Source organism: Pelotomaculum propionicicum (genome assembly GCF_048984525.1).
Lineage (GTDB): Bacteria > Bacillota > Desulfotomaculia > Desulfotomaculales > Pelotomaculaceae > Syntrophopropionicum > Syntrophopropionicum propionicicum_A.
In genome coordinates, this window is the sequence record NZ_JBMGJC010000007.1 from 1 (window position 1) to 57,671 (window position 57,671).

Consider the following 57,671-nt stretch of genomic DNA (forward strand, 5'->3'; position numbering starts at 1 on the left):
TTATTTGGATTACTACAATAACCGTAGAATTAAGATCAAATTAAAAGGAATGAGTCCTGTTAAATACAGAACCCATTCTCTAAAAATCGCCTGATAAAATTTTGTCTAGCTTTTTGGGGTCAGTTCAATTAGGGCGGTTTTTTTTATTGATAAAAATAAATTTTTAACAATTTATTAATAATTTAAACATATTTATCATCTAGAATACTTGAAAGGAGCTAGCTAAAATTTCAGTGCTTTACCCCTGGTACAATAAATTCTTCTATTCATATTAAGCGAGGTGTTACTGATGGTTAAACTTTATGCCCTGAGTACCTGTCCCTGGTGCAAAAAAGCCAAGCAATTTTTTACCCAAAAGCAAATACCTTACGAGTTTATCGAGGTTGATTTGCTGGAGGAAAAAGAACAGGATAAAACGTTGCAGGAGCTCAGGTATCTGTCTGGCGACGCGCTTTTTCCGTTAACTATAATCGGCGAAGAGGTAATCCTGGGTTATAAACCTGATGACTTTGAAGAGGCGCTGAAAAATGACAAATAAAATTATGTGCCCTGTGTGCCAGGTAGCTTTTATGGCGAAGGAACCGCCGGCAGAAAAAGGCACTGTGCTGTGCCCGGTATGCGGGGCGAAGCTTGAAATAACGGCATTCAGCCCGGAAATAATGGTTCGCAAATTCCCCCAGGATCCGGAAGTGGAAATAAGGGAACGGGTGGACAACTTTGCCAGGCTAAAAGGCTATATATTTAATGAAGATAAGGAGCTGGTCATGGAAGGCCTGCTCCAAAAGAAGGAGAAATACGGGGATTTCTTCTGTCCCTGCAAGATTGAAAATATTCCTGAAAATATATGCCCCTGCCTGGAAACCCGCAGGGGGCGGGTCCAAAAAGAAGGTATGTGCTTCTGAGGTCTCTTCTACAAAAAGGGGTAAGGTTCTTACCCCTTCATTATTTTTTAAACTGGAACCGCCCCTTGGGGCGGTTCCGTTGTGGAAACGTGTCAAGGGGACGGTTCTCTTGACACGATCGTGTCAAGAGAACCGTCCCCTTGACACGCTATGTCGCACCGGGGGTTTACTAAATCATCCAGTTGATATATAATAACATTTTATTATAATAACAGTTCTGGATGTGATCACGTGGGCGAATACCAGGAACAGCTCCGTGAGGAGCGAAATTACCTTGAAAAAACCTTGTCTTTTCTAAAAAACGAAATAGAGAACATGATCGGATCCCTGTCCCAGCAAAAAAGCGGCCTGACAGCTTTAAGAAAAGATATGTGGGAAAATACCGTCCATTTTGCCAACGACTTCGCCAGGCTTACAGAAATCACCCATTACCTTGCGGAACTTGCCAGCCAGTCCGCAAATTACGGCAATACATTGAAGCGTCTCGGGAAATACAGGAAAATGCTGTTGTCGCCTTATTTCGGCAGGTTTGATTTTCTTGAAGACGGACTGTCCGGCACTGAAAAAATATACATCGGGCTGCACAACGTGGTTGACTCCAAAAAGGGCGATTTTTATGTTTACGATTGGCGCGCCCCCGTTTCCAGCATATTTTACCGCTATGAGCCGGGGAGAGCATCATATCAGGCCCCTGCCGGAACAATCTCAGGCGAAGTTAAATTGAAAAGGCAGTACAAAATTCAGGACGCCGAGCTCCGGTACTTTTTTGACTGCCGTGTCGGCATCAACGATGAAATACTGCAGGAAGTGCTGCGCGGCAAAGCTTCCGCCAAAATGCGCTACATCGTCGAAACGATACAAAAAGAGCAGGATGTCATTATCAGGGACACGGATAATGAACTGCTGATCGTACAGGGTGTGGCGGGCAGCGGCAAGACTTCTGTCGCCCTGCACCGGATTGCGTTTCTGCTCTACAACGGGCTGAACTCAAACCTGAGTTCAAACAATATTTTAATCCTTTCCCCCAATAACATTTTCAGTAAATATATCTCCAGCGTCCTGCCCGAGCTGGGAGAAGAAAACACGGTACAGACAACATTCGAAGATATTGCGCTTAAACTGCTTGACGGAAGGCTGAAAACCGAGACCCGGAACCAACAGCTTGAATTTGTTATCTCCGCGCAAGACCGTGATAACTTGAGATTGCGGGACATAGCGTTCAAGGGTTCGGGAGATTTTGTGCGAATTCTGGACAGGCTGATCAGCCATTACGAGAGCAGCATAATTGACTTTGAGGATATTTACTTCGACGGAAAAATCCTCATGACCAGGCAACAGATAAAAAACATCTTTTCAAGAAACAAAACCATCATGCCCATGGCGAAAAGGCTGAAAAGAATTGAAAATATAATACTGGAGAGGATCCAACCATTACGCCAAAAAAGGCTGGAGAAGATAGAAAAGTTTGTCGCCCAAACCGAGGGCCATGACCTGGAAATAAAATCATTCAGCCGCCTGCTTTCCATTAAAAAGTCCAGGACGTACGTTGACCGGATCCGCAGGTTCACCGAGGTCGATTACCTCAACCTCTACAAAATGCTTTTTTCTAATGACGAACTTTTCGCCAGGCTGGCCGAAGGACTGAAACTGCCGGAGAACATCGGTGAAATAATCGCGCTGACCAGGGAAAACCTGGCCGCGGGGATGGCCTTTTACGAGGACTGCGCTCCCCTCTTGTATCTGAAATTAAGGCTGGAGGGCTGCACGGAGTTTAACGGGATCAGGCAGGTAGTCATTGACGAGGCGCAGGATTATGATGTGATCCAATACGAGATTTTTAGACTCCTGTTCAAGGACGCCCGCTATACCGTGCTGGGCGACATCCACCAGGCTATTGATAAAGATGTCAGCATGGCGCTGTATGATAGAATTATTGAAATACTGGATAAAAGAAAATCGGTAAAGATCATACTTAACAAAGGCTACCGCTCCTCTTACGAAATAAACAGTTTCACCCAGCGGATCCTGGGCGTAAAGCGGGATTTCGTCTCCTTTGAAAGACATGAGACTGAACCGGTGATTATCACGAAGGATACCCTGGATAAACATGATGATGCCATAGTCAGGGAAATTGCCGATGCTGTAAGCAGGGGATACGAGTCAGCCGCAGTTATCTGCAAAACCGCGGCAGAGGCGGAGAAATTGCACGCCAGGCTGAAAGACAAAGTAAATATCAAGCTGGTGTGCTCCGGCAGCGGTGAGATTGAAAGAGGGGCGGTGGTCATTCCCTCTTACCTGGCGAAGGGTCTGGAGTTTGACGCCGTAATGGCCAGTGATGTTTCCGGGGATAATTATTGCAGCGAACTGGACAGAAAGCTGCTCTACGTTACCTGCACCAGGGCTCTGCACCGGCTGGCGCTGTTTTATACGGGAGAAAAAAGCCCCCTGATTGAGGCGTGAAGTGAAACGCGAGATGTGAATGGACCGTGTCAAGAGGACGGTTCTGTAGACATACTGGTTCTCAGGACCGTGTCAAGAGGACAGTTCTCCTGACACGATTTTTTCTCTTGATATAAAATTAGAAATCGTGTCACGAAAACCGTCCCCTGGACACGCTCCCGCGTGAAGTGAGTAGGTGCGGCTTTAGCTGCACATTGGTCGGTTAAAACCGACCCTACAACTCATTGGGACCTGGAGAATGAGATGTGAATGGACCGTGTCAAGAGGACAGTTTTTTCTAAGAGGCTTTTTCTCTCGACCGTGTCATGAGGACAGTTCTGTTGACACGCTTTTGTCTCAAGATTTAATAAATGAAATCGTGTCAACAAAACCGTCCCCAAGACACGCTCGGCAAACCGTCCCCTGATATGGAGGGGCTTTGTCAAGCCCTCTTGTTAAAAATCTATAAGCGTGTCAAGAGAACCGTCCCCTTTTGACACGTTTGACGGGATAAATCCCGCCCTACGACGGGGGGTCATCCTGGAGAAGCTCGTTTTGCCTGCGGAGCGCCTGGTTTTCGCTGGCGAAGCCAGCCCTGTCATAGTAAATTTCGAATGCCGGTACCTGTACTATTTCCAGCTCGGGGTAGCGCAGGGCGGTTAATACTCCGCCCATGGCGCACCCCTGGTCGATGTCGATAGTGTTGTTAACAAATACAGCTTCCGGCACCGGGTTGTGGGCGTATACAATAAGGGCTTCCCCGCTGTAATCTTTCGCCCAGTCCCGCCGCACCGGGAGTCCCTCCTCTGTTACTTCCCCCGTAACATCGCCAAAAAAGCAGAAGTTTCTAACCCTCTCTGTGACCTCGCCGATCATTTCCTCCCTGATACCGCCGTGGGAGACGACCAGCCTGCCCCTGTCCAGGATAAGGTACGGCGGCGCTTCCCGGTAAAGGTTAATAAACTCCTCCCTGAAATACTCTCTCTCGTCATCCGGCAGCCCGTTTATTTCCGCTACAGTTTTTTCCAGGCCGTTGGCAATTTTAATATTTCTCCCCTCCAGGTAACGGGAAAGCTTGCGGCAGTGGTTACCGCGAATGTAAAATGCGCTGCCCGCGTCCGCCATATTCTTTACCAGCCAGAAACTGTCCAGGCTGCGGGGCCCCCGGTCGGTGATGTCTCCCAGAAAAACAGCCTTCCGCGCCTCAGGGTGGGTATAATAGTTAAACCGCTTCCGGTAACCCAGCTTTTGCAGAAGCATAACCAGTTCATCGCAGCAGCCGTGCACGTCCCCGATAATATCAAAGGGGCCGGGCAGAGTAACCTCATGGCTGTTAATCTTTATGGCAAAAGAAGAGCCATTAATATCATGTTCAGAAATCACGTGGACTTCGTCAAAGCCTTCGTCACGGACAGTTTTCAGCGTCTGCCGCAGCGCTTTGTGCATCCCGGCTATCACTGACTTAATCACCCGCCGTTCCCTGCCGGCGTTCCTGGCCAGGCAGATCTCCTCCGGCATGTCAAAAACAAGCAGGGCGACGTTGAAGCCATACTTCCTGCCGGTATTTAAGAGATCCCGGCGGGCCTTTTTGGTCAGCGCGGTGGAGTCGGCCACTGTGAACCGTCCCAGGGACAGGCGGCGCTCTATGATATGGCGAAAAAGCCTGAACGCCTCACCGGAGGCCGCCATATTTGTTTCAGAGTCGCTTACAACTACGCGGCACCGGTCCGACGACACTATCGCCGATTCCGTGAAAAACCGCGTGGCAAACGTCGATTTGCCGCAGCCGGGCACACCGCACAACACCAGCAGGGTCGTGCGGGGCAAAGAGATAACGGCCATCCAACCACCCCCATAAGCCTGATAAGTTTTTCTTTATCCTAATATCTTATATTATTAATAATTCCTCTACAAAACTTACCTTAATAAAACATTATATTACAATTTTCCCGAAGGTAATGTTTCGATTTATGTTGAATAACGGATACAATATGCAAAATTATTTCATCTTTTGAGACAGCTTTGGGGGAATTTTAATGTTTTCTTTTATTCGCGAGTTGTTCCGGGATATAGCCAGGCGAAAACAGGTCAAAGAAGCGCTCAGGGAGTCGGAGGAGAGGTATCAGGCTATTTTCGACACTACAGGGACAGCGATATTGATCGTTGAGGAAGATAATACTATTTCACTGGTCAACTCTGAATTTGAAAAGCTTTCAGGATATTCTAAACTTGAAACTGAAGGGAAGAAAAAATGGTCTGATTTTATTACCAAAGATTACTTAAAAATAGTAAAAGAGTACCACCGCCTGAGAAACATCGACCCTGATTCCGCTCCTAAAAACTATGAGATCCAGTTTATTAACCGGCAGGGTAAAACCAGGGATATAACTCTTACCGTCAAGACGCTCCCGGGAACCAAACAATATCTGGTTTCTTGTTTGGACATAACAAAAAGCAAGCGTGCCGCCAGGGCGCTGCGGAACCAGTCGCTTTTCCTGCAGCGCCTGATAGACAATATCCCCAACCCTGTTTTTCACAAGGACGTTAACGGCATCTACCAGGGCTGCAACAAGGCTTGTGAAGAGTTTCTCGGCAGAACTAAAGGGGAGATAGTCGGCAAGTCCGTCTATGAAATCTATCCCAAAGACCTGGCTGATAAGTACTACGAGATGGATTCAGCTTTGTTCCGCGAACCGGGCGTCCAGATCTACGAATACTCCTTTTTGTATGCGGACGGCACCAGGCGCGACGTTATCTTCAACAAAGCCACGTACACAAATACCGACGGCACCCTGGCCGGATTGGTCTGCGCTGCAGTCGACATCTCCGAGCGTAAAAAAACAGAGGAAGAAATACGGCAGTCCGAAGCCCTGCTCAGGTCCATTGTAGAAAGCCCCCGGAACATTATGACGTTTTCCCTGGATATAAATTACCGCTACATATTTTTTAATAAAGCCCACCATGACACAATGAAAAACATCTGGGGGGCCGACATAGAGCTGGGCAAAAGCATGCTTGAATATATAACCTGTCCGAAAGACAGGGATAGAGCGGCGGTAAATTTTGACCGGGCCCTGTGCGGGGAGCAATTCAGCGTAATTGAGGAATACAGCGGCGAAAACCTGGACCGCAGTTACTGGGAGAATATATTCAGCCCAATCGTTATAGAAACGGGAAAAACCATAGGGGTCACCGTTTTTTGCAGTGATATCTCAGAACATATCCTGGCTGAAAGAAAACTGCGCGCCGCCAACCAGCAGCACCTGGATATTATCGACTTTCTGCCTGACGCCACCTTCGCCATCGACCGGGATGGCAGGGTAATTGCCTGGAACCGGGCGATAGAAGAAATGACGGGTGTCTGCAAGGAGGACATGCTTGGCCGTGGTGACTATGCTTACTCAGTTCCTTTTTACGGTAATCAAAGACCAATTCTAATAGATCTAATTTTTTTGGAAAACAGCAGTTTTGAATCAAGGTACGAATACACCGAAAGAAAAGAAAACACTATCTATGCCGAGGCTTTAACCCCGTGCGTTTATAATGGCAAAGGCGCCATAATGTGGGGAAAAGCTTCACCGCTCTTTGACAGTGACGGAAACCTGATCGGCGCGATTGAATCCATCCGCGACATCACCGAGCGCAAAAAGGCTGAAGACCAGCTGCGCGGCGTCAACCAGCAGCTGGAGGATATTATTGAATTCCTGCCTGACGCCACATTAGTAGTTAATAAAGACAGGAAAGTTATCGCCTGGAACAAGGCTATCGAGGAAATGACCGGGGTTAAAAAAGAGGAGATGATCGGCAGGGGAGACTACGCTTACGCCGTACCGTTTTACGGAGAACCCAGGCCGATCCTGATCGACCTTGTGTTAATGCCTCAAAAAGAGGTTGAGGACAAATACGATTATATTATCAGAAGCGGCGGCACTCTCATCACTGAAACAGACGTACCCTTCACCTACAAGGGCAAGGGCGCCAACCTGTGGGGCATAGCCACCCTGCTGCTCGACAGCGACGGGAATGTTATAGGCGCAATTGAGTCCATAAGGGACGTCACCGATCACAAAAACACAGTAGAAGCTCTGCGACTGTCGGAGCAGCGTTTCTCTAAAATCTTCAACGCCAGCCCCAGCATGATGTGCATCAGCACGGTTGAAGAAGGCCGCTTTATTGAAGCCAACCACCGTTTCTTACAGGTTTCAGGTTACAGCCGCGAAGAATTAATCGGCCTTACGGCGTCAGATATCAGTTTTTGGGTGAAGCCGGAACGGGCTGATGTGATTAAATCACTGCGGAAAAATGGGATGGTAAACAACCTGGAATGTGTATTCCGCGAAAAATCAGGTGAAGTGTATATTGGGCTTTATTCAGCGGAAATAGTAAATTTTAACGGCGAGGAGTTTGTTTTGAGCGTGGTAAACGACATATCCGAGCGCAAGCGGTTGGAAGAGGAGATGTCCCGGCTGGAACGGCTGAACCTGGTCGGAGAAATGGCCGCCGGCATAGGCCACGAGATCAGGAACCCCATGACCACAGTGCGCGGGTTTTTGCAAATGCTCGGGGAGAAACAGGAATGCAGCAATTTCAGAGAATACTATAACCTCATGATCGATGAACTGGACCGGGCCAACTCAATTATTACAGAGTACCTTTCCCTCGCTAAAAACAAGGCTGTAAGCAAGCAGTACCAGAACCTCAACCACATACTGAAAGCGCTGTTCCCCTTAATTCAGGCCGACGCCATGCGCACCGACATGTATGTGCACATAGGGCTGGAAGATATTCCGGACCTGCTGCTGGACGAGAAAGAGATCCGCCAGTTGATCCTCAATATGTTCCGCAACGGGCTGGAAGCAATGTCCCCCGGAAAGAAAATTACGATCAGGACGTTTGTGGAGGATAATGAAGTAGTTTTGGCGATACAGGACCAGGGCAAAGGGATCGAACAGGATGACCTGGAAAAACTGGGCACACCGTTTTTCACCACCAAAGATCACGGCACAGGCCTGGGGCTGGCCGTCTGCTACAGCATCGCGGCCAGGCACAACGCTGCGATCAGAGTGGAAACCGGCTCCGCCGGAACTACTTTCTACGTGTGTTTTGCCATCAGCCAGCCGAATCATTAACACTGGCAGGCTTTTTTATTGGGAAAATTTTATTTTTGATGTCGTCCAATATGGTATAAATCACCGGGACAACCACCAACGTCAGCAGTGTGGAGGTTATCAGCCCGCCGATGATAGCGTGGGCCATGGGCGCCCTGCTCTCCGCACCCGGCCCCAGGGCCAGCGCCAGCGGCATCATGCCGAAGATCATGGCCAGAGAGGTCATCACTATTGGCCGCAGCCTGGTCAAGGCCGCCCTCTTCAAAGCCTCGTTCCGTTCCAGCCCTGCCGCCCTCTGCTGCTTGGTGAAATCAATAAGCAAAATGGCGTTCTTGGTAACCAGGCCCATGAGCATAATAATGCCGATCATCGACATCAGGCTCAAGTCGCTGCCCAGCAACAGCAGGCCAAAAATAGCCCCGACAACAGCCATTGGTATGGACAGCATGATCGCGAAGGGGTCGATGTAGCTTTCAAACTGAGAGGCCAGGATGAAGAATATAAACAACACTCCTGTAATCAGGGCTAAAAACATGGTAGTGAAGGTCTCGCCCATCATTTCACTTTCACCGCCGGCAAAAACACTGTAGCCGGCAGGCATCTGTTCCGATTCGATTCTTTTTAAAAATTGATTGTTAAACTCGCCCGGGGACGTCCCTTCCAGGTTGGCTGAGAGCACGATTTCTTTGATCCGGTCAAAACGCCTGATTTCACTGGGAGAGGTGCTGAAAACCTGCTCCGTCACCTGGCTCAAGGCGATCATCGGGCTGGAACCGCCCCCTTCCGCCGCGTTGCGGCTCTGCAGGTAGATATTGCTCAGGTCACCCATATTTTTACGCTGGTCTTCCGCCAGGCGCACCCGCACGTCGAAGCGGTCCTCACCCTCCTCGTACTGACTGACGGTCACCCCGTTGAACAAGGTGCGCAGGGTATCTGCCACCTGGGCAGTGCTGATCCCCAGGTCCGTCGCCGCTGCACGGTTAATCAGGACCTTTCCCTCCGGATTGCCCGGCTTAAAGGAGCTGCCCACATCCACCGCTCCGGGGATGCCTTCCATAATCCGCTGGTACTTTTCCGCATATTCCTGCAACACATTCAAGTCGTCTCCCAGCAGGCGAAACTGGACCTGTTTCTCCGCTCCGGACGACCCGATGCCGCCCGCCAGATTAACAGACACCTGCACGCCTGGAATACTGCCCAGCCTCTGCCTCATGTCCGAGGCAATCTCATTTAATGTCCGTTCCCGGTGCCCTTTATCAACGGTCCTGACATAAATGCTGACCCTCTCCCGGTTGGTGGAAGAGTATACTTTTACCACTTCCGGGTAGCCGCGGATAACGTCCTCCAGCTTTAAAGCCATATCCCCGGCCACGGCCAGGCTCAAACCCGCGTCCAGCTGAGCCGTCACGCTTAACTCACTTGTATCGCCGTATGGAATGAACGACGAGCCCATGAGCGGAATCGCCGCCAGGCTGCTGAAAAACAGGAGGAAAGCCAGAGCCAGCGTCTTAAAGCGGTTTTTCAATACCAGCCCGATAAACCCGGCATACCAGTCGTTGACATGGGCAAAGCCGCGGTTAAACCAGGCCAGGAAACTGCCCAGCGGCCCTCCGGGCAAAACCTCTTCCGCCTTTAAATTGCGGGACGCCAGCAGGGGCACCAGGGTAAAAGACACCAGCAGGGATACCAGCACGCTGAAAACAACCGTCAGTCCGAACTGCTTGAAAAACTGCCCCACGATACCGGTCATCATCGCCACCGGCAGGAACACCGCCACCACGGTGAAGGTGGTGGACGTCACAGCCAGGCCGATTTCGTCGGTTGCCTCCCTGGCCGCCGCCAGGGGGGTCTTGCCGAGCCTCATGTGCCGCACAATATTCTCGATTACCACTATGGCGTCGTCGATAAGCAGCCCAACCGCCAGGGAAAGCGCCATCAGGCTCAAAAAGTTTATTGAAAAACCCATTAATTTCATGGCAAAAAAAGTGGCGATAATGGATATGGGTATGGACAGGGAGCTGATCAGGGTGCTGCGCCAGTCCTTCAGGAAAAGGAAAACCATTGTTACCGCCAGCAGGCTGCCCTCGATAATGGTCTTCAACACGTCGTTGACCGCTTCCCTGATATAGACCGAGTTGTCGCTAACAATTTCAATGTTGACACCCGGCGGCAGCTCCTTTTTAATATCGGCGACAGCCGCCTTGATCTTGTCGGCTACTTCCACCGTGTTTGTGCCCGACTGTTTTATAATGTCAAGGCCAACAGCGGGAGCACCCTGGTAACGGGCAAAACTTTCCCGGTCCTTGACGCCGTCCTTCACCGCGGCAATATCCCGCACATAAAGCTGCACCCCGCCGCGGCGGGCCACCGGCAGCGCCGCGAAGTCCTCGACCCGCCCGACATTGCCCGAGGTGCGCAGTGTCATTTCCCGGCCGTCGCTGCCGAGCTTGCCGCCAGGCACGTCCATATTTTCGCTTCTCAGGCTGGACAGCACCTCGGAGGTGCTCAGGCCGTATGCCGCCAGCTTCTCCTTATCCAGGTCGATCTGGATTTCCCTCTCCTCAGACCCGTAAACAGTAATATTGCCGACGCCGCTTATGGTTTCGAGCCTTTTCTTGACAACATCGTTGACCATAACAGTCATTTCCCGCAGGGAAAGGTCGCCGGTTACGGCAATGTAAACGATGGGCATGGCCATCGGGTCAAACCTGGCGATGACGGGCTCCTCGATATCCTGGGGCAGATCCCCCCGGATCGTGCCGATTTTATCCCGCACGTCCTGGGCGGCGACCTCCGGCTCGGTTTCCAGGGTAAACTCAGCTATCGTGGTGCTGACACCCTCACGCGCTATGGAATATATGTGCTTAACCCCGGAGATCTGGCCGACAGCCTCCTCCATCTTTTGTGAAATTTTTGTCTCAACCTGTTCCGGGGAAGCCCCGGGCTGGACTATGGTGGTAACGACGTAGGGGAATTCCACTTCAGGATAATCGTTTATATTAAGGCCGACATAGCTGATGATGCCAAGGGCCACCAGCGCCAATATCGTTACTGTGGCAAAAACCGGCCTTTTCAGGCTCAAGTTGGTGAGGAACATGCTTTACGCTCCCGTCGGTAAGTTTTATTCGGAAATTATTATTTTGTCCTGGTCTTTGAGTACGTTGATATTTGTTACTACTATCTTTTGACCCGCCGTAAGGCCGGACTTTATCTCCACCAGCTGGCCAACCACCTGGCCGATTTCCACCTGCCGGCGAAGAGCCCGGTCACCGTCCGCTACATATGCGAAATACATCCCCTGTATGCTGACCAGGGAGTTCTGGGGCACGGCCAGCGCTTCTCCCTCCTCGCCGGTCTTAATCCGCACGCTGGCGAACATACCCGGTTTGAGAAGCCCTTCCCCGTTTGCGACTTTAATCTTTGTTTCAAAAACCCGTGCGTTATTATTGGCAGAGGGGTTGATGATCTCCACAACCCCTTCAAACCCGCGGCTGACAAATGAGTCCACATTTACGTCCGCCGGTAGTCCCGTTTTGACTCTGCCCAGGTCTTTTTGCTCCACGTTAACCACGACGTAAACCGAGGAGATGTCCTCGACGTTCATCAGCGGAGTCCCTGCCGCTGCCATCTGCCCCGGGGTGACATTCCTGTTGGATACCACGCCGTTAAAAGGAGAAACTACTGTGGCGCCGCGCAAGGACTCTTCAGCGCTGGAAGCCGCCGCGGCTGCCGCGGCCGCGTCAGCTTCGGCTATTTTCAGCATTGTCTGCACATCTTCAAATTCTTTTTCGGATATCACATTACTCTGGTAAAGCTCCCTGAACCGCTCGTAGTTTATCCTGGCCGAGTCCAGGTTCGCCTCGGCCTTTTTCAACGTGGCCCGGGCAATGGCCAGGGCGTTGGCGTATTCAGTGTCCTCCAGCAAAACCAGGGGCTGTCCGGCTGTCACAACGGCGCCGTTTTCCACCAGCACCCGGCTTACACGGCCGGGGACTTTGGAGCTGACCACGCCGTCATGCAAAGCTTCCAGGCTGCCGGTAAGAGCCACGGCCTCTTCAATTTTAACCTTTCCCACTTCATGCACCGCCACAGTCTGGGCACGCTCCACGGGGGAACTATCCTCTTTTTGTTTCAGGAAGCCGCCGCCCTTCCAAAGCCCCAGGGCCAGGATCACCGCCAGGGGCGCCAGCCATAATTTCCACCTGTGTTTCACTTAAGTGATACACCTCGCTTAATCTATGAATCTTGCCGGCTATAAACTAACTATTAAATTTAATAAAGATATTTAACATTTTTATAACTGAATAATTAGACATGATCTCGTTTAATCCTTTATTGCAAATAATTCTTCAGAGTGACAATATATGACAAAATTCCCGAAGGTTATTGAGTGTAAAATATTGAATATTCCAGAAGCTTAAACAACAATGGCGGATATACAAACCTACAGTCATTTTTTATCATTAGTGAAGAAGTGCTGTCGGCTGAGGTATTACCATGACTTTTTTATCAGACTCACAGGCAGAATACTTTAACCTCATATATATATTGGCGTTTTTTATAGTGGCCTCGGTTTGTGTTTCCATGAGCAAAGCCGCCGGCAAACGCCTGCCATGGGTTTGGCTGGGTTTGTTCGGTGCTGCCCACGGGCTGGGCTTTGGGGCTATCTGCCTCATTGCCAACTGCGGCAACAATAATTTCTCCCCTGATTTGCAGGCCTCCCTGCTGTCGATATCTTTTGTCTGCCTGGCGGAGTTCGGGCGGAACAGCATAGTGAATATACTGGGCAGAGGGCCCGGGAGATGGGTCCTGGTCCCGCTGATATTCTTAGCGGTGCTGTCAGGTTTTATTAAACCAAACGGCGCACAAGCCGCCGTGCTGTACCTGCTGGGGCTGGCGGGAGGGCTGCCTGCGGCGCGTGCTTTACTCCTGGCTTCCCGGTGTTCAGAGACGCACTCCGGCCGCCGTCTGAAAACCGGCAGTATTGCTATGGCTCTGTACGCTCTTCTCGCCGGCCTGCCGGTCCTGCCGGAGTCCTTCATTCCATTAACAATCAGCGGTGAAACTATTTCAAGCGCATTAACTATTTTTCTGCAGGCGGCCAGAATATTTTTAATATTATGGCTGGCAGCGGCTGTCTGGTCCTATTCACACGAACTATTTCGCCAAGAGACAGGTGATGCGTACCATAAGCTGAGATTAAAATATGCTGTGTTGTCCGCGGCTATATTGGTAATTGTCCTCTGTTTGGGCTGGACTGCAACGGGACGCCTTGAACACAACGCACGGGATCATCTGCAAAATGAGGGCTGGAATAAGTTAACCGCTTTATCAGATTATTATCTTCTAGATGATTTAGGCGAAGCCGACCACGCTGTGACTGTAATAGCGGGTGACAACCAGGCAGCCGCCGCTTTGATTTCCGGTACTACCGGCGATATAGAACACGCCAACCAAGCCCTTGACAGGTACCATAAGGTACTGGAGGCCCCGGTTTGTTACCTGTTGGACATTAACGGATATGTTATAGCTTCCTCCAACCGGAACGACCAGGACAGCTATGTGGGCCAAAACTACAGATTTCGACCATATTTCAAACAGGCCCTGACCGGTGAAGCCGGCAGTTATTTCGCTTTAGGGGTGACTTCCGGGGAAAGAGGATATTACACAAGCTATCCGGTGCGGGACGGGCAGAATAACATAATCGGGGTTGCTGTCGTTAAGAGAAAGCTCGAGAGTCTGGAATCAGCATTTCAGCAGTATTCCCTGTGTTTTTTAGTCGATCCCCACGGGATTGTGTTCATGTCAAGCCAGCCGGACATGCTTTTTATGAGCCTGTGGCCTCTTAATGAGGAAACCAAAAAGGCGCTGGAAGACTCCCTCCAGTTCGGCGGCGGGCCTTTTCAGGCCATTGGGCTGCGGGATTCAGCCGATGGGCGGGATATTATATATAAAGGGAAGCAATATATCAAGGTTAGTAAAATGATCAACAGCGATGGATGGTCTTTAGTTTTATTATCACCAACATCCGGTATGCACGAGGCATTGCTGCCGGGGCTTTCCGCAACCTTATTTTTATCTGTCCTTACTATTGGCTTTTTTATGTCAAAACAGCGGTCAACTGAAGGGACAGCCCTGATATCCGCCTCCGAGGAAAACTACCGTTCCATTTTCAACGGGGTCAATGAAGCGATCTTTGTCCACGAACTTCCCGGAGGGCGAGTTGTTGACGTTAATCAAAAAACCTGTGAAATGTACGGCTGCACCCGTGAAAATATTCTAAACACAAAATTATCAATGTTCGGCTCAGACATACCCCCGTACACCACTGACGAGGGAATCAAGTATATAAACATGGCCGCGCGCGGGGAGCCCCAGATTTTTGATTGGCTGGCAAAAGATTATTATGGAAACATTTTTTGGGTCGAAGTCAATTTAAAAAGAATTACCCTGGGGGGCAGGGAGCGCTTACTTGCGGTTGTTAGAAACATCAACGAGCGCAAGGAGGCGGAAGAAGCCCTTAAAGAGTCTGAAAACAGGTACCGCTCTGTTTTTGAAACCACCGGGGCTGGGACGTTAATAATTGAAGAAAACGAAACAATTTCACTGGTTAACAAGGAATTTGAAAGAATTTCAGGTTATTCAAAGGAGGACGTGGAAGGCAAAATAAGCTGGACAGAATTTGCCGCCGGAGAAGACCTGGAAAGGACTAAAGGTTATCACCGCCTGCGCTTAATTGACCCTAAACTGGCTCCAAGGAACTATGAGATCGGAATCATCGACAGGTATGGCAACGTCAAAGACATGATATTAACTGTTGATATAATTCCGGGAACTAAAAAATGCGTGGTGTCTGCTTTGGACATCACCGAGCGCAAAAAAGCGGAAGAAGCGCTGCGCGTTTCAGAAGAGCGTTTCTATAAAATTTTTAACGCCAGTCCCAATATAATGTCTATCACGACGTACAAGGAAGGCCGCTTCATTGTCGCAAACGAACGTTTTTTGAATATACTTGGATATATTTTGGAAGAAGTAATTGGACGCACGGCAGAAGATATAAGAATATGGGTTAAACCGGATCGCGCTGAAATTATGAATAGGCTGCGGGAGAACGGGTTGATTAACAACCTGGAGTGCACCCTCCGCAAAAAGTCCGGCGAAATGTTCACCAGCCTGTACTCAGCGGAGATAGTTTGTTTTAACGGTGAACGGCATATATTGAGCGCTGTCAATGACATAAGCGAGCGCAAGCGTCTGGAGGAGGAAATGGCCCGCCTGGAGCGGCTGAACCTGATCGGTGAAATGGCCGCCGGCATCGGCCACGAAATCAGGAACCCGATGACCACCGTGCGGGGATTGCTCCAGCTGCTGGGGTCCAAAAAGGACAATACTCAATACAGGGAATATTACAACCTCATGATCGATGAACTGGACCGGGCTAATACTATCATTACAGAATTCCTCTCTCTGGCTAAAAACAGGACGGTCAAAAAAAAGATGTTGAACCTCAATTCCATTGTGGAAGTGCTGTTCCCGTTAATCCAGGCCGACGCCATGCGCAATGACAAATTCATACAAATCGGGATCGGGGATATCCCGGATCTGCTGCTGGACGAAAAAGAAATTCGCCAGCTGGTGCTGAACCTGGTGCGTAACGGCCTGGAGGCCATGCCGCCCGGCGGGAGATTAACTATAAAGACGTTTAATGAAGGTAATAATGTGGTCTTAGCGGTACAGGACGAGGGCAGGGGGATCGAGCAGGATGTACTGGAAAAACTGGGCACGCCCTTCTATACCACCAAGGACTCCGGCACCGGCCTGGGGCTGGCCGTCTGTTACAGCATCGCCGCCAGGCACAACGCCTCCATCCGGGTGGAAACCGGTTTCACCGGCACTACCTTTTACATCGTCTTCACTCCCTAACCAGCACCCGGGGACGGTTCGAGACTGCTGAAAAAGGCCTGTTTTCTGATTTTTCATGTTCGAAACCCGTGTTTTGATCGGCGCCCACCTGTAGGGCGGGCTTCAGCCCGCCAATCCATCGGGGACATTCCTCAGCATCAAAGCTAATCCCCAAACAGAGGTGTGTCGCCGTTCCTCTTTGCAGAGGTATGTGCCCAAATCCGCTGTAAGGCTAAAGCCTCACCTACAGTTCTCACAAGCCCCGTTAATTTTAAGAGGTGACTTTATCAGTGGTCTCGGACGGTTCTCGTGTGCCAATTTTGGCAGTGGAACGGGACACATCTCAAAAGCGGAATAGGTTCGCACTGTGGCGGGTTAAAACCCGCCCTACACGGCCGGGGAATGTCCCCGATTTTTTTCTACGAACCAGTTGACCAGCCGGCGGGCAATACTGACAGGAGGGGGCATGGGGGGCAGGTCCTTCGCGGTGAACCAGGCGGCCTCCTCAATTTCCGTTCCGTCTACGGCTATTTCCCCTCCCGCATACTCCGCGGTAAAAGCAACCATCAGGGAGTGGGGAAAAGGCCAGGACTGGCTGCCAAAGTACTTGATGTTTTTGATTTCAACCCCTACTTCCTCCCGAATTTCCCTGCGCAGGCATACTTCAAGGGTTTCGCCCGGCTCAACAAAACCCGCGATAACACTGAAATAATCCATGGAAGTCCGCCTGGCCAGCAGAATCTGGTTGCCGCTGGTGATGGCGCAAATCACAGCCGGGGAAATGCGGGGGTAGCTGACCAGGCCGCAGGCGGGGCAGCTTTTGGCATGCTCGCCGGAATTTGTTTCCGTCCTGGCGCCGCAACGGCCGCAGTACTGGTGGGTATGGTCCCAGTGCAGAAGCTGTACCGCCCGGGCCGCAGCCTGGTAGAAACCATCTCCTATTAAGCCAAAAAGTTTCCTCAGTCCCAGAAAGACCTTATCAGGCGCTTCGCAGCAGTCATTCAGCGCTTCTATGGCGTAACATGGCGTCCCATCCAATTGTCCCAGGTATATTCTCCGGCTCATATCAGTCTCCGGCACCGGGCTTTCAGCAGAGAACGGGGTGATGGCTTTGTCCTCGCACAGGCGCACCAGCATCGCACCCCGGTGAAAGACAAACCAGTGTGCCAAACCATCATTTTCAAACTTTGGAGTAAATTCCGGCACAAAAACCATTTAATCCGCTTCCTTTCAAAGAATTCCTTATTCTTGATTTGCAGGGTAGGCTTCAGCCGACCAATGTGCGACTGAAGTCGCACCTACAATTCTCACTTCCTACGTCTCACGTCTCACGTCTCAATGGAGCGTGTCAAGAGGACAGTTCTTCTGACACGCTTTGCCCTCTAGTATTATAATTTGTAAGCGTGTCAGAAAAACCGTCCCCTAGACACGCTCCCGCATCACGTCTCAATTCCGTCTTGTCTAATTTTCCAGCCACTCGAAATACGGCCGGTCAAAAATGGCCATGGCGTTGGCCATCAGCTCCGCGATGCCGCCGTACCGCACGTTGAACCTGGCCGTGGCCTGGTAGTAATCCAGCATATCCCGGAAAGCGCCCTTGCAGTTGGAGCATGGCGCGCAGATATACTTTGGTGTGGAGGAGTCCTCAACCGTGTCCTGGAAGGCGTCCAGGATCTGCTTGAACTTCATCCGGGCGGCGACCTTCATTTCCCATTCGGGGAAATTCATGCTCCTCATCACGGCAAAGCCGCCGCCCCCTCCACAGCAGTAGTTTTTCACCCCGTGGGGAACCATTTCCCTGAACCGGGGGCAGAGGGATTTGAGGATTTGGCGCTGGGGCATAACCACGCCCATGGAGCGTACAATATTGCAGGGATCGTGCAGGGTAACCGGAAAATTGTTGCGAAGCGGGTCGAACTTAATCGCGCCGCTCATGACAATATCCCGCAGGATGGGGAAGCTGCTTTCACGCGGGATATTGTCCGCGCCAACCGCCAGCCGGTCGGACGACACGGCCGCGGCCCGGTGGGCGTGGCCGCACTCCCCGATTACTATTCTCCTCACACCCAGCTCCCGGGCCGCCCGCCGCTGGGCGAGGGCGATTTTCCGCGCCTGGGCGTCGTCGTACCAGATACCGTAGTTGACCCCGTCGTAGCCGGCCAGCTCGCTGCTCATGGTCCAGTCCAGGCCGGCTTCCTCGAAAAGGATGGCGAAGGCGGCCGGGTTATCGGGCCAGGACAAAAACTCGCCGGCATTGTGGATCAGCAGGATATCCGCGCCTTTTTTATCCACTGGTATTTTGTACTGCCGGCCCAGCCGCTCAAATATATCTTCCTCGATAAACTCTATCGTATCTTTAAAGGCACTACTGTTCATACCGGTGCTCGACCCGGTTTTTAGCTGCAGCACCGTCCCCCTCTCATGCAGGAGGGTCGGGGCCATGCCCATCTCCATACTGAAAAGAGCCCGGATCTCCCTGGCGATCATGCTGTTGTCCAACCCCATGGGACAGGTCTGGGCGCAGCGGCGGCAGAGGTTGCAGCGGTAGGCCAGCTCGCCCAGGCGCAGGACGGCTTCGATATTAATATCAATATGCCCGCCGGTAAACCGGGCGGCCAGGCCGCCTCCTTTTTTATAACTTTTATACAGCCTGCGCAGTGTTTCCGAGCGGAAAAGAGGCCGGTACGCCTCTTTCCCGCCACTGGCCTGGAAGATGTGGCATGCTTGTGAACAGGAGTCGCACCTGGCGCAATACTCAAAAGCTAGAAGAAAAGGCGTCAAAAAGCCCCGGTTGGTCTCTTTTGAAAAAAGCTTATCCAGACCGCTTAAAAATTTTCTGATCAACTCTTCTTCTTCAGCCTTTGAAACGGGGCGTTTAAGCCTGTCGTTGCCGATTACGCCGTCTACAGTGGTGCAGTAAGTTTCCCGCCAGGCGTCCTTCAACGGCTTAAGGCCGGGTTCCAGGCCAGGTTTATCATAGGGCGCCGGCAAAGGCATGAATTTGTCAAGGCTGACCAACTGGTCGGAAGACGGCCTGGATATATCTTGAGGTCTTAACTTATACAATTCCAGAACACCCTTCAGTACTTAGTTGATTAATATATTACCCTGCTTATTCGTCAGAATTTGTGTGGGGCGAGGACCACCTGTCACGCGGCTTGTAAGCGAGATTTTTGATGACCTTCCCTTCCATTACAGAACCTCTCAGGTTGGGTTCATTGTCCCAGAGCACCCGGTGATACGCGAAATACTTGCCGACGTAGTGGCTTATTTTAGTCAGGGGAATATAAATCAATAATGACCCGAACAATAAAATATGGGCAGTGAGCGCGGCCCCGGCCCTGATGGGCGCCAGGGTAAGCATGGCTGTTACCGCATGCCGGCCGTAATTAAAGCCGGGATCCATACTCCAGGCAACCATACCCGAAACAGACGCGGCAAAAATTAATAACAGGCTGAAGTAATCATCCGCGCCGCTGTATTCTCTCAGCGTATCTTCCGATATCCTGTACAAAAACAGGGCGGCGCTGCCGCTCGCTGCCAGAATGGTGCCGCAGAGACCTGTAACAAATGTTGAATAATAAACAAGAGCCGCCCAAGGATTGCTGCCGGCGCCGCTTGAAGTTGCCGGCTGCAAACCGGAAAGCTCAGTAATCGCCCCGGCCAGAAGGAATAATGTGAACAGTCCCAGCAGATAGATGCCCAAATGCATGGCGTAGCTGTAATACCAGTGTTTCCTCCGGTTAATAAAAAGGTTCTTCATAAACAATATTTCTTTAAACATTTCCTTGTAACCGCCGGCAAGTGAGACCCGCCTCGGCCTGGTCCACCACTCTGCTTCCTCGTGGTAGGAGCCGCCGTATTCCCTCCTGCCGCCAGGCTCCCAGGGGACGGGGTACAGTTCCCAGCGGTTGGCCAGCGGGTGCCGGGCATACTGATAAAACTTATAAAGTGACAAGCCGCAAAAGGACGTAACAACTATATACATAAAAACCGTGAGAAGCAAAATTGATAAACCTCCCGAGGGGATAATAACAAAACCGGCCAGATATCAGCCGGTAGCTTTAAATAACGGTTAAGCTGCTTAAGCGCAATATCTTAACCCAGGCGCTGCCTGGCCCTGGCTATGGCCTCCGCGACTGTTCCCGGCGCCGGGCCTCCCGGCACTTTCCTCGACTGGACACAGTTCCTGATGTCGATAGCATTGTACACATCTTCTTCCACCAGGGAGCTGAACTCTTTGTATTCCTCCAGGCTCATCCCTTCCAGCGTCTGGCCCTTTTTCAGGCAGTACAGCACCGCCTTCCCCGCTGCCTCGTGGGCTTCACGGAAAGGCATCCCCCTGCGTACTAAATAGTCAGCCAGGTCAGTGGCGTTGGTAAAGCCCCCCCGTGCTGCCTGGGCCATTACATCTTTCTTTACCTGGATGGTTTCCAGCATGGGCTTAAAAATAATCAGGCATTTTTTCACGGTGTCGACCGCGTCAAAAAGCGCTTCCTTGTCTTCCTGCATATCCTTGTTGTAGGCCAGGGGAAGGCCTTTCAGCATGGTCAGCAGCGCCTGCAGGTCACCGAATACCCTTCCTGACTTGCCGCGGATCAGTTCCGCCACGTCCGGATTTTTTTTCTGGGGCATCATGCTGCTGCCGGTGCTGTAGGCGTCATCCAGCTCGATAAAGGCAAATTCTGCTGAAGACCAGAGAATGATTTCCTCGCAAAGGCGGCTCATATGGACCATGATCAAGGAAGCGGACGCCGCGAACTCTACGGCGAAATCGCGGTCGCTTACCGAATCAAGGCTGTTTTCAGTAACAGCGGCAAAACCAAGCTGCCGGGCCACGTATTCCCGGTCCAGGGGGAAGGTGGTCCCAGCGAGGGCACCCGCCCCCAGCGGCATGACGTCGGTACGCCTGCGGCAGTCGCCCAACCGCTCCTCATCGCGGCGGAACATCTCGCAGTAGGCCATCAGGTGGTGCGCGTAAGTGACAGGCTGGGCCCGCTGCAGGTGTGTGTAGCCGGGCATTACCGTATCAAGGTGCTTTTCCGCCAGATCCAGCAGGGATGCCTGAAGCCCGCGCAGCAGGGCGGTGATACTGTCGATTTCATCTTTCAGGTACATGCGTATATCCAGGGCTACCTGGTCGTTCCTGCTGCGCGCCGTATGCAGCTTTTTGCCCAGTTCGCCGACTCTTTCGGTCAGCAGCTGCTCCACATTCATATGTATGTCTTCGGCTCCAACAGAAAACTCTACCCGGCCGGCTTCAATGTCAGCGAGGACCTCTTCCAGCCCGCGGATAATGGCGCCGGCCTCATCGGGCTCAATTATGCCGGCCCGGCCAAGCATTGAGGCGTGAGCAATGCTGCCTTTTATATCGTATTTATACAACCTCTGATCAAAAGAAATGGAAGAATGAAAATCTTCCACTAAACGGTCAGTTTCTTTTTGAAAACGGCCGCCCCATAATTTGGCCATGTCTGCACCTCTCTAAAAAAAGAAAAACGCCGGTTTGCCCGCAATAACATTAGCGATCATTATAATGGGAATAAGAAAGACCGCTAATGTGAGAAAAAGAATAAATAATTTCAAACGTCTGTTTTTATAAAAAGGATGCTGCTCCATCGGCGCCTGCTCCAAATTACCATCGTCCACTTTTTCTTCGACCATTTCTTCACCCCCACGCGATTTTTATTATTAATTCTAACATGTCCATTTTATATTGCAAATAAAATTAAGAGGAAGCAGGCAATTTTGTCCGCCTACTTCCCCCTAATGTGTTCCGGTTTTAAGGTCCAAAGCTAATTAAGCCTCCTTTTTTGATTCTTCATCAGCTATTGACTCTAACCCGATGTCCTTAAGGATTTCATTAATGAGTTCTTTTGTCACCATTTAATCCCCCCTTTATTTATTAATATATGAGCCCTTTTAACGTGGCGTGATACTGATTATACAGACTAATAATTGGAAAGTCAACGATATTTTTACTGCAAATTAATCCTTATATCGGGTCCGGTAGGTGAATTTGTCGCTGCCGCACTTCCTGCACCGGCATCCCTTTGACTGCATCCGCCATATTTCTTCACTGGAAAGTTCCCCCGTACGGCTTAAGTCTACTGTTACAGCTTCCACCTCGTGCCTGTTCTCACATACAAATGTTATGACCAACTTGCTCACTATATGCTACCTCAATAGATATTTATTTTTATAATATACTATAAAAAAATACCATAAAAGACTTGACAAAAAGATTGTACTGAATAGAAACAAAAAGATTCAACATGTTTCCATAAAGAAAATCAACCCTCCTCAAAAGAGGAAGGTTGGATGTTAAAATAATGTTCTCTACTCGGCGCTTGTTCCTTCCTTGCTGAACTTGCTCACGATCTCCGGAATCATCCCCGCCAGTTTTTCCAGGGTACCCTTCTGTCCCAGGTTGTAAATATTTACTTCCCCGTCACGGATAACGATCAGTGCGGAAGGGCTGACTTTGGCCCCTGCTCCGCCGCCTCCCCCTTTCCCGACGCCTTTACCGGGTTCCGATCCTTCACCGACACCTGTGCCAAAGCCGAAGCTGGCCGACATAACGGGGATGATTGTTGTATTGTCCACATTGATTGGATCTCCGACGATGGTCTTGGTTTTAATCATGTTCTCCAGGTGTGAAACAATGGCTTCCATACTTTCTTTAAACATTTTTACACCCTCCTTTTAATTTTTGATTTTATGATTCTCCACCATATCTTCCTGACCGCGGGGGCAAAAAAGAATCCAATGGTATGAAAAATTAACACCGCCGGTATCAGCGTCGCGCTCATTTCACCGCACAGGTTCAGGATAAGTTCCTGGAAATTGGGATTGAGGCGCAGTGTACAGCGGCTGCTGTTTATCAATCCAACCAACGCCGACAGGTATCCGGTAACCGCCGGGTCACCGGCGCCGTATTCTCCTTCGAGGCACAGCCTTAAGTTCAGGGAACGATGGGCGCGGCCGAGAAAAGCTAATACTTCCTTCAATAAAAGCCTGTTAAAAAAAATTTTTATATCTGAAAATCCCTGCCGGTTAGTTTTTTTTGTTTCTTTTGCTTTTTCTTTTATTTTGTCTTTGGCTTTTTCTTTTTGAACGGCGGAGCTTTTTTCGTGCAGCCGTTTACGCCAAAAACCAAGGCGCACATAGAATATGTTCCCGCTTTCAGCCATAACCATGCTGAAGGATGTCAGTCCTCCCGCCCAGCTGATTTCCCCCCGGAAATTTTTCTTTTCTGCCAGGCAACCCTGCGCGTGTAAGGATATCGGCGTCAGCAAGACAACTGCTATAATGATGGCTATTGCAATTACCGCCCACATGATTATGCTCACGATCTACCGCCCCCGGTTCTTCTTCCAAAGGCGCCCGGCGCCTGACAAGGAGTTGGCCAGCAGCTCCGGTATCTCCCTTGCCGCTGTTACAACCGCCCCCCTTAATTGCCCCGCGCCGGGAAGATAGGCTAGAGTATACTTCAGCGGGCTGAATGCCAGCTTTTGTGATTCCCAGAAGTTAAGCTTCTTTTCATCTGATTTTTGCCTCTGCCGCATGGCTGTGGTTATCGCCTGCCGGCGAAGGTAAGGAAGTACGGCAGGAGCCTCGATTTCTTCCGGGCACGCCAGCTCCAGCCATAGCAGCTTTAAGCGGGAATACTCCTGGCGGCAGGCCGTGCAGCCGGCCAGGTGTGCCATTAATTCTTTTTCCTCATCAGCATTAAGTTCTCCATCAAGAAAACCCTGGATCAATTCAATATTACATATGGTCACTAAGGCACCTCCCAGCCATAGGTCTTACTCAAGGCCTCCCTGAGAAGCCTTCGCCCGCGAAAGAGACGGGTCTTTACAGTTCCAACGGGCATCCCCGCAGAGGAGGCAATTTCTTCATAGCTCATCCCCTCCTGGTGGCGCAAAACCAGGACCAGGCGGAGCGGCGGCGGCAGGCGCTGCAAAGCGATTTTCAGGGCATCCCGGATCTCTAAATACTCGACTATAGCCAAAGGGTCACTGCCGTTTTTATCTGCCAAGGTATCAGCCAGGGTATAATTTTCTTCATTAACGGCATCGATTGAAAACGTTTCTGGCGCTCTCCCGCGCAGGAAGTTAAGGCAGACGTTAATCACCACCCGCCGCAGCCATGGCTTAAAGGGACGGCCTAACTGGTATGTGTCCAGCCCGGTTATAATTCTCAACATTGACTCCTGGGCCAGCTCCAGAGAGTCTTCTCTGTTATTCGCCAGGCGGTGGCACAGGCTGAAAATATATCCCTCATAGCGGGAAAGCAACAGGTTGCAAGCTTCATCCTGCCCGTCCCGGCATCTGAGCGCCAGCTGGTGGTCATCAGCTGCCAACTGAAGCCCCCCCTTTAACCCTTCTATATTCCTTTACACAACCGCGGGGTAAAAAGTTTCACAGTTATTATAAAAAACTAATTAAATTTTATTAAGTTTCCACACTGGGATATCCTTCAGCAAAAAACAATAGAACAAAAATGACGTCCCCTGCCTCCCCTGAAAAACAAAAGGAAACAAAAGAAATTCCTTGTTTCCCATTCAGGTATTATGGACTTTGTAAATTAACAACCTCTGGGCCTTTTTAACAAATGGAAATAAATTCGCTATTCCAAACGCAGCCCTCATGCCAGGACTCAGGTTGCCCGTCTCCTTATTTGAGGTAAAATACTCTTCTTTAATGAACTGGATCCCCATCACCCATTTTGCAAGCTCACCGGGATCATCAACACCCCATTTAATTACCGCGCCTGTCTTCTTTATGGAGGGGTGGTTTCGCACTCTACTCGCTGTATAAACGCTAAAGGCGTCGAAAATCAAAGTGTAGCTGCCGATCCTGTCCTTAAGCCTGCTGAGCAGCGTCTTAATCTCATCTTCCTGAAGATACATAAACAGGCCCTCAGCTATCACTATGTACTGGTTTTTGCCTGTTGGGATTTCTTTTAGCCAGCCGTTCTCAGTGACTGAGGACCCGATTAAATGGTATTTATCTGTTTCCGTATAGAATATTTTTCGTATGTCGATTACTTCTTTGAAGTCCACATCATACCAGTCGACACAGCTGTTGCCAACCCTGTCATACCTGCTGTCCAGGCCGCAACCCAAATGCACAGCGGCGCTTTCAGTATCTCTTGCAAGAAAATCTTTAACAAAATTATCAATAAGTTTAGCTCTCAGGCACATCATTACGTTTGTCTTCTCAGGGATTTTTAATGAAGAAAAGTCGTAGTCTATCCGGCTGACAATCTCAACCGCTTTCCTGTCAACAAGTACCGGCCTGTCTTTTGTAGATTCCTTTGCCTTGCCAAACAAAGGAATCAGTAAAGTCTCCTTCTCCCTGGTCAAAACAACTTTATCCATATAACCTCCGGTTTTTTGTCCTCGCTGCGGGACTTAACGGGGGTTCGCCCCCCCATAACTATGTCAGACTGTCTATCCACTGCTCCGTGGTCAATACTTTGCTGAACCTTGCCGCCTGCGTAACCAGGATGGCCCGGTGCAGTTCTTCGGCCGCAGATGTCCCGGCTTCATTGGAAATCTGGAGCGTTCCGGTGGCATCTGACAGAAACTCAACAGAAAGTCCCAGGTGAAAGGCCTGCCGGGCCGTAGTGTCGCAGCACATTTGCGTCATGTACCCGGTTATTACAACTGTATCTATACCCCTTTCTCTCAACCAGGATTCCAGGTCAGTGCCGGTGAAACTTCCAGGCAGGGTTTTTTCCACCAGATGTTCGCAGGGTATGGCTGCTATCTCCGGGTGAAGCTTCCATTCCGCGGAGCCCTTTTTAAATGCCGCCGCATCTTTTTGAAGTGCTGAATGCTGGATGAAGACTAAAGGGATCTGCTTCGACCTGGCAGCTTCAATAACTTTTACAATACGCTCCAGGCTGCCCGGAGGGTAGGTTACCGGCAGCTTCCCGCTAAAGTATTCGTTTTGGACGTCAATTACCAGCAGTGCCCGTTTCAATTTCTCACCACTCCTGTCAACTTTATGATTTAACAGTCTTCTTATTTCCATGCGGACACACGTATAAACACATTCCGCAGACGCCTGGTTCGCCTTTGCTTTTCATCAGATTATAAAAGTTATCGCATTTTTCGGCATCGTACCTTGCTTCCCTGGGCTCGCCCGCCACAAAAGGCCTGCCGGTAAGTGCTTGCAGCGGGCAGATATCCACGCACCTGTTGCAGCGCCCGCATTTTTGTTCCTGAAGCTTACCGGTGGGCTCAAGCGGCGCGTCAGTCAAAATTGTTGTCCAATTAACTCTCGGCCCATACTGTGGTGTCACCAGCAGGCAGTTTTTCCCGATCCAGCCCAGGCCTGCCAAATGGGCAGCCATTATATGAGAAAAGGAAGCAAATAATCTTTCATCATTAATTCTTTCCGAAGCAGGCAGAGGGAGCGCCCGGTATCCTTTTTTATCAATATAACCGGCTATAATAGATGACGCAGTGTCCAGGCGATGGTAAATTACTGTGGAGGCATGGTGCTTGTAATTAAGAGCAACGGATTTTTCATTCCTGCGGGGCAGTTGGTCAACTAAGTGCTGATTAAGGACTATCCCTAAAGATACAGCATAAGGGAACCCTGCAGCCTCAGGGCCGCCCTGCTCCAGTACAACTTCCCGCGCCGTCTTTAAATCAGCCACTCCAAAATAATCGATCCACTGGCTGTCTGCCAAATCTTTCAGTTCCTTGTTGAGAATCATTGTATTTCCTCCTGTCAATCTCGTTCTGCATATGAGTCATAACACGGAACTTAGATTCCTTTTATCCGCCTTTATTTGGCCATTGCCTCTTTTTTTAGTTCTGCCGGCATCTTCTCAATAGCGTATCTTAGTGCCGTCCGGGGCATTGTCTTTTTGTTCTTCATGATATAATCAAATACTTCTTTTTGATTTTTACGGCTGGCTTCTTTCAGCATCCAGCCGTAACCTTTTCGCACCAGGTCATCCTGATCCAGGAGCAGGATATCGGCAATCTCAAAAATATCTTTTAAGAATTTGCCCTGCCTGGCGGGGATGATCAGTGATACGGCGGAAGCGCGGCGCACCCAGCGGTTTTTGGATTTGGACCATTCTTTTAAACTGGATAAATACTCGGGGTACATTTCTATAAAAGCACCGATGGTGTGGTTGCAGAGGGTGTCGCACGAGGCCCAGTTGCTGACATAATTATTTACCCATTTTTCGAATACCTTAAAATCCCCCGGCTCATATTGCTTGTAAATAAAATATGACCAGTTGCAGGCGATAAACGACTCTTCCATGTATTCCGACCGCCACAGATCCTCGCACAAATTAAAAATTTCAGCCTTACTTTTATCACGAATGCTCTTATAGTTCTCTTTTGCAATCTTGCTGACTAAGGCTGTCTTTACACCATAGATATTTACGCTTTCCTTAAAAAACCTCTGCCCCGACTCTCTTGTGTGTTCATCGATGTTTTCTTTCAATTCCTGACGGATTTTTTCAACGATACTGTCTATATATATTCACCCCCTATAAAGTTACCTCTGGAAACCGCATTTATAGCACTTCTTATTATGTACACAAATAACATCGCCACATTTATGGCATACCCACCTCTGGTTTTCATCAATCATAAATTTATCAATACCTATTTCTTTTATTTTATTCAAATTTTCGACCATACTCATACCATATTTTGTCCTGTATCGCTTATCAAGCTGTTTAAGTTTCGAACAGGGATATTTTTCACAATCAAAGCAGTAACTGCTTTGATTAACACTTAGAACTTCGCAGTTTCTGATTCTGCAAACCACACAGTACTTAAAAATCATCTCGTTGGGGCTGCCACATCCCGGACACTTATTTTTTTCGCGAAGATAGGCCCTGCAAATACCGCAATTCATACCACAGGGAGCAATCAACCCTTTATCTATATTTGTTGAATGCACTTTTAACCTTCCTTTCCGGATCCGACACAAAACATTTTTTAATTTTTTTGATAGTTATTTCTCGCTCCGCCCCAGCTTGAAGAATTTCAGGGAAACCAGTACGAACCACGACAGGACGAGCAGGCCGCCGATCATCCCAAACAGATAGAAAGCCACAAAATACAAAGAAGGCACGAAAGTAGCCAGGACCGTAAATACAGAGATGAAGGTGAAGCCTACAATTCCGATCCATGACGCCACCTTACCAAAAATTCCGCCGCGCAGCATTACAAACGAAACAGCAATGGCCGAGATTCCCCCCAATATCATGCCGGTGAACGAGCCCGGCGTGAAGTCCTCGCCGAAAGCCAGCACCGCCTCCCCCGCCGCAGCCAGCAGCGCCCTCTGGACATCACTCCCCGCGGCGGCATACTTGCCTGCGAGGACAAACATCGGGATGGCGGCGTTATTTGAAATATAAACCGCCATGCCGATGATAGCGATGACCATGGCCAGCGCGGCATAAACGCCGTTCCCGCGCCTGTGCGCGGCAAACATGGCGAAATATATCGGGACCAAGCAGGCATTATAGACAATGTTCAGGATGCCGAGCACGTACAGGCCTTTGAACCAATCTTCCTGAAACAGCGCGAACCAGTCGAGCGCTGTCTTACTGCCGGAAACGACGATATCCGTCTCCCCGAAACCGAGGATGATGTCCAGCAGGTTCGCGGACAGGGCAACCAGCGCGGCCACACCGGCAATCTTGTAAAGAGTCTTCCAGTTTGTATCGGTGCTTTGGGTGCCACAACACTCATTTTGTTGTAATGGTGGCATGCTATTTTCCTCCTCATTATTTCTCAAGCACAAATTTCTCCCTTTGACTCGCATTGGCACCAACTCCCGCTTTTTAAAATGGAATCTGGTTTATGAAAATATCTTGCGGAGGAAGCCGATCCGCCTGATTGAGTATGAAAAGATAAAACTTGCGGATACTGCAATAATCGATATGAAAATAAACTTTAATACAGGATATAAGGCAAGCTGATTAAACAGAATTGAAATACCTATAAGTATTGGAGCGTGAAAAACGAATACCCCGAAGGCATTGTCCGAGAGAAACTTCTGAAAAGAATTTTGTGTATTGTAACGGTATTTAAAAATACCAATAAGCCCAATTATTATCGTTACACAGTAAAAAGACTCCCAGAGAGCATAGGCAAAGGCCTGCCAGTTTAACCCGCCGTTAATCAAGAAAATCCCTTCTGCCGGACCGCCAAAGAGCATGAGAAAAATCCAGAACGGCAGCCCGATAACAAATGACGCGGCAAACCATCTTTTCCCCGTATTGTAGTCAATTCGATCAATAATACCGTACCTGTAGGACATTATACCCACAGCAAACATGATTACATATGCGGAGAAGAAGCTGAACTGCAAATTTATTACATCAGTGCCTATCGGGAAAACGGTACGGATGGCAAAAGCGGCAATGGTTATGAAAAAAACGAGCAGCAAAACGTTTTTAATATTAATCTCAAACTTACAGTAAAAATTAATACTGTTTGATATCTTCCTGGTCAATACGTAAACTAACGTAAAGATCAAAAGCGCCAGCGCAAACCAGAGGGGGCCTGTCCAAGAAATAAAGTCAAAAGACAATATCCCTTGTATATAGTAATCTGCTATATTGACCTCCGGATGCGATATCATTACACAGACGGGATTTATTAAGAAGATATATATCAGGACTGGGATCCCGAGCCTGAAGAGCCTGCCTGCTACAAAACACCCCGTTCCTTTCGCGTCAAGATTACCAGCCGCGAAGTACCCGGCAATCAAGAACAGCAGCGACATGAAATAGGCCTGGGTGAACGACTGAAAAAACCCAAAAAAGAGTGTTGAAACAAAATCAACACTTTTATTCTCAACATAATACCAGCTGCCGAATCCGCTGTAAGTGACCGCTGTGTGGAGCATCACAACAAAAATGATCATCAAAGCGCGCAGGTTATCAATATAAGACAGCCTGGAGCCCCTAACTTTTTGTTCCATATAGTACTCCCCGATTACATTTACTGCCATAATGCACTATTATATTTGAAAACTATTTAACGCGCCAGCATTAAATCAATCTTATTATTACTGCGGTCCAATGCGCTAACTTGTTTGCGCAGGCTTAATATTTATTATTAATAAAATTGAGAAGACAACAGCAAGAAGGTTAAACGTCGGGATAATAAAAATCACCGGTATAATATTATACCCCGACAATCCCATGGCCGTAATTTTTGCTGTGAGGGCGGTCATCAGTAATGACAAGAAGATGAAATACACCGGTCCGAGCAGGTAACCGAAAGGCTTTTTACGGATTAAAAGGACACCGGTCACTGCGGCAAGCGGCAGCAGCAGACCCAGGTCCATACCCTGCACGATGAGGGTGGTGTAATGCTCCAGCCCCTTGGGATAAATGCTGCCTTCAATCAAGGGCGGTACTACAATGCTCAGCCAAAGCAGGGCTATGGAAAAGGCGTTGAAAATCAGGAACCCGCCCGCAGACTTTACCGGAGTGCTATCAAAAAATAATTCCGGCAGCCTGTTGATTTCAAAAGACATCATCGTTATGGCAAGCGCAAAAAAGGAAGCACCCATCAAAAAGGCGTAAGCCAGAAACAGCGGGTTGTACATACCCATGGCCAGGTAAAAAAGGTAGGTAACGAGGAAATAACCCAGTGTGCCGGCCAGTATAAAACGTCCTCTTAAAGACCCCCTTCCAGCAATAAACAGCGATATAAGCAGCAGCGGGACACCAATAAACAGGGTCACATAGTCCTGGGCAATGCCTTGTATGGCCACCTCAGCAGACATGTGCTGGTATAGTCCCTTTCCGTAGATAGTTACAATTTGCCCGCGAATAGACAGATATTCATAAGTTCCAGGGCCATGCCCGGAAAATATGCCAACCGCCGCGGCCGCGGCCGATACCGCCGCGATGAAGAATACAAGAATAGTAACAGCACTTTTTTGTTTCATGTTTTATTGATCTCCACTATTTTATTGCTATTACTATGTTCAATTTTTGATTGCCCTATAACTTTAATAGCTCAGGGGGAAGCACGGGGACGGTTCTACTGCTTCCATCCTGTTATTGAGGCAAAGGTCCTGTTCACCCCTTTGTGATATTTCACTTCCGGATGCCCAAAAATCACGAATATACCCTCTCTGCTCGGATATTTTATCCCGTGGCTCTCCCTGAATTTTTTTGCTTTTTTCCCGCTCTGGATCATGGGGTGAATCGCTCCCAGCATACATGTGCCCAATCCAAGCGCTTCGGCGGCAACCATGGCGTACGTGGCGGCTACAATCGGATCAGCCGGGTCCGCGTACGGCGACCCGTAAAAATATATTGCCAGGGGAGCGTCGTAATTTACCAGGTTCAAGCCTTTTTTCATGTTATCAATATATATTTGAAACAGGGGTTTAATAAAATCCCTGAACATTTCATCATTTGCCCTGCCCCAGAACGGCCTCATCATTGTTAAAAACCAATCAGACACAATCCACTTAATGCTTTCCAGGTAGACACAAAAATCTTTGGCAAAGGCACGAACTTTCTCCTGGTTATCCAGGACCAAAACATTTACGTCTGACGGGGGCAATCCCATTGGCGCTGTCATGGCCGCATCAAGTATTTTTTTAATAGTCTCGTTTTCTACCGGAATATCTTTAAATTCTCTGATACTTCTCCTGCGCTGCAGAAGAAACAGCACCTGTTCGTACGTCGCCGCCGATCCTTTCCCCGGCAGCGCAAACAGGTCGCCTGGTGACAGCTCGCGTCCATGGATTTCTATCGCGCCGGTTGGACAGATCGCCATGCAGTGCCCGCAGCCAATGCATCCAAAACAAGGGGTTTCAGATATTCTTACCTTTTTATTTTCCAGCACAATGCCATAATCTTTACATACTGACACACACAGGCCGCATCCACTGCATTTTTCCTCATCAATCTTAATTTCCGCTTTCACTTTTGTCCTTGATGTCGGGATTGCCATATTTTTGCTCCTCCACTAAAACATAATTCCCATCAAACATCTAAAAGTTCAAAGCTGGTACCGTGATCAATTTTCCTTTTTGCATTTGTGTTAATCAGTTCGAGGATTAGCGCTTCACCGATATGCCAGATTATTACTCCTTCCCTGGTGCAACCGGTGACTGTATCCGTACCGCGGCCAAAAGCCGAGTGCAGGTGCAGCGTCGGCTTACCTTCTTCATTAATAAATATGGTTCCCATGCCTACAGCTTCGCTTGTTCCCGGCAGACCCGCAACCACCGGGCGGGGGATGGCCGCTTTTCCGTCTTCCGGGCCGACCACCACTTTGCTGCCTGTGTCGGCGCCGCCGAGAAAATGTACTATCGCAGATCTGATCTTTTGTTCCGTTGCAAATTTTTCAATTATATCAGGGAGCCTGTCGCCGTGTTCCAGCCTCAAAATAAATACCCGGCCCAACTTTGCTTCTGAGTATTTCATAGTTTATGTTTCCCTTCATAGGGTATTGGATTATTATTCACAGACACCCGCGTATACAGCGAAGTTTGCTTTTTTCCATATTACATCAGCTGTGTCAAAACCTGCTTGCACTAAAAATTCAATATGTTTCCTTACGGATACCGGGGAATCTTCGATACGGTAATTGGACAGCAGCCTATTTATCTCCTGCTCTGAAAAATTTTGATCCTGTAGATAAGAGACCCATTCTCTTTCATTCCTTTCCGACAAGGACTGATTATCACCCGCGACAATGTCGCAGCATACGAATATTCCCGGCTTCACCAGACACCCGTATATTTTTCGATACAAATTCAGATATTCACTATCTCCTCTGCAGTGGTGGATAGCAAAGCTCGATATGACCGCGGCATAATTTCTCTGCCCAAAATCATGTTCCATAAAATCTGCGTTTACAATTCTATATCTGCCCCGATATTCAGCGAGCACTTTTGGGACTTCGTCTAGCATGTTTTGAGAATAGTCCATCAGTGTCATATGCACGGACTTTATTTTTTCTAAAATTGCCCGCGACAGATTTCCGGTACCCGCACCCAAGTCAAGGATACTTGGGCATTGCCGGATAAACGGTTCCACCAATTGCTGCACCAGCCCAAAAGCGTAACTGAACTCGATCAACCATGCCGCACCCCTCTGACTATATAGAGATGCAATTTCATTGTTAAACCGCATCTTTATCTCTTCTCTTGACATCTTTTCTGTTTTTCCGGAAATATCGGGACCCAAGTATTTTGGCAAACTCTTTTCTTCCATAATATCCTCCACTAAATACCTATAACAAGAATGGTAAAACATTTGTCATAAATTTGCTGCAAGATCATCAATTCCATCCAAATTTCTGTGATTACATTATCCTCATTGTTCAAATTACATAAATTAACGCGAAAACAGTTAAGAGTGCCGGCATTCCCAGGTAAAAAAAAGCCGGAAGGTTCTTTCTTATAAAAGTCGAACACGTATACTATACTTAATTCGGCGATGGCTTCTAAATACTTATTCTAAACAACAGTGAAGAGGCGTTTTAATGATATTGCGATTCCTGGAAACTCTGATAGTGTCTTTAGTCGGCGGCCTTCTCTTCCGCCTGTCGCACTTGCCCCTGCCCTGGCTGCTGGGGTCTTTAACGGCAGTCATGGTTTGGAGCCTGGCTGTAAAGAGAGATACATTCTGGCCGGTGGAATTTCGCAACTCCGGCTTAATTATCCTTGGCTTTATGCTGGGAGCATCTTTTACCACCGGGACATTGCAGCAAATTATCAGACAGCTTCCGGCTATGGTATTTGCAACTTCGTCAACTATAATATTCAGCCTGGTCGTCGGGTACATCGTTAGCCGCCGCACGGGAATAAGCCTTGCAAGCGGCATTATCGGGAGTGTACCGGGCGGGCTGACGCAGATGGTTGTACTAAGTGAAGAAATTGGGGACACAGACCTGACTGTTGTCACTTTTATGCAGACCATCCGGCTGCTGTCGACGGTTTTCATCGTGCCCTTCATCGTTATCCACGGGATGGCCGCGGCCGGCGGGCAGGATGCTGCCGTCGTAACTTCAGCCATAAATAACAGTATCCTTCAAACACCCTGGAACGCGCTTTTATATACCGTTATTGTCCTCATTGCCGCGTGGGCCGCGGTAAAGATCAGCCTGCCCACTCCGTTTTTGCTGGGCCCCCTGATTGGAGCCGCCGCCCTGGCCCTCGCCGGTTTTCAGGCGCCAAGTACGCCGTCTTTCCTGGTCGTTATCTCACAGCTGTTTATCGGCGCCTACCTGGGGTTAAGCATCCAGCCCGCCAGCCTGGAAAACTGGAAAAAACTGCTGCCTTACACCCTTATGGGAAGTATCGCTGTGGTGTTCTTTTCCCTTGGGGTAGGTTTTATGCTGACCCGCATGCACTCCCTGGGCTTAACCAGCGCTTTTTTAGGGACGTCTCCAGGCGGCATGGGTGAAATGGGGCTGACGGCGGTCCTGGTCGGCGCTAATGTTTCCCTGGTCACCGCTTACCAGATGTTCCGGCTGCTTTTTATCCTATTTGTTATGCCGCTGGTGCTGAAGCGGTTTTTCGGCAGCGCCGGGACTGAAAGAAAAAGTGTTTGATTAAAACGTTATTGTTAATAAGTGGCTTTTTAGTAGCAGCAGGGGACCTGTCACTCTATCCGGAAGCAGGAGAACCGTCCTCATGCTTCGTCCCCTGTGTGCTTACATTTTCAGGAACTCCAGCAGCTTGTAGACCAGCAGCGCGGGCCAAACCAGGGCTTTCAGAAAACCGAGCGCTCCGGCCCAGAAGGTATCGGCATGTTGGATATAATAGACAGCAGCGCCGATGAAAGCCAGACCGTAAACACCGCCCGACACCCCGGTGCCCGGCGTTCCCCTGCGATTGTCGCCAACCATTTTTCCCCCTCCTTAATGTTAATTTCAGGTGTCCATCGATTATCATCCAATATTATTTACAGTTAATCCTTGTTTCGATAACTTATATACACTTCCTGCATGTAAAACCAAATAAAGCCACCTAATTTCTTAAGTGGCTTCATAGAGATCATGGGACCTGTCCCTCTGTCAGGAAGCAGGAGAACCGTCCCCGTGCTTTACCCGTGCTTCATTATAGTGCTTACACAGCGGCAACCGGCTTAACATGGAACTCCCTGGAGACTCCCGTTTGTTTTGCCGCTTGCCTTACCGCTTTGGCCACCACTGTGCTAACCTGGTCGTTAAAAAGCGAGGGAATGATATGCTCGACTGAAAGCTCCTCTTCGCTGATCATGCCGGCCAGGGCATGCGCCGCCGCGAGGCACATCTCGTCGTTGATCACTCTGGCGTGACAATCCAGGGCGCCGCGGAAGACCCCCGGGAAAGCCAGGGCGTTGTTGATCTGGTTGGGATAATCCGACCTTCCCGTGGCGATAACTGCCGCGACATCAAAAATTTCCTTTGGCTCCACCTCCGGTTCGGGGTTGGCCAGGGCAAAAACAATGGGTTTTTCGGCCATCTTCATAATGTCCTCCCGGTTTAACAGAGACGGCGCCGACACGCCTACAAACACATCCGCACCTGCTATAACTTCTTTTAACTGGCCGTGTACACACCGTTCGTTGGTGTTTTCGGCAATCCAGAGCTTTGAGGGTTGCGGATGGGGAAGATCCCGGGCAATCGCTCCTCTCCGGTCACAAACGATCAAGTCACGGGCTCCGGCCCCGATTAAAATTTTAGCAATGGCCACCCCAGCCGCGCCGGCGCCGCTGATAACCAATTTTATATCCGCTATGCTCTTGCCGACAACTTTGAGGGCATTGAGTAAACCGGCCAGAGCTACAATGGCTGTGCCGTGCTGGTCATCATGAAAAACCGGTATATCCAGCCGCGCGGCTAATTTTTCTTCAATTTCAAAACACTTCGGCGCCGCTATGTCCTCCAGGTTAATCCCGCCGAAAGCGGGCGCGCAAGCAGCCACTACCTCAATTATCTCAGCGGGATCATGCACGTTAAGGCATAAAGGAAAGGCGTCTATATTGGCAAACTTTTTAAAAAGCACCGCTTTCCCCTCCATTACCGGCAGGGCGGCATAGGGGCCCAGGTCGCCCAAACCCAGCACAGCAGACCCGTCCGTTACGATGGCCACTGAATTGCCTTTCATGGTCAGACCGTAAGCCATGTCCGGCTCAGCGGCAATAGCTTCAGACACCCCTGCCACGCCCGGGGTATACATCAGAGCCAGGTCTTCCCAGTTTAAAACCGGCCGCTTAGGAGAGATTTCGATCTTGCCGCCCTGATGGCTTACGAAAACCCTGTCAGAGATGCGTAGAATGCTTATTTCAGGCATTTTCTCAAAAGCACTGACCAGCCGGTTAAGGTGGCCCCTGCTTTCCAAACGGATCATCAAATCCCGGATGACACATGACGGTGACGCGGAAATCAGGTCAATGGCGCCGAGGGTCCCTCCTTCCCGCGCGACTATAGTCAGGACCCTGGCCAGGTTGCCCGGCTTATTGGACAACTTCATCCGGATTACCAGATTCAAATACATGACAGTGTTACTCCTTTGTTATGAAAATTGCATAGTGTATAGTGTATACATTATCATAAATGCAGTTCCAATAGAAGCTTTTTTTCCACTATTCTGCAAATTTTTTCCCTGTACTTACATTGTTCTTCCCGGTTTTTACCTGAAAAAAACCCGCGTCTGCGGTTAGGTTGCAGACAAAGTCTCCATGGCGTTGAATTTGCTTGGCATTTGGGTCGTGGGACGTTGGTCGTGAGCCGTGTGTATCGAAGGTATTCCATTGTAGGGTCGGGTTTTAACCCGCTAATAATGTGCGGCTGAAGCCGCGCCTACACCTCTCGCGTCTCAATTCAGACGTCGCAAGGAAGCAGCAGGTTTCATCATCATGGACTCTGCAGGTGGAATTTGTCGACACCCTGCAACCTGAGCCTGCAGGTTCAGGGTTTTGCACAAAAAAAGCCGCCCTTTTTTTCAGAGCGGCATTTCCTGTAAAAATCTATGACTTTAGAATTATTTCAATCCCGCTTTTTTCTCCATCAGCGCCCGGACTTTAAGCGGCAGGCCGAAAAGGTTGATAAATCCCTCGGCGTCGCGCTGGTTGTATATTTCGTCCTGGCTGAAGGTGGAAAGCTCCTGGTTATAAAGTGAATATGGAGACTTTGAGCCCGCCGGGGTGCAGTTACCCTTGTAAAGCTTCATCCGCACAGTGCCGGTGACAGTCTTCTGCGTGCTGTCGACAAAGGCGTCCAGGGCTTCCCGCAGCGGGGAGAACCAGACCCCGTCATAAACCAGCTCGGCGTAACGGGCCGCGACAATTTCCTTGAAATGCAGGGTCACGCGGTCCAGGGTCAAGAGCTCCATTTCACGGTGGGCGTTGAACAACACTGTACCGGCGGGAGTTTCATAAACACCGCGGGACTTCATCCCGACCAGGCGGTTTTCCACCATGTCGACGATTCCCACACCGTTCTGCCCGGCTATTTCATTCAGCTTTTCAATAAGGGACACCGGGTCCAGCGCCGCTCCGTCCAGCTTGACCGGGATACCCTGTTCAAAACCAATTTCCACGTAGGTCGGTTTGTCCGGGGCTTTGGCGGGCGGTGTGATCAGCAGCAGGACATCGTCGAGCGGCTCGTTCCAGGGATCTTCCAGGTCCGCTCCCTCGTGGCTCAGGTGCCACATGTTGCGGTCCAGGCTGTATGGGCGGGACTTGGTAACCGGAACGGGGATGCCCCTGGCGCTGGCGTAATCGATGGCGTCTTCCCTGGAACGGATATCCCACTCCCGCCAGGGAGCGACTATTTTCAAGTCGGGAGCCAGCGCTTTGACGCCCAGCTCAAAGCGGACCTGGTCGTTTCCCTTGCCGGTAGCGCCGTGCGCCACTGCCTCGGCCCCTTCTTTTCTTGCAATTTCCACCATCTTCTTGGCGATCAGCGGGCGGGCCATCGAAGTCCCCAGCAGGTATTTGCCCTCGTAGACGGCTCCGGCTTTCAGCGTGGGAAATATATAATCCTCGGCAAACTCCCGCCTGGCGTCTTCAATGTAAATTTTACTCGCGCCGGTCTTGATCGCTTTTTCATTCAGCGGCTCCAGCTCTTCCCTCTGGCCCAGGTCGGCTGTCATGGCAATAACCTCATAACCGTAATTCTCTTTCAGCCAGGGGATGATAATAGATGTATCCAGACCTCCTGAGTAAGCCAGCACTACCTTCGGCATATGTATTCGCTCCTTTTTCCAATTAAAATTTTTCACAGGATTAACATGATTAAAAGGATTAACAAGATTTAATATTGATTTGTTTTATCAATTTAACCTTATAGTGAGTATCTTTAGTATTAAATTATTAGCCATAATTATCAGTATTTTATATATTAATGATGCAATGGCATCCTGTTAATCCTGGTAATCCTGTTAATCCTGTGCTGTTTATTTCTTATAATAGCATGGCCAGGATCGCCTTCTGGGCGTGCAGGCGGTTTTCCGCCTCATCCCAGACCGCCGAGTGCGGCCCGTCAATAATCTCGTCCACTACCTCTTCGCCCCGGTGAGCCGGCAGGCAGTGCAGGAAAATGTAATCGGGTTTGGCATGGCTTACCAGCCCGGGGTTGACCTGGTACGGCGCGAAGACACGGGCACGCAGGGCACGCTCAATTTCCTGCCCCATGCTGGCCCACACGTCGGTGACAACTACGTCCGCGCCGGTCACGGCCTCTACCGGGTCGGTGATTATGTCGATCCGGGCGCCGGTGGCTACCGCATCCTCCCTGGCCTGGCGCACCACTTCCGCATCCGGCTTGTAACCATCAGGCGACGCCACCGCAATATCCATACCAACCTTGGCGCAGCCGAACAGGAGGGAGTTGCAGACGTTGTTGCCGTCACCGACATAGGCCATCTTAAGGCCTTTCAGCCGGCCTTTTCTCTCCAAAACCGTCTGCAGGTCGGCCAGGATCTGGCAGGGGTGCTGCATGTCAGTAAGCCCGTTTACCACAGGAATATCGGCATACTTCGCCAGTTCCTCCACTTCGGCATGTTCGAATGTACGGATCATGATCCCGTCCAGATAGCGGGACAAAACCCTGGCGGTATCCTGTATGGTCTCACCCCGCCCCAGCTGGAGGTCGTTGGAGTTTAAAAACAGCGAATAACCGCCCAGCTGGTACATGGCCACCTCAAAGGAAACCCGGGTGCGAGTGGAAGACTTGTAGAAGATCATTCCCAAAGTCTTTCCCTGGAGACTGGGATGGGGAATACTCTTCTTCTGCTTCTCCTTTAAATCTCCGGCCAGTTCAAGTATAGCCGCTATCTCCCCAGGTGTAAAATCATGCAGGCATAACAAGTCGCGTCCCTTTAAATCAACTTTACCAGGCCCCAAAATAAAACCCCTCTTTTCTGATATATAAATCTGCATTATTAACAGATTAAACTTTTATTCCCGCCATAACTTCATCCAGGATGCCGATCGCCTGCCTCACTTCCGTGGAGCTGACGGTAAGGGGAGGAATAAAGCGGAGCACATGGCCGCCCACGCAGTTAACCAGGAGCCCTTTTTCCTGGCAGGCGTCCACGATTTTCTTACCATCGATCGACAGCTCCATACCGATTAAAAGGCCCTTCCCCCTGATTTCCTTGACATAATCGTACTTTTCACGCAGTTTTTCCAGTTCGCTGTACAGGATCTCACCCACAGCGTTGGTGTACTCCACTACCTCACCCTCGATTATCTCCTCCAGGGCCGCCAGGGCTGCCGCGCAGGCCAGCGGGTTGCCGCCGAAGGTCGAGGCGTGGTCACCGGGCTGAAAGACCCTGGCCGCTTCTCCCCTGGCCAGCATGGCCCCGATGGGGAAACCGCCGCCGAGCGCTTTGGCCAGTGTAATTATGTCAGGTTTCACACTGTAATGCTCGTAAGCAAACAGGCGCCCGGTCCTGCCGATACCGGTCTGCACCTCGTCAAAAATCATCAGCGCCCCGAATTTCCTGCATAATTTCCTGACACCATTGATGTATTCTTTGGAAGCCAAGTTCACCCCGCCCTCACCCTGGATGGGCTCGAGCATAACCGCACAGGTTTCGGGGCCAACGGCTTCTGTCATAGCCTGCAGGTCGTTAAACGGAACATATTTAAAGCCTGCCGGCAGCGGCTCAAAGTTTTTCTGGTACTTGGGCTGACCGGTGGCCGTAATCGTAGCCAGTGTGCGGCCGTGAAAAGAATTCAGGGCGGTGATAATTTCCACCTTGTCCGGGCCGTGCTTAACCTTGGCGTATTTGCGCGCCAGCTTTATCGCCGCCTCGTTGGCCTCGGCGCCGCTGTTGCAGAAAAAGACCTTATCCATGACACTGTTTTCAACCAGCATTTTGGCCAGGAGGACCTGGGGCTCAATGTAGTATAAATTAGAGCAGTGGATTAGCTTCTTGGCCTGGTCGCAAATTGCGTCCACAACCGCCAGGTTGCAGTGTCCCAGGGCGTTTACAGCGATACCGCTGACAAAGTCCAGGTATTCCTTCCCGTCGGCGTCCCACAGCTGTGCTCCGTCTCCATCCACCGGGGCGAGCTGTATCCTGCCGTAGTTGCGCATCAGGTATTTATCACCGAGCTTTACGATCTCTTTTGTATTCATAACACACCTCCAAATTCAGTTGTCTGTCGTCGGACGCCAGTAATATCTGCATTCCTATTTGGCTATTATGCTGTCAGAGTAATCACTTTTCGACCATGGTACCAATACCTTTGTCAGTGAACAATTCAAGCAGTATCGAATGTAGTTCCCTTCCGTCCAGGATGTGGGTGTTTTTAACCCCGCCGGCCAGGGCATCCAGGCAGCATTCCACCTTGGGGATCATTCCTCCGTCAATAATACCCCGGTCAATCAATGAAGGTATTTCATCAGCTTTCAGCACCGAAAACAGTGAAGCCGGGTCTGACCGGTCCGCCATGATCCCTTCCACATCAGTCAGGATAATCAACTTATCCGCGCCCAGGGCCGCTGCCAGCCGCCCCGCCGCATAGTCCGCGTTAATATTATAGCCCTGCCCGTCCTGTCCCACAGCCACCGGAGCCACCACCGGGATGTACCCCTCTGAAATAACAGTGGCCACGATCTCGGGGTTCACCCGGCTGATATCTCCCACGAACCCGATGTCGGCCATTTCCTCGCCCCCATCGGAAGTGCGCACCTTTCTGTATTTTTTTACCGCCTCAAAAAGGTTCCCGTCCTTGCCGGAGAGTCCTACCGCCCTGCTCCCGATGCGGTTAATCCAGGTTACGATCTCCTTGTTGATCTTGCCCACCAGGACCATTTCAACAATTTCCATCGTTTCCTTGTCAGTGACCCTCAGCCCTCCGACAAAGCGTGACTCCTTGCCTAACCTTTTCAGCATGTCAGTTATTTCCGGACCGCCGCCGTGCACTATCACCGGGTTCATGCCGACATATTTCATCAGCACTGTGTCTGTGAGCACCGCTTCTTTCAGTTCCGGATTGAGCATGGCGTGCCCGCCGTATTTTATAACAACGGTCTTGCCGTAAAACTTCTTGATATAAGGCAGCGCCTCCACCAGCACAGCCGCCCTGTCCAGGTCCTTCAACAACCCATACCCCCCTAATTCAGTAGTCGGTCGTCAGATGTCGGACGTCAGATACCTGCATTCCTTTAAGGTCCTTGACCCTTGAGGATATCGTGCAGTCTCACGTCTCAATTCTCACGTCTCATGTCCCATTTCTCACGTCTCATTCTACGTTCTGTAGTCGGCGTTTATTTTAACATAGTCGTAAGACAGGTCGCATCCCCAGGCAGTGGCGCCGCAACCGCCGGACTTGAAGTCAATCGTAATCGTGACGGTGTCCTGCTTCAACACCTCCAGGGCCAGCTCTTCGCTGAATTCCAGGGAGCCGCCGTCCCTAGCCACCTGCACGTCTCCGAGAAAAATATCAAACTTGTCAGGTGCGAATGCGGCCCCGGAGTATCCCGCTGCGCAGATCACCCTGCCCCAGTTGGCGTCATTTCCGAAAACAGCCGCCTTAACCAGGCTTGATCCTGCCACCGAGCGGGCAGCAAGGCGGGCGTCCTGTTCTGTCGCGGCGCCGAGCACCTTCACTTCTATCATTTTGGTTGCTCCCTCGCCGTCCCTCGCTATGGCCTTGGCCAGGATGGTGCAGACCGCTGTGAGGGCATCCCTGAAATATGTATAATCATCGCCTTCGTCATTGATTTCTTTATTGCCGGCCAGGCCGTTAGCCATGATCACCGCCATATCGTTCGTGCTGCTGTCGCCGTCAACCGTGATCATGTTAAAGCTGAGATCGGCGGCGTGCTGCAGCGCCTTTTTCAAACATGCGGCAGACACCGCCGCGTCGGTGGTTATAAAGCAGAGCAGCGTCGCCATATTCGGGTGGATCATGCCTGATCCCTTGGCCGTGCCGCCGATTGTGACTTTCCTGCCCCCCAGTTCCAGTTGAACTGCAGCCTCCTTGGAGTAGGTATCCGTGGTCATAATGGCCTGTGCCGCCAGAGGGCCGCCATCCGGTGAAACCTCCCCGGCCGCTGCCCGGACGCCGGGCAGCACCTTGTCCATGGGCATCTTTCTGCCGATAACACCGGTGGACGCCACCAGGACCTCGTCTTCCGGGATATTTAGGACAACAGCCGCCTCGGCGGCCATGGCCAGGGCGTCGTTCATCCCCTGCGCCCCGTTGCAGGCATTGGCGTTGCCGCTGTTTACGACCACGGCCCGGGCTCTTCCCGCCGCCAGCCTTTCCATGGAAATAAGGAGCGGTGCCGCCTTGACCCTGTTCATGGTAAAAACCCCGGCGGCTGACGCCGGAACTGAGGAATATATGACCGCGACATCGCGTTTGCCGGCTTTCTTTATCGCCGCGCAGGCGGTCCCGGCTAAAAATCCCGCTGCCGTTGCTACCCCGCCTTTTATAAACTCAAAATTTTTATCTTCCAACTCGCACCCGCCTCCAGTTATAATCTCCCTTTATTTTCTGTCTATTTGATTAAATATTTTACGGATACAGTCCCGGTCCGGCAAGGGCGGTGTCCTCGGGCAGGTTACAGATGATATTCATATTCTGCACCGCCTGGCCGGAAGCGCCCTTGACCACGTTGTCGATGGCCGATATGACAATAACCCGCCCGGTCCGTTCGTCTACCGTCACGCCGATGTCGCAGTGGTTGGTCCCGGCTACCCACTTGGTCTGGGGCAGCGTCCCGTCCGGCAGCACCCGCACAAAAAATTCATTCTCATAGTAATCCCTGTACAGCTCCCGGATCCTTCCCACACTGGCGTCAGAGGACAGCTTCGCGTAAACAGTGCTGAGGATGCCCCTGGTTATCGGCAGCAGGTGGGGGGTAAATGTAACAGTGATTTGCTCGCCCGCGATCCTGCTCAGCGCCTGCTCAATTTCGGGTGTGTGGCGGTGAGCGGCGACATTGTAAGCCTTGAAATTTTCATTGACCTCGCAGAAGTGGGAGCCAAGTGAAAGCCCCCTGCCCGCCCCCGATACGCCCGATTTGGAGTCAACAACGATGCTGCCGGTGTCGATCAGCTTCTGCTGCAGCAGCGGCGCCAGGGCCAGGATGGCGCTGGTGGGATAGCAGCCGGGGTTGGCAACCAGCCAGGCCCCCTTGATTTTGTCCCGGTTAACTTCGGGCAGCCCATAAACGGCTTCTTCCAGCAGGTCCTTTGCCTCGTGCTCCACCTTGTACCACTTTTCATACACCTGGAAGTCAGAGAAACGGAAGTCAGCGCCCAGGTCGATCATCTTTTTACCGCGCCGCGCCGCCTCAACCGCCACCGGCATGGCATGCCCGTGCGGCAGGGCGACAAAAACGACATCGGAAATATCAAAAATTTTAGCCCGGTCCAGCTCTTCACAGGTCAGCTGGCAGTATTTATTCAGGTGCGGGTATACCTTGTGCAGAGGCATCCCGGCGTAGCTCCTGGTCGTCAGCGACACAAGCTCCACCTCCGGGTGGCGGTACAGTATCCGCACCAGTTCTGAGCCGGTATAGCCGGTGGCGCCAATAATACCTACTTTAACAGTCATTAACAATCACCTCTTGCCTCGAAATAGAAAACATTGGCCCGCCGTGAAAGCACAACCGCCAATATTTATAATTATACATTTTAATGTATAAAAATACAACAAATATTTGCCCAACAGAACTACCCCGGCAACAATACCGGGGCTAATCTCTTCATATTTAATTTTCTATGCAATACATTGTCTTACCTTCTAAAATTATAAATTTACCTGCTGTATATCAAGTATTTTATGAATTTTTTAACCAGCCTCGGATCAAACTGGGTCCCGGCACACCTTTTCAGTTCCGCCACCGCTTCCTCATGGGATAAAGCTCCGCGGTACGGCCGGTCGCTGGTCATGGCGTCGTAGGCGTCAGCTATGGCCAGTATGCGGCACTCCAGCGGGATTTCCTCTTCTTTCAGGCCGATTGGATAGCCTTTACCGTTCCACCACTCATGGTGCTTGAGGATCCAGTCCGCGATCAAAGCCAGGTCGGGCGCCGACTGCGCTATACGGTGGCCGATCTCGCAATGCCGTCTCATTTCTTTCGTTTCTGAAAAGGTAAGGGGGCCCGGTTTAAATAATATGCTGTCAGGTATGCCTACCTTGCCGATGTCGTGGAACTTGGCCAGCAGGCGCAGGTCATCCAGCTTTTGCTTGGGCAAATCCACGGCCCGGCCCAGGTCCGATACCAAGACCAGCAGTCGTTCGGCGTGGTCTTCCGTATTAAAGTCCCTTGCTTCCATCGCTTTTACCAGTGTCTGCACTACAGCGCTCCGGGTACTCCTGCTCTGGTGCAGTTTCTCACGGTACATGTTGTTGTCCGCTTCCTTGTAAAGGTCCCGCAGGTCGAGCGGCCTTTTGGTCGTGGCAAACCCGACGGAAAGGCTCAGGGGTATTAAGGGATTTGCTGCATTGTATTTCTCCACGGCGCTGAGGATCCTGCTAAACGCCCTTTCAGCGGGGACCTGGCCGCAGTTGGGAAGAATAACGGCAAACTCGTCGCCGCCGATGCGCGCTATTATGTCGCTGTCCCGCAAAGAGCTCCTCAGGACATCGGCTGCCGCTATGAGCAGGTCGTCCCCACTGTCGTGCCCGAAGGAGTCGTTGATAATTTTAAGCCCGTCCACGTCACACATGAGCACGCTGGCCTGGCTGTACCCCCCGCTCTCCAAACGTTCAATTTCGTTCTCAAAGTAGGCGCGGTTGTACAGGCCTGTGAGCGGGTCGCGCAGGCTCAGAACCTTCAGGCGCTCCTCCATCTGCTTGCGCTCTGTTATGTCCATAATGATTCCCCGCAGCCCGACCGTCCGGCCGTCTTTGATAATTGGACTTGAATGTATGACAATGGGGAAAGTGTAACCGTCTTTCCTGCGTGCCATATATTCAACACTACCTAATTTTTCTCCGCGCATGGACTTTAAAATATTCTGCCAGGCTTTTGCCTGTTCTTCAGGAACAATAAAATCTATACCCTTGACGCCTTTCTTAAGATCATCTTTAGTACAGCAGAAAAAATCGTAAGCATTATTGTTAGCATATGTGATTAACCCGTTTACATCCATTTCAAAAACAAGTTCCGGCAGTGAATCGGCCAGTTCACGGTACTTTGCTTCACTTACCCTGATTTGTTCATCTGCCCTCCTGCGCTCCGTTACGTCAAAAATGGCTATGACTATCCGCCCGTCGTCCAGGAAAGTCGTCCGGAATTCGATTTCTTTTGAAGAACCGTCCTTGCAAGCGACAGTAAAAGTCCTGACCTTAACGGGCTTTTTGGCATCAGCATTCCATATATGTTCAACTTTCTTTCTGTATGCCGGGTCCCGGTAAAACTTCAGGAGACTTTCGCCTGCCGTGGGAATGTCCTCCAGGGTATAGCCCAGCATTTCGGTTACGGCGACATTTTGGTGGATGACACGCTCGTCTTTATCCATAAAGACCACACCGCAGGGGAGGTTTTCAATTATGGTTAAGAAGCTGCTTTTCTCCCTCTCCAACATTTCTTCCGCTTGCTTTTGCCTGGTAATGTCAATCAACTGCCCCAGAATAGCCGGCTGGCCGCCGTAATCAATAAGAGAAAAAAAGCCCCTTAAGAAGAGCACATCGCCCTCACGGTTAACTGCCCTGAACTCGTATGAGTCCGGGACGTCCTCCCCGGCCAGGCGGCGCCTGGTGTTATCCACTACCCTGTACCTGTCTTCAGGGTGTACCTGATCAGCGAATGAAATTTTGAGCAGCTCTTCTTCAGTGTAACCTGTTAACCGGGTCATACCGGGGTTCACGGCACGGTAAAGACCATCCTGATAGATAAGAATAGAAAGGGGCGAAGTAGCAAAGATTTGTTCGTAATCTAAAGCGGTAACAACCATTATTTGCCTCCCTCAAGGTGATAATTAAATAATTACTCCAACAACTAACTATATCCTTTTAATAAAAATATGAGATATCATAGGAAAAGAGCATTTATATTTGTCCCTTATTGAGGCATATCTGAATAATGGTATTATTAATCAAATTAATAGATTAAAGCGAAATAAAAATTTGTTTTGATGCCAATTTTCTTAAAAGTATGAGTTAAATAGTCTGCCCTATAAGAAATTGAAATTCACCATTCAATCAAGTATTTTATGAATTTTTTAACCAGCCTCGGATCAAACTGGGTCCCGGCACACCTTTTCAGTTCCGCCACCGCTTCCTCATGGGATAAAGCTCCGCGGTACGGCCGGTCGCTGGTCATGGCGTCGTAGGCGTCAGCTATGGCCAGTATGCGGCACTCCAGCGGGATTTCCTCTTCTTTCAGGCCGATTGGATAGCCTTTACCGTTCCACCACTCATGGTGCTTGAGGATCCAGTCCGCGATCAAAGCCAGGTCGGGCGCCGACTGCGCTATACGGTGGCCGATCTCGCAATGCCGTCTCATTTCTTTCGTTTCTGAAAAGGTAAGGGGGCCCGGTTTAAATAATATGCTGTCAGGTATGCCTACCTTGCCGATGTCGTGGAACTTGGCCAGCAGGCGCAGGTCATCCAGCTTTTGCTTGGGCAAATCCACGGCCCGGCCCAGGTCCGATACCAAGACCAGCAGGCGTTCGGCATGGTCTTCCGTATTAAAGTCCCTTGCTTCCATCGCTTTTACCAGTGTCTGCACTACAGCGCTCCGGGTACTCCTGCTCTGGTGCAGTTTCTCGCGGTACATGTTGTTGTCCGCTTCCTTGTAAAGGTCCCGCAGGTCGAGCGACCTTTTGGTCGTGGCAAACCCGACGGAAAGGCTCAGGGGTATTAAGGGATTTGCTGCATTGTATTTCTCCACGGCGCTGAGGATCCTGTTAAAAGCCCTTTCAGCGGGGACCTGGCCGCAGTTGGGAAGAATAACGGCAAACTCGTCGCCGCCGATGCGCGCTATTATGTCGCTGTCCCGCAAAGAGCTCCTCAGGACATTTGCGGCTGCTATCAGCAGGGCGTCCCCCCTGTCGTGCCCGAAGGAGTCGTTGATAATTTTAAGCCCGTCCACGTCACATATGAGCACGCTGGCCTGGCTGTACCCCCCGCTCTCCAAACGTTCAATTTCGTTCTCAAAGTAGGCGCGGTTGTACAGGCCTGTAAGCGGGTCGCGCAGGCTCAGAATCTTCAGGCGCTCCTCCATCTGCTTGCGCTCTGTTATGTCCATTAAGACCCCCCGCAGCCCGACCGTCCGGCCGTCTTTGATAACGGGTTTTGAGTGTATCATTATGGGGAAAGTCGAACCGTCCTTCCTGCGTGCCGTATATTCAACTAAACCTATCCTTTCCCCTTGTAACAACCTTGAAATATTCTGCACAGCCCTATCCTGATCTTCAGGGGCAACAAAATCTATAATCCTGATGCCTTTCTCAAAATCTTCTTTAGTGCATGCGAATACATCATAACAATTATTATTTCCATATGTGATGATACCTTTTCCATCCATTTCAAAGACAACTTCCGGCAGTGAATCGGCCAGTTCACGGTACTTTGCTTCACTTACCCTGATTTGTTCCTCTGCCCTCCTGCGCTCCGTGACGTCAAACATGGCTATGACTATCCGCCCGTCGTCCAGGAAAGTCGTCCAAAATTCGATTTCTTTCAGAGAACCGTCCTTGCAGGTTACGGTAAAAGTGCTGGACCTGACAGGCTTATTGATGTTTTCTACCCAGAGCTTTAGGACTTTTTTTCTGTATTCCGGGTCCGGGTAGAACTTCAGGTGTCTCTCGTCAAAGGTGTAAACTTCTTCTTGTATGTAACCCAGCATATTAATCGTGGCCTGGTTCTGGTGAATGACATTCCAGTCTCTATCCAAAAGAAATACACCGCAGGGGAGGTTTTCAATAATGGCGGAGAAGCTGCTTTTCTCTTTTTCCAATAGCTGCTCGGCGTGCTTCTGCCTGGTGATGTCAATAAGCTGACCCATGATAGCCGGCCGGCCGCCGTAATCAATAAGAGAAAAAAAGCCCCTTAAGAAGAGCACATCGCCCGCACGGTTAACTGCCCTGAACTCGTATGAGTCCGGGACGTCCTCTCCGGCCAGGCGGCGTCTGGCGTTATCCACTACCCTGTATCTGTCTTCAGGGTGTACCTGGTCAGAGTAAGAAATTTTGAGCAGCTCTTCTTCAGTGTAACCTGTTAACCGGGTCATACCGGGGCTCACGGCGCGGTAATAACCATCCTGATAGATTAGTATCGCGACCGGCGACGTATCAAACATCTCTTTATAATTTAAAGCGGATACAGCCATTGTTTGCCTCCATTAAGGTAATATCTATAATTACTCCAAAAATTGACTTAATCCTTTAAAAAAAGCAGCATTTAGGGAACCGTAATATGCTGCATGCAAGAAAACTAATACAATTAGCTTTAATTTGGAAGGAGTCCATCATATGTCCTTTCATGTAGATATATGTAAATTATGGTAGTATAATATAATGAAGTGATATTTTTATTAATTAAGAGGATTGTGAGCATAAATAAAATTTTTCAAAAACTTTAGTTAAGTGACATAGTGTAGCCTGGTACAAATGTTATAATTTTAAAACTTATGGAGGATTTCTTTAATGAGTTCTTTTTACATACTTTTCTTTTCAACGTTAGTTCATTAAGCCAATTCAGAGGCGATTTAAACAAACCGGCAAGAGATGGTGATGAAAGTGATTTACTACGGTCATACCAAAGAGGATCCGATTACAAAAAAAGTCTTACATAAGGAACACTGGCAACTACTTAAAAGCCATCTAAATGAAGTTGCTTGTATGACAGAAGAACGGGCCGCAAAATTTGGGGCGGGTAAACTGGGGCGAATTATTGGATTGGCACACGATCTAGGGAAATACTCGGAGGCATTTCAAAAGCGCCTGGAAGGTGCACGTGCAAAGGTGGACCACAAATCTGCCGGTGCACAGGAAGTATATCGCAAATTTGGCAAGGTAATAGGTAAATCTTTGGCGTTCATAATTGCAGGACACCATGGCGGGCTACCGGATGGAAACAAAGGCGCTCCGGGAAATCTACCTGAGCGTCTTGCAAGGACAGATATTCCTGATTATCAGGCATATACGGCAGAAATTGCGATTCCGGATTTAAATAACCAGGAACTGATATCAATGCCCAAACCAAAGGATCCATCTATGGCAGCATTTAGTTTTTCTTTTTGTATACGAATGATGTATTCATGTTTAGTTGATGCAGATTTTTTAAATACTGAAAAATCCATGAATACTAAACGGTATAATGCACGCTCGGACTCTAAATTTTCTGTATCTATAGAAACATTATTAAAACGGTTTGAGGAAAAATATGTTTTTTTGGCAGAACAAAACCGTCAAAATCCAACAGTAATCAATAAAGCGCGTCAGGCAATTCTAGAAAGATGCTTATCAATGTCAGACTCCAAACCGGGATTTTTCACTTTGACTGTTCCTACAGGTGGAGGAAAGACATATTCGTCACTTGCATTCGGCCTAAAACATGCTGCGAAGCACAAGAAAGCCCGTATAATCTACGTTATCCCCTATACCAGTATCATCGAGCAAAATGCACAGGTATTCAGGGAAACTTTAGAAGGTGAAACACAAAAAAATAGTATTGTCCTTGAGCATCACAGTAATTTTGAATATCCCGAAGGAACCTTTGATGATTGGGATGAGCATGAAAAAGTTCATCGCCTGGCTTCAGAAAATTGGGATATGCCGGTTGTTGTCACAACAGCAGTTCAATTCTTTGAATCGCTTTATGCAAACAAAGGGTCTCGCTGCCGAAAATTACACAATATCGTTAATAGTGTGATCATACTGGACGAAGCTCAGATGATGCCGATTGAGTGCATTAAACCTTGCCTCTGGGCTTTGGCTGAGCTTGTTTTCAACTATGGCGTTACAGTGGTGCTTTGTACGGCAACACAACCCGCAGTAAAGAATTTGATTCCTGGCAATTCGAAGATAGTGGAAATTATTGAAAATCCGAATGAACTTCAGAAAACTTTTAAACGTGTGACTGTAGAAAATGCAAACGAAATGTCAGACGAGAAACTGGCTGCGGAGATGGCGGATATGCCACAAGTACTAACCATCGTAAACACCAGGCGCCATGCCAGGTTGTTGTTTGAGAAGCTTTTGGCAAAGGAACAGGAGGGCGCATATCATTTGTCTGCACGCATGTGCCCGGCACACCGCCAGGTGGTTCTCGCAGAGATCCGCAGGGCGCTTCAAGATGGAAAACCATGCCGTGTGGTATCTACTCAACTTATCGAGGCGGGTGTGGATGTGGATTTTCCTGTGGTTTACCGCGCGGCGGCTGGAATTGATTCTATCGCCCAAGCGGCAGGCCGGTGCAATCGGGAAGGCCGTAGGGCCAGAGGGCGGGTGATCATCTTTGACCCTGAACCCCATGGAATGCCCCAAAAAGGCAGGTTCTCTGCGGCTGCTGCTTTGACGCGCAGCACTGCAAGGCACTCCCAGGAACTAAATGATGATTTGTTATCTCTCGAAGCGATCGAGTATTACTTTAAACAACTGTTCGACTTAGAACGTGACAACCTTGACGCCGGTGACATTCTAAAAAAGATTGAAGACAGCAAAGATGACTTATCCTTCCCCTTTGCGGATATTGCTGAAAAATTCCAGATGATCGACAACGCCACTGTTTCGGTGGTCGTCCCTTGGGACAAGCATGCTGAGGAATTGATGGATAAAGCAGCCCGCCACCCGTTCCCGGCCAGTCAAGCGCGCACTCTGCAGCCATATGTGGTGCAGGTTTACCAGTATGAGCTGGCTGTTTTGGAAAAGGAAAAAGTCATTAAAACTGTGGGTGATTTTATGAAATTTGTAACTGACCGCGATTATTATGACAGGCGGTTTGGGCTAAAAGATGCGAAGGAGGTGAAGGCGCCAACTGAAGTGCTTCTGTTCTGACGCAAAGTGTAGTGAAAGGAGAATGGTATGGGATATGGAGTCAAACTAAGGGTTTGGGGCGATTATGCCTGCTTTACCCGGCCGGAAATGAAAGCTGAAAGGGTTAGCTATGACGTAATGACGCCGTCAGCCGCGCGCGGAATTCTTGAAGCAATACACTGGAAACCCGCGCTAGCCTGGAGCATTGACCGCATTCATGTTATAAAACCCATCCGCTTCGACTCGATCCGCAGGAATGAGGTTGCCGGAAAAATCTCCGAGCGAAACATTAAAACCGCCATGAACGGAGGGGTTATCGACCTTCACCAGTATGCGGCAGCGCAAAATGAACGCCAACAGCGGGCGGCGCTGGTGCTTCGTGACGTGGAATATATTATTGAGGCTCATTTTGAGCTGACTGAAAAAGCCGGTGAGAGTGATAATCCCGGAAAACATTGTGACATATTCACTCGCCGGGCACGGGAAGGGCAGTGTCACATGCGCCCTTACTTCGGTTGCCGTGAATTCCCGGTGAACTTTGAATTATTGGAAAAAGATATCCCCAAATCAGCATTAAAGGGTGAAATTGATTTGGGGTGGATGCTTTGGGACATTGATTTTACCAATGACATGCAGCCCATTTTTTTCAGGCCAACTATGAGAGATGGAGTAATAGACACCCGATTATCAAAGGGGGCGATAACTTGATTTTACAGGCATTAAATGAACACTATTATCGCCTCCTGGGTGATAAGGAATCCAAAATTGCGCCTCAGGGCTACAGTATCGTTGATATTTCTTTCGTGATCGTCCTTTCTCAAGAGGGTGAATTTTTGGATCTGTTCAGTGTGGAAAAAGAAGAGTTTGTACCTGAGCATAAAAAACGTTCAGGGGTTCACCCAGCACCATATTTTCTCTGCGATAAGATCCTTTACTCTTTGGGTGTCGGCAAGGATAAAAATGAAGGGAAAAAACGATTTGAACTATATCGTGATTATAACCTGAAGTTGCTTCAACAAATCGAATGCGTAGAAGCAATAGCTGTCAGTAATTTTCTTAAGGCATGGAATCCAGAGTCATGGGATTCCAACGCCATTATCATGCGTTATCAAGAAGAATTTAACAAGCCAAAGAATTTTAATACTGTATATAGGATTGACGGCCAATTGGGTTATGTTCATCAAAACACAGAGATTACCTCTGTTTGGATGAATGAACTGGCAAAAAAAGAAGAGGAAGAATTAGTAATTGGTCAATGCCTGGTTTCAGGAAAAATCGAAAACATCGCCAGGACACATAATGTTGCCATCAAAGGCGCTGGAGGCCAACCTGCCGGCACGGCGTTGGTGTCTTTTCAGATTGAATCATTTCGTTCTTATGGAAAAACACAAAGCTATAATGCGCCTGTTAGTAAAAAAGTTGCTTTTGCCTACGGCACCGCTTTGAATTACCTGATCGACAGCGATACAAACCGGGTTCGTCTGGCTGATACCACCATGGTCTTTTGGGCGGATAAAAAGGGTGGTAAAGCAGAGGAAACAGTTCTCGCCTGGTGTCTTGACCCGGTAGCTGCCGAAACAGGGGAAGAAAGCGAGAAGCGACGCATCGACCCTAGCGCGGCCCGGCAAGCCAAGGCTGTCCTGGAGCGTGTTAAGTCGGGATTGCCAGTGGGCGATACCGAATTTAACCCGGAGACCCGGTGCTATCTTCTGGGACTTGCGCCCAACGCCGCCAGATTGTCGGTGCGTTTCTGGCAGGTCAGCAGTTTCGGGGACGTACTGGAGAAAATAGCACATCATTATACCGACATGGACATTGCCGGAATAGAAAGGCTCGGTGGCACAGTATCACCATGGCGGACACTGAAAGCGATAGCGGTCCAGGAAGATACGAAGAACATTCCGCCACTGCTTGGTGGCCAACTGCTGAAGACAATCCTGTCAGGCGAGATGTATCCTCAACCCTTATACAACGCGGCGATAATGCGCTGCCGGACCGGTGGTGAGCACGGCGGTGTAAACACTATCCGCGCTGCTGTAATCAAGGCTTTTTTAGCAAGAAAGTACCGCATCCAAAAACAAAAGGAAAAGGAGGCGATGATCACTGTGAGTCTAAATGAAAAAAATACAAACAACGCGTATCTGCTGGGAAGACTATTTTCCTTGCTGGAAAAGGTCCAGAAAGATGCCCTGGGTAACAATATCAATGCCACAATTCGTGACCGTTACTTCGGAGCAGCTTCCGCGACTCCCGGCGCGGTGTTCCCCCTGTTGCTGCGCTTATCCCGGCACCATATATCTAAATCTGAATACGGAAACCTTTCGGAACGAAAAATCCAGGAGGTCATGAACGGACTGGATGCGTTTCCGGCACATTTGAATATGGAAGAGCAGGGACTTTTCATACTTGGATATTACCATCAGAACCAAGCCAATTATGTTAAGAATGAAAATAATAAATAAAGGAAGGTTGATATAATGAGCAAGATATTGAATAAGCGTTATGAATTCGTACTTTTTTTTGAAGTGGAAAACGGTAACCCCAACGGCGACCCCGACGCTGGAAATATGCCGCGAATCGATCCGGAAACCAGTCACGGCATTGTAACTGACGTATGCCTGAAGCGAAAAGTGCGGAACTATATTGAACTGGCACAAGGAGGAGAAAGTCCCTTCGATATTTATGTCCGCGAAAACGCGGTTTTAAATGATATTAATGAAAATGCTTATAAGGAACTCAAAATCAAGCCGGAATCCAAAAAACTGCCCAAAGATCCCGAACAAGCTAAAGATGTAACAAAGTATATGTGTAACAGGTTTTACGATATTCGGGCGTTTGGCGCAGTTATGACAACTGAAGTGAATTGCGGTCAGGTGCGTGGCCCGGTCCAGTTCAGCTTTGCAAGGAGTTTAGATACAGTTGTTCCCCAGGAAATAACCATTACCCGTATGGCCGTTACTAACAAAAAGGATGCGGAGAAAGAACGCACTATGGGGCGAAAACACATAATTCCATATGCTCTTTATCGAGCGGAAGGCTATATATCGGCTCCGCTGGCTCAAAAGACCGGTTTTTCAGAAGCTGATTTGGAACTCTTCTGGCAGTCGTTGATGGATATGTTTGAGCACGACCACTCCGCTGCGCGTGGGAAAATGGCAAGCCGGAAGTTAATCATATTTGAACATGAGACATCGCTGGGAAAAGCTCCGGCACATAAACTATTCGATTTGGTAACCGCCAAGCGCATAGATGACACCAAACCGCCAAGGGCTTTTAATGATTACGCTATCAACGTCAATCATGCCGGGAAACCTGACGGTGTCACGATTATTGAGCATTGATGATGCCTTATCCAGACGAAGACTTCCTTCTCCTCTCCGGCATCCAGCACATGGCTTTTTGCGAGCGGCAATGGGCGCTTATTCACCTGGAACAAGTCTGGGCTGAGAATGTTCGTACAGTAGAGGGAAAGCATCTTCATCATCGCGCGGACGATCCTTTCAAGGATGAAAGCCGGACAACATTGCGGATTGTCAGGGGCATGCCGGTTGTCTCGCAGCAGCTTGGGCTCCGGGGAGTTGCGGATGTCGTCGAATTCCATGCCGGCAGGGAACATATAAAAGGTGAAAACTGCCGCCTGGAAAACCGCAGTGGTTGGTGGCGCCCGGTTCCTGTTGAATATAAACGCGGACGCCCCAAACCCGATGACCGGGACGCTGTCCAATTATGCGCCCAGGCTATTGCGCTGGAGGAAATGCTTCAGTTACATATCCCATCCGGGTTCCTCTTTTACGGGAAGACTAAACATCGCCAGACGGTTGCTTTAGATAATCAACTTAGACAGCATACCTTTGAACTGTCCAGACGCATGCATCGTCTTGCGCATGAAGGGATAACACCAAAGGCACAAAAAGGCAGGCATTGCTCCCTATGTTCTCTTACTGAGCACTGTCAGCCGTACTGGATGTTGCGCCACCGTCCGGTAAAGAGCTATCTGGAGCGTATGTGCCGTGTGGACGGTGAAGGACTGTGAGGCGGCTACTTAACACACTCTATGTAACAACACCGGATGCTTATTTAGCCTGTGACGGTGAAAATGTGCTTATTAAAGCCGATAGTGAAATCCGGTTCCGTATTCCAATTCATAATTTGGAGGGCATCGTCTGCTTTGGTTATACGGGAGCAAGTCCCAAACTGATGCACCTTTGTTGTGAAAGGGGTGTGGCCCTTTCCTTTCTCACAACATACGGCAGGTTTATGGGGCGTGTAACTGGCAATGTTTCCGGCAATGTTTTATTAAGGCGGACACAGTACCGCTGGTCGGATGATGAGATAATATCATCTCGTTTGTCCCGCAGATTTGTAGCCGCCAAAATCATTAATAGCCGGGCCGTGCTGCACCGTGCCTTAAGGGATCATTCCGAGATTGTTGATAATAAGCTTAAAGATTCACTCACAGTTTTGGCAAGAATGCCGGAGAGGCTTGAAAGAGCAAAAGGTGTAAACGCTGTGCGGGGAATTGAAGGGGAAGCTGCGCACCTCTATTTTTCCAACTTCAATAATTTGATATTAAATCAAAAAGAAGCTTTTAGTTTGAATAACAGAAATCGCAGGCCACCAACAGACAGAATGAACGCTTTGCTCTCTTTTCTCTATACAATGCTTACCCATGAAGTTGTGGCTGCCCTGGAGAGCGTCGGCTTGGACCCGCAGGTTGGCTTTTTGCACCGGGACCGGCCTGGCCGCCCAAGTCTGGCACTTGACATAATGGAGGAAATGCGGCCCCATTTCGCGGATCGTCTGGCGGTAACATTAATTAACCGCAATCAAATTACCGCTGATGGTTTTAATGTAAAAGAAAATAGTGCCATAATCATGGGCGACGATACCCGCAAAGAAGTGCTGAATGCCTGGCAAAAACGAAAACAAGAAGAGCTGACTCATCCTTATTTAGGCGAAAAAATTCCCATGGGACTTGTGCCATATGTACAAGCCCTACTACTGGCCAGACATATGAGGGGTGACCTTGAGGATTATCCGCCCTTTTTCTGGAAGTGAGGTGTTTATTATGATGGTTCTGATCACTTATGATGTTAATGTAACATCAGTTACAGGCAAGAGCCGCCTCCGAAAAGTGGCTAAACAGTGTGTTAACTATGGGCAGCGTGTTCAAAACTCTGTTTTCGAATGTTTGCTGGATCCCACTCAATTTGCTGAGCTAAAACACCGGTTAGAAAAAATTATTAACCCGGAAAAAGATAGTCTTCGATATTATTTTCTAGGGAATAACTGGAAAAACCGCGTGGAGCATGTCGGCGCTAAAGTTGGATATGATCCGGAGGGGGTGCTTATGGTTTGATGCGAACCTTAAGTGAACATTGCTTTGCTGGGTGACTCGCAAGTTTAAAATAATAAAGGGATACCCGGTATTTTAAACAAATTTTTAATCTTGTCTTATTTACATATTTTTAAGTTCGCGTTTTTATATGTTTAAACGCTTGGCAATATTGCATCTAGAAATAGACAGTCGCGCCCCGTACGGGCGCGTGGATTGAAACACGAATAATAAAAGTCTCATGTGGAATATCAGTCTGTCGCGCCCCGTACGGGCGCGTGGATTGAAACGTAAAGCTCAAAAACCCCTCCGGTTGCGGCAAAGTCGCGCCCCGTACGGGCGCGTGGATTGAAACAATGGATTGATGATCTAGTTAATCGGTTAGGATTTGTCGCGCCCCGTACGGGCGCGTGGATTGAAACGGTATCAGCAAAAGCCGCATCGGGGAAATCTATTGTCGCGCCCCGTACGGGCGCGTGGATTGAAACCAGTCGGCGCCCTTGTCTTCGGTCGTGGTTGTGTCGCGCCCCGTACGGGCGCGTGGATTGAAACAATCAGGCCCAGGTGC

The 57,671-nt window shown here is 49.6% G+C and carries 48 protein-coding genes and 1 CRISPR repeat array (1 of these 49 running past the window's edge); of the genes, 14 read left to right on the forward strand and 34 right to left on the reverse strand.

Features of this window, described 5'->3' with window-relative positions:
* From ACOBQJ_RS08870 to ACOBQJ_RS08885, 4 genes are all read left to right on the forward strand, one after another.
* Positions 1–94: IS3 family transposase (locus ACOBQJ_RS08870; RefSeq protein WP_421071597.1), on the forward strand; the 94-nt coding region annotated here is incomplete at its 5' end.
* 195 nt (positions 95–289) lie between these two features.
* Positions 290–538, forward strand: a complete 249-nt coding sequence (locus ACOBQJ_RS08875) for a glutaredoxin family protein (protein WP_421071397.1) — start codon at positions 290–292, stop codon at positions 536–538.
* On the forward strand, positions 528–902 hold the full coding sequence (locus tag ACOBQJ_RS08880; protein WP_421071398.1) for a ferredoxin-thioredoxin reductase catalytic domain-containing protein: 375 nt from the start codon (positions 528–530) through the stop codon (positions 900–902). The genes ACOBQJ_RS08875 and ACOBQJ_RS08880 overlap by 11 nt, the downstream gene beginning before the upstream one ends.
* Before the next feature lie 231 nt (positions 903–1,133).
* Positions 1,134–3,362: a HelD family protein gene (locus ACOBQJ_RS08885; RefSeq protein WP_421071399.1), complete on the forward strand. Its 2,229-nt coding sequence runs from the start codon at positions 1,134–1,136 to the stop codon at positions 3,360–3,362.
* A gap of 501 nt (positions 3,363–3,863) precedes the next feature.
* Here the strand turns inward: ACOBQJ_RS08885 and ACOBQJ_RS08890 are convergent.
* Positions 3,864–5,183 (reverse strand): AAA family ATPase, encoded by a 1,320-nt coding sequence (locus tag ACOBQJ_RS08890; protein WP_421071400.1) that lies wholly within the window; start codon positions 5,181–5,183, stop codon positions 3,864–3,866.
* A 194-nt stretch (positions 5,184–5,377) separates the two neighbouring features.
* On the opposite strand from ACOBQJ_RS08890, the gene ACOBQJ_RS08895 reads away from it, so the two are divergent.
* Positions 5,378–8,470 (forward strand): PAS domain S-box protein, encoded by a 3,093-nt coding sequence (locus ACOBQJ_RS08895; RefSeq protein ID WP_421071401.1) that lies wholly within the window; start codon positions 5,378–5,380, stop codon positions 8,468–8,470.
* On the opposite strand, the gene ACOBQJ_RS08900 is transcribed toward ACOBQJ_RS08895, so the two are convergent.
* Together ACOBQJ_RS08900 and ACOBQJ_RS08905 are read right to left on the reverse strand one after the other, a co-directional pair.
* Complete coding sequence (locus tag ACOBQJ_RS08900) at positions 8,451–11,546, reverse strand: efflux RND transporter permease subunit (protein WP_421071402.1); 3,096 nt, start codon at positions 11,544–11,546, stop codon at positions 8,451–8,453. The genes ACOBQJ_RS08895 and ACOBQJ_RS08900 overlap by 20 nt on opposite strands.
* Positions 11,547–11,570: 24 nt before the next feature.
* Positions 11,571–12,662, reverse strand: a complete 1,092-nt coding sequence (locus ACOBQJ_RS08905) for an efflux RND transporter periplasmic adaptor subunit (RefSeq protein WP_421071403.1) — start codon at positions 12,660–12,662, stop codon at positions 11,571–11,573.
* A 284-nt stretch (positions 12,663–12,946) separates the two neighbouring features.
* On the opposite strand from ACOBQJ_RS08905, the gene ACOBQJ_RS08910 reads away from it, so the two are divergent.
* Positions 12,947–16,372 (forward strand): PAS domain S-box protein, encoded by a 3,426-nt coding sequence (locus tag ACOBQJ_RS08910; RefSeq protein WP_421071404.1) that lies wholly within the window; start codon positions 12,947–12,949, stop codon positions 16,370–16,372.
* Positions 16,373–16,738: 366 nt separating this feature from the next.
* Here ACOBQJ_RS08910 and nudC read toward each other — a convergent pair whose 3' ends face one another.
* The 21 genes from nudC to ACOBQJ_RS09015 form a co-directional block, all read right to left on the reverse strand.
* The gene (gene nudC, locus ACOBQJ_RS08915; RefSeq protein WP_421071405.1) at positions 16,739–17,566 is read right to left on the reverse strand and encodes an NAD(+) diphosphatase; all 828 of its coding nucleotides are present in this window, start codon (positions 17,564–17,566) and stop codon (positions 16,739–16,741) included.
* 246 nt (positions 17,567–17,812) lie between these two features.
* On the reverse strand, positions 17,813–19,417 hold the full coding sequence (locus ACOBQJ_RS08920) for a (Fe-S)-binding protein (protein ID WP_421071406.1): 1,605 nt from the start codon (positions 19,415–19,417) through the stop codon (positions 17,813–17,815).
* A gap of 46 nt (positions 19,418–19,463) precedes the next feature.
* On the reverse strand, positions 19,464–20,357 hold the full coding sequence (locus tag ACOBQJ_RS08925; protein ID WP_421071407.1) for a respiratory nitrate reductase subunit gamma: 894 nt from the start codon (positions 20,355–20,357) through the stop codon (positions 19,464–19,466).
* 92 nt (positions 20,358–20,449) lie between these two features.
* On the reverse strand, positions 20,450–21,823 hold the full coding sequence (gene argH, locus ACOBQJ_RS08930) for an argininosuccinate lyase (RefSeq protein WP_421071408.1): 1,374 nt from the start codon (positions 21,821–21,823) through the stop codon (positions 20,450–20,452).
* Positions 21,824–21,835: 12 nt separating this feature from the next.
* On the reverse strand, positions 21,836–22,015 hold the full coding sequence (locus ACOBQJ_RS08935; RefSeq protein ID WP_421071409.1) for a hypothetical protein: 180 nt from the start codon (positions 22,013–22,015) through the stop codon (positions 21,836–21,838).
* Between the two features lie 324 nt (positions 22,016–22,339).
* Positions 22,340–22,522, reverse strand: coding sequence for a hypothetical protein (locus tag ACOBQJ_RS08940; protein WP_421071410.1), 183 nt, complete (start codon positions 22,520–22,522; stop codon positions 22,340–22,342).
* Positions 22,523–22,690: 168 nt separating this feature from the next.
* Positions 22,691–23,041 carry a GerW family sporulation protein gene (locus tag ACOBQJ_RS08945; protein ID WP_421071411.1) on the reverse strand — a complete coding sequence of 117 codons (351 nt, stop codon included), beginning with the start codon at positions 23,039–23,041 and terminating at the stop codon, positions 22,691–22,693.
* Positions 23,042–23,043: 2 nt separating this feature from the next.
* Entirely contained in the window at positions 23,044–23,703 is a 660-nt protein-coding gene (locus ACOBQJ_RS08950; RefSeq protein ID WP_421071412.1) for a DUF2953 domain-containing protein, read from the reverse strand.
* Between the two features lie 3 nt (positions 23,704–23,706).
* Positions 23,707–24,135: an anti-sigma factor family protein gene (locus tag ACOBQJ_RS08955; protein ID WP_421071413.1), complete on the reverse strand. Its 429-nt coding sequence runs from the start codon at positions 24,133–24,135 to the stop codon at positions 23,707–23,709.
* Complete coding sequence (locus tag ACOBQJ_RS08960; RefSeq protein WP_421071414.1) at positions 24,135–24,716, reverse strand: RNA polymerase sigma factor; 582 nt, start codon at positions 24,714–24,716, stop codon at positions 24,135–24,137. The genes ACOBQJ_RS08955 and ACOBQJ_RS08960 overlap by 1 nt, the downstream gene beginning before the upstream one ends.
* Positions 24,717–24,917: 201 nt before the next feature.
* Positions 24,918–25,736 (reverse strand): class I SAM-dependent methyltransferase, encoded by an 819-nt coding sequence (locus tag ACOBQJ_RS08965; protein ID WP_421071415.1) that lies wholly within the window; start codon positions 25,734–25,736, stop codon positions 24,918–24,920.
* Positions 25,737–25,794: 58 nt separating this feature from the next.
* Entirely contained in the window at positions 25,795–26,343 is a 549-nt protein-coding gene (locus tag ACOBQJ_RS08970) for a cysteine hydrolase family protein (RefSeq protein ID WP_421071416.1), read from the reverse strand.
* Between the two features lie 22 nt (positions 26,344–26,365).
* Positions 26,366–27,085, reverse strand: coding sequence for a 4Fe-4S double cluster binding domain-containing protein (locus ACOBQJ_RS08975; protein WP_421071417.1), 720 nt, complete (start codon positions 27,083–27,085; stop codon positions 26,366–26,368).
* A 71-nt stretch (positions 27,086–27,156) separates the two neighbouring features.
* Positions 27,157–27,831, reverse strand: coding sequence for a DNA alkylation repair protein (locus tag ACOBQJ_RS08980; RefSeq protein WP_421071418.1), 675 nt, complete (start codon positions 27,829–27,831; stop codon positions 27,157–27,159).
* A 54-nt stretch (positions 27,832–27,885) separates the two neighbouring features.
* Positions 27,886–28,296 (reverse strand): DUF3795 domain-containing protein, encoded by a 411-nt coding sequence (locus tag ACOBQJ_RS08985; RefSeq protein ID WP_421071419.1) that lies wholly within the window; start codon positions 28,294–28,296, stop codon positions 27,886–27,888.
* A gap of 54 nt (positions 28,297–28,350) precedes the next feature.
* Complete coding sequence (locus ACOBQJ_RS08990) at positions 28,351–29,112, reverse strand: hypothetical protein (protein ID WP_421071420.1); 762 nt, start codon at positions 29,110–29,112, stop codon at positions 28,351–28,353.
* A gap of 90 nt (positions 29,113–29,202) precedes the next feature.
* On the reverse strand, positions 29,203–30,330 hold the full coding sequence (locus ACOBQJ_RS08995) for an acyltransferase family protein (RefSeq protein ID WP_421071421.1): 1,128 nt from the start codon (positions 30,328–30,330) through the stop codon (positions 29,203–29,205).
* 105 nt (positions 30,331–30,435) lie between these two features.
* On the reverse strand, positions 30,436–31,308 hold the full coding sequence (locus tag ACOBQJ_RS09000; protein WP_421071422.1) for a hypothetical protein: 873 nt from the start codon (positions 31,306–31,308) through the stop codon (positions 30,436–30,438).
* Between the two features lie 95 nt (positions 31,309–31,403).
* Positions 31,404–32,327 carry a nitroreductase family protein gene (locus tag ACOBQJ_RS09005; RefSeq protein ID WP_421071423.1) on the reverse strand — a complete coding sequence of 308 codons (924 nt, stop codon included), beginning with the start codon at positions 32,325–32,327 and terminating at the stop codon, positions 31,404–31,406.
* A 32-nt stretch (positions 32,328–32,359) separates the two neighbouring features.
* Positions 32,360–32,803 carry a PPC domain-containing DNA-binding protein gene (locus tag ACOBQJ_RS09010; RefSeq protein ID WP_421071424.1) on the reverse strand — a complete coding sequence of 148 codons (444 nt, stop codon included), beginning with the start codon at positions 32,801–32,803 and terminating at the stop codon, positions 32,360–32,362.
* A 33-nt stretch (positions 32,804–32,836) separates the two neighbouring features.
* Complete coding sequence (locus tag ACOBQJ_RS09015; protein ID WP_421071425.1) at positions 32,837–33,595, reverse strand: class I SAM-dependent methyltransferase; 759 nt, start codon at positions 33,593–33,595, stop codon at positions 32,837–32,839.
* Between the two features lie 271 nt (positions 33,596–33,866).
* On the opposite strand from ACOBQJ_RS09015, the gene ACOBQJ_RS09020 reads away from it, so the two are divergent.
* Positions 33,867–34,937, forward strand: coding sequence for an AbrB family transcriptional regulator (locus ACOBQJ_RS09020; protein WP_421071426.1), 1,071 nt, complete (start codon positions 33,867–33,869; stop codon positions 34,935–34,937).
* Between the two features lie 102 nt (positions 34,938–35,039).
* Here the strand turns inward: ACOBQJ_RS09020 and ACOBQJ_RS09025 are convergent, their stop codons facing one another.
* From ACOBQJ_RS09025 to ACOBQJ_RS09070, 10 genes are all read right to left on the reverse strand, one after another.
* A complete protein-coding gene (locus ACOBQJ_RS09025; RefSeq protein ID WP_421071427.1) occupies positions 35,040–35,234 on the reverse strand; it encodes a hypothetical protein in 195 nt (64 codons plus the stop codon).
* 220 nt (positions 35,235–35,454) lie between these two features.
* Positions 35,455–36,867, reverse strand: coding sequence for an NAD-dependent malic enzyme (locus tag ACOBQJ_RS09030; RefSeq protein ID WP_421071428.1), 1,413 nt, complete (start codon positions 36,865–36,867; stop codon positions 35,455–35,457).
* A gap of 486 nt (positions 36,868–37,353) precedes the next feature.
* Complete coding sequence (locus ACOBQJ_RS09035) at positions 37,354–38,559, reverse strand: argininosuccinate synthase (protein WP_421071429.1); 1,206 nt, start codon at positions 38,557–38,559, stop codon at positions 37,354–37,356.
* Between the two features lie 217 nt (positions 38,560–38,776).
* Positions 38,777–39,754 carry an ornithine carbamoyltransferase gene (argF, locus tag ACOBQJ_RS09040; RefSeq protein WP_421071430.1) on the reverse strand — a complete coding sequence of 326 codons (978 nt, stop codon included), beginning with the start codon at positions 39,752–39,754 and terminating at the stop codon, positions 38,777–38,779.
* Positions 39,755–39,764: 10 nt separating this feature from the next.
* Positions 39,765–40,961, reverse strand: coding sequence for an acetylornithine transaminase (locus ACOBQJ_RS09045; RefSeq protein ID WP_421071431.1), 1,197 nt, complete (start codon positions 40,959–40,961; stop codon positions 39,765–39,767).
* 82 nt (positions 40,962–41,043) lie between these two features.
* Positions 41,044–41,931 (reverse strand): acetylglutamate kinase, encoded by an 888-nt coding sequence (gene argB / locus ACOBQJ_RS09050; RefSeq protein WP_421071432.1) that lies wholly within the window; start codon positions 41,929–41,931, stop codon positions 41,044–41,046.
* 144 nt (positions 41,932–42,075) lie between these two features.
* Positions 42,076–43,293 (reverse strand): bifunctional glutamate N-acetyltransferase/amino-acid acetyltransferase ArgJ, encoded by a 1,218-nt coding sequence (gene argJ / locus ACOBQJ_RS09055; protein WP_421071433.1) that lies wholly within the window; start codon positions 43,291–43,293, stop codon positions 42,076–42,078.
* A 58-nt stretch (positions 43,294–43,351) separates the two neighbouring features.
* Positions 43,352–44,395, reverse strand: coding sequence for an N-acetyl-gamma-glutamyl-phosphate reductase (gene argC, locus ACOBQJ_RS09060; protein WP_421071434.1), 1,044 nt, complete (start codon positions 44,393–44,395; stop codon positions 43,352–43,354).
* A 203-nt stretch (positions 44,396–44,598) separates the two neighbouring features.
* A complete protein-coding gene (locus ACOBQJ_RS09065; protein ID WP_421071435.1) occupies positions 44,599–46,743 on the reverse strand; it encodes a PAS domain S-box protein in 2,145 nt (714 codons plus the stop codon).
* Positions 46,744–46,979: 236 nt separating this feature from the next.
* A complete protein-coding gene (locus tag ACOBQJ_RS09070; RefSeq protein ID WP_421071436.1) occupies positions 46,980–49,121 on the reverse strand; it encodes a PAS domain S-box protein in 2,142 nt (713 codons plus the stop codon).
* Between the two features lie 397 nt (positions 49,122–49,518).
* On the opposite strand from ACOBQJ_RS09070, the gene cas3 reads away from it, so the two are divergent.
* Genes cas3 through cas2 form a run of 7 tightly spaced genes read left to right on the forward strand, consistent with a single transcriptional unit; the run spans position 49,519 to position 57,127 of the window.
* Positions 49,519–51,789, forward strand: coding sequence for a CRISPR-associated helicase Cas3' (cas3, locus tag ACOBQJ_RS09075; protein WP_421071437.1), 2,271 nt, complete (start codon positions 49,519–49,521; stop codon positions 51,787–51,789).
* A 27-nt stretch (positions 51,790–51,816) separates the two neighbouring features.
* Positions 51,817–52,476, forward strand: a complete 660-nt coding sequence (gene cas5c / locus ACOBQJ_RS09080; protein ID WP_421071438.1) for a type I-C CRISPR-associated protein Cas5c — start codon at positions 51,817–51,819, stop codon at positions 52,474–52,476.
* A complete protein-coding gene (cas8c, locus tag ACOBQJ_RS09085; RefSeq protein WP_421071439.1) occupies positions 52,473–54,230 on the forward strand; it encodes a type I-C CRISPR-associated protein Cas8c/Csd1 in 1,758 nt (585 codons plus the stop codon). Before cas5c ends, cas8c begins: the two co-directional genes overlap by 4 nt.
* A gap of 15 nt (positions 54,231–54,245) precedes the next feature.
* The gene (gene cas7c / locus ACOBQJ_RS09090) at positions 54,246–55,109 is read left to right on the forward strand and encodes a type I-C CRISPR-associated protein Cas7/Csd2 (RefSeq protein ID WP_421071440.1); all 864 of its coding nucleotides are present in this window, start codon (positions 54,246–54,248) and stop codon (positions 55,107–55,109) included.
* 2 nt (positions 55,110–55,111) lie between these two features.
* Entirely contained in the window at positions 55,112–55,801 is a 690-nt protein-coding gene (cas4, locus tag ACOBQJ_RS09095; protein WP_421071598.1) for a CRISPR-associated protein Cas4, read from the forward strand.
* Entirely contained in the window at positions 55,798–56,826 is a 1,029-nt protein-coding gene (gene cas1c / locus ACOBQJ_RS09100) for a type I-C CRISPR-associated endonuclease Cas1c (protein ID WP_421071441.1), read from the forward strand. Before cas4 ends, cas1c begins: the two co-directional genes overlap by 4 nt.
* Before the next feature lie 10 nt (positions 56,827–56,836).
* Entirely contained in the window at positions 56,837–57,127 is a 291-nt protein-coding gene (cas2, locus tag ACOBQJ_RS09105) for a CRISPR-associated endonuclease Cas2 (protein WP_421071442.1), read from the forward strand.
* Between the two features lie 167 nt (positions 57,128–57,294).
* A CRISPR array of direct repeats spans positions 57,295–57,671; the repeat unit is 32 nt; unit sequence GTCGCGCCCCGTACGGGCGCGTGGATTGAAAC; it runs 9,193 nt beyond the window's last position.

Excerpts from the sequence above, each read along its gene's own strand:
- ACOBQJ_RS08875 (WP_421071397.1), top strand. The coding sequence starts at position 290 with ATGGTTAAACTTTATGCCCTGAGTACCTGTCCCTGGTGCAAAAAAGCC.
- ACOBQJ_RS08880 (WP_421071398.1), top strand. The coding sequence starts at position 528 with ATGACAAATAAAATTATGTGCCCTGTGTGCCAGGTAGCTTTTATGGCG.
- ACOBQJ_RS08890 (WP_421071400.1), bottom strand. The coding sequence starts at position 5,183 with ATGGCCGTTATCTCTTTGCCCCGCACGACCCTGCTGGTGTTGTGCGGT.
- ACOBQJ_RS08895 (WP_421071401.1), top strand. The coding sequence starts at position 5,378 with ATGTTTTCTTTTATTCGCGAGTTGTTCCGGGATATAGCCAGGCGAAAA.
- ACOBQJ_RS08900 (WP_421071402.1), bottom strand. The coding sequence starts at position 11,546 with ATGTTCCTCACCAACTTGAGCCTGAAAAGGCCGGTTTTTGCCACAGTA.
- ACOBQJ_RS08910 (WP_421071404.1), top strand. The coding sequence starts at position 12,947 with ATGACTTTTTTATCAGACTCACAGGCAGAATACTTTAACCTCATATAT.
- nudC (WP_421071405.1), bottom strand. The coding sequence starts at position 17,566 with ATGGTTTTTGTGCCGGAATTTACTCCAAAGTTTGAAAATGATGGTTTG.
- argH (WP_421071408.1), bottom strand. The coding sequence starts at position 21,823 with ATGGCCAAATTATGGGGCGGCCGTTTTCAAAAAGAAACTGACCGTTTA.
- ACOBQJ_RS08935 (WP_421071409.1), bottom strand. The coding sequence starts at position 22,015 with ATGGTCGAAGAAAAAGTGGACGATGGTAATTTGGAGCAGGCGCCGATG.
- ACOBQJ_RS08945 (WP_421071411.1), bottom strand. The coding sequence starts at position 23,041 with ATGTTTAAAGAAAGTATGGAAGCCATTGTTTCACACCTGGAGAACATG.
- ACOBQJ_RS08965 (WP_421071415.1), bottom strand. The coding sequence starts at position 25,736 with ATGGATAAAGTTGTTTTGACCAGGGAGAAGGAGACTTTACTGATTCCT.
- ACOBQJ_RS08975 (WP_421071417.1), bottom strand. The coding sequence starts at position 27,085 with ATGATTCTCAACAAGGAACTGAAAGATTTGGCAGACAGCCAGTGGATC.
- ACOBQJ_RS08990 (WP_421071420.1), bottom strand. The coding sequence starts at position 29,112 with ATGCCACCATTACAACAAAATGAGTGTTGTGGCACCCAAAGCACCGAT.
- ACOBQJ_RS08995 (WP_421071421.1), bottom strand. The coding sequence starts at position 30,330 with ATGGAACAAAAAGTTAGGGGCTCCAGGCTGTCTTATATTGATAACCTG.
- ACOBQJ_RS09000 (WP_421071422.1), bottom strand. The coding sequence starts at position 31,308 with ATGAAACAAAAAAGTGCTGTTACTATTCTTGTATTCTTCATCGCGGCG.
- ACOBQJ_RS09005 (WP_421071423.1), bottom strand. The coding sequence starts at position 32,327 with ATGGCAATCCCGACATCAAGGACAAAAGTGAAAGCGGAAATTAAGATT.
- ACOBQJ_RS09010 (WP_421071424.1), bottom strand. The coding sequence starts at position 32,803 with ATGAAATACTCAGAAGCAAAGTTGGGCCGGGTATTTATTTTGAGGCTG.
- ACOBQJ_RS09015 (WP_421071425.1), bottom strand. The coding sequence starts at position 33,595 with ATGGAAGAAAAGAGTTTGCCAAAATACTTGGGTCCCGATATTTCCGGA.
- ACOBQJ_RS09020 (WP_421071426.1), top strand. The coding sequence starts at position 33,867 with ATGATATTGCGATTCCTGGAAACTCTGATAGTGTCTTTAGTCGGCGGC.
- ACOBQJ_RS09025 (WP_421071427.1), bottom strand. The coding sequence starts at position 35,234 with ATGGTTGGCGACAATCGCAGGGGAACGCCGGGCACCGGGGTGTCGGGC.
- ACOBQJ_RS09030 (WP_421071428.1), bottom strand. The coding sequence starts at position 36,867 with ATGTATTTGAATCTGGTAATCCGGATGAAGTTGTCCAATAAGCCGGGC.
- ACOBQJ_RS09035 (WP_421071429.1), bottom strand. The coding sequence starts at position 38,559 with ATGCCGAAGGTAGTGCTGGCTTACTCAGGAGGTCTGGATACATCTATT.
- argF (WP_421071430.1), bottom strand. The coding sequence starts at position 39,754 with ATGCAGATTTATATATCAGAAAAGAGGGGTTTTATTTTGGGGCCTGGT.
- ACOBQJ_RS09045 (WP_421071431.1), bottom strand. The coding sequence starts at position 40,961 with ATGAATACAAAAGAGATCGTAAAGCTCGGTGATAAATACCTGATGCGC.
- argC (WP_421071434.1), bottom strand. The coding sequence starts at position 44,395 with ATGACTGTTAAAGTAGGTATTATTGGCGCCACCGGCTATACCGGCTCA.
- ACOBQJ_RS09065 (WP_421071435.1), bottom strand. The coding sequence starts at position 46,743 with ATGGTTGTTACCGCTTTAGATTACGAACAAATCTTTGCTACTTCGCCC.
- ACOBQJ_RS09070 (WP_421071436.1), bottom strand. The coding sequence starts at position 49,121 with ATGGCTGTATCCGCTTTAAATTATAAAGAGATGTTTGATACGTCGCCG.
- cas3 (WP_421071437.1), top strand. The coding sequence starts at position 49,519 with ATGGTGATGAAAGTGATTTACTACGGTCATACCAAAGAGGATCCGATT.
- cas5c (WP_421071438.1), top strand. The coding sequence starts at position 51,817 with ATGGGATATGGAGTCAAACTAAGGGTTTGGGGCGATTATGCCTGCTTT.
- cas7c (WP_421071440.1), top strand. The coding sequence starts at position 54,246 with ATGAGCAAGATATTGAATAAGCGTTATGAATTCGTACTTTTTTTTGAA.
- cas4 (WP_421071598.1), top strand. The coding sequence starts at position 55,112 with ATGCCTTATCCAGACGAAGACTTCCTTCTCCTCTCCGGCATCCAGCAC.
- cas2 (WP_421071442.1), top strand. The coding sequence starts at position 56,837 with ATGATGGTTCTGATCACTTATGATGTTAATGTAACATCAGTTACAGGC.